At 68.8% G+C, this 55,705-nt stretch carries 60 protein-coding genes (1 of these 60 cut by a window edge); 9 read left to right on the top strand and 51 right to left on the bottom strand.

The genetic code is table 11. The features are described from left to right. From nuoH to IG04_RS0120150, 12 genes are all read right to left on the bottom strand, one after another. On the bottom strand, positions 1 to 1,055 hold the 5' portion of the coding sequence (gene nuoH / locus IG04_RS0120205; protein WP_036015355.1) for an NADH-quinone oxidoreductase subunit NuoH. The gene continues 241 nt to the left of window position 1, outside the view; the window shows 1,055 of its 1,296 coding nt (coding positions 1-1,055); its start codon is at positions 1,053 to 1,055; its stop codon lies beyond the left edge, outside the window. A gap of 23 nt (positions 1,056 to 1,078) precedes the next feature. Beyond that, positions 1,079 to 3,544 (bottom strand): NADH-quinone oxidoreductase subunit G, encoded by a 2,466-nt coding sequence (locus IG04_RS0120200; protein ID WP_030478230.1) that lies wholly within the window; start codon positions 3,542 to 3,544, stop codon positions 1,079 to 1,081. Beyond that, complete coding sequence (nuoF, locus tag IG04_RS0120195) at positions 3,541 to 4,821, bottom strand: NADH-quinone oxidoreductase subunit NuoF (RefSeq protein ID WP_030478229.1); 1,281 nt, start codon at positions 4,819 to 4,821, stop codon at positions 3,541 to 3,543. Before nuoF ends, IG04_RS0120200 begins: the two co-directional genes overlap by 4 nt. An 8-nt stretch (positions 4,822 to 4,829) precedes the next feature. Then, the gene (gene nuoE / locus IG04_RS0120190; RefSeq protein WP_030478228.1) at positions 4,830 to 5,546 is read right to left on the bottom strand and encodes an NADH-quinone oxidoreductase subunit NuoE; all 717 of its coding nucleotides are present in this window, start codon (positions 5,544 to 5,546) and stop codon (positions 4,830 to 4,832) included. After that, positions 5,543 to 6,898: an NADH-quinone oxidoreductase subunit D gene (locus IG04_RS0120185; RefSeq protein ID WP_030478227.1), complete on the bottom strand. Its 1,356-nt coding sequence runs from the start codon at positions 6,896 to 6,898 to the stop codon at positions 5,543 to 5,545. Before IG04_RS0120185 ends, nuoE begins: the two co-directional genes overlap by 4 nt. After that, positions 6,895 to 7,635 (bottom strand): NADH-quinone oxidoreductase subunit C, encoded by a 741-nt coding sequence (locus IG04_RS0120180; RefSeq protein WP_030478226.1) that lies wholly within the window; start codon positions 7,633 to 7,635, stop codon positions 6,895 to 6,897. Before IG04_RS0120180 ends, IG04_RS0120185 begins: the two co-directional genes overlap by 4 nt. Beyond that, positions 7,632 to 8,183, bottom strand: coding sequence for a NuoB/complex I 20 kDa subunit family protein (locus tag IG04_RS47690; protein WP_030478225.1), 552 nt, complete (start codon positions 8,181 to 8,183; stop codon positions 7,632 to 7,634). Before IG04_RS47690 ends, IG04_RS0120180 begins: the two co-directional genes overlap by 4 nt. Positions 8,184 to 8,190: 7 nt before the next feature. Beyond that, positions 8,191 to 8,556 (bottom strand): NADH-quinone oxidoreductase subunit A, encoded by a 366-nt coding sequence (locus IG04_RS0120170; protein ID WP_030478224.1) that lies wholly within the window; start codon positions 8,554 to 8,556, stop codon positions 8,191 to 8,193. A 265-nt stretch (positions 8,557 to 8,821) separates the two neighbouring features. Then, a complete protein-coding gene (locus IG04_RS0120165; protein ID WP_030478223.1) occupies positions 8,822 to 10,087 on the bottom strand; it encodes a geranylgeranyl reductase family protein in 1,266 nt (421 codons plus the stop codon). A 160-nt stretch (positions 10,088 to 10,247) separates the two neighbouring features. Then, positions 10,248 to 10,964, bottom strand: a complete 717-nt coding sequence (locus IG04_RS0120160; RefSeq protein WP_030478222.1) for a demethylmenaquinone methyltransferase — start codon at positions 10,962 to 10,964, stop codon at positions 10,248 to 10,250. 35 nt (positions 10,965 to 10,999) lie between these two features. Beyond that, entirely contained in the window at positions 11,000 to 12,097 is a 1,098-nt protein-coding gene (locus IG04_RS0120155) for a glycosyltransferase family 4 protein (RefSeq protein WP_030478221.1), read from the bottom strand. Continuing rightward, positions 12,094 to 13,167 (bottom strand): glycosyltransferase family 4 protein, encoded by a 1,074-nt coding sequence (locus IG04_RS0120150; RefSeq protein WP_084400887.1) that lies wholly within the window; start codon positions 13,165 to 13,167, stop codon positions 12,094 to 12,096. Before IG04_RS0120150 ends, IG04_RS0120155 begins: the two co-directional genes overlap by 4 nt. 144 nt (positions 13,168 to 13,311) lie before the next feature. Here IG04_RS0120150 and IG04_RS0120145 point away from each other — a divergent pair, with 144 nt between their 5' ends. Beyond that, positions 13,312 to 14,148 carry an inositol monophosphatase family protein gene (locus IG04_RS0120145; protein WP_030478219.1) on the top strand — a complete coding sequence of 279 codons (837 nt, stop codon included), beginning with the start codon at positions 13,312 to 13,314 and terminating at the stop codon, positions 14,146 to 14,148. On the opposite strand, the gene IG04_RS0120140 is transcribed toward IG04_RS0120145, so the two are convergent. From IG04_RS0120140 to IG04_RS0120105, 8 genes are all read right to left on the bottom strand, one after another. Then, positions 14,133 to 14,756 carry a hypothetical protein gene (locus IG04_RS0120140; protein ID WP_030478218.1) on the bottom strand — a complete coding sequence of 208 codons (624 nt, stop codon included), beginning with the start codon at positions 14,754 to 14,756 and terminating at the stop codon, positions 14,133 to 14,135. The two genes, IG04_RS0120145 and IG04_RS0120140, sit on opposite strands and share 16 nt — an antisense overlap. A 118-nt stretch (positions 14,757 to 14,874) precedes the next feature. Continuing rightward, positions 14,875 to 15,309, bottom strand: coding sequence for a hypothetical protein (locus IG04_RS0120135; protein ID WP_051770283.1), 435 nt, complete (start codon positions 15,307 to 15,309; stop codon positions 14,875 to 14,877). Positions 15,310 to 15,479: 170 nt separating this feature from the next. Further along, positions 15,480 to 16,523, bottom strand: a complete 1,044-nt coding sequence (gene paaE, locus IG04_RS0120130) for a 1,2-phenylacetyl-CoA epoxidase subunit PaaE (RefSeq protein ID WP_030478216.1) — start codon at positions 16,521 to 16,523, stop codon at positions 15,480 to 15,482. 1 nt (position 16,524) lies between these two features. After that, a complete protein-coding gene (gene paaD / locus IG04_RS0120125; RefSeq protein WP_030478215.1) occupies positions 16,525 to 17,016 on the bottom strand; it encodes a 1,2-phenylacetyl-CoA epoxidase subunit PaaD in 492 nt (163 codons plus the stop codon). After that, positions 17,013 to 17,897, bottom strand: a complete 885-nt coding sequence (gene paaC / locus IG04_RS0120120) for a 1,2-phenylacetyl-CoA epoxidase subunit PaaC (RefSeq protein ID WP_030478214.1) — start codon at positions 17,895 to 17,897, stop codon at positions 17,013 to 17,015. Before paaC ends, paaD begins: the two co-directional genes overlap by 4 nt. After that, positions 17,894 to 18,178 (bottom strand): 1,2-phenylacetyl-CoA epoxidase subunit PaaB, encoded by a 285-nt coding sequence (gene paaB / locus IG04_RS0120115; protein ID WP_030478213.1) that lies wholly within the window; start codon positions 18,176 to 18,178, stop codon positions 17,894 to 17,896. The genes paaC and paaB overlap by 4 nt, the downstream gene beginning before the upstream one ends. Beyond that, entirely contained in the window at positions 18,175 to 19,113 is a 939-nt protein-coding gene (gene paaA, locus IG04_RS0120110) for a 1,2-phenylacetyl-CoA epoxidase subunit PaaA (protein WP_030478212.1), read from the bottom strand. Before paaA ends, paaB begins: the two co-directional genes overlap by 4 nt. A gap of 9 nt (positions 19,114 to 19,122) precedes the next feature. Further along, positions 19,123 to 19,554, bottom strand: a complete 432-nt coding sequence (locus tag IG04_RS0120105; protein ID WP_030478211.1) for a DUF3592 domain-containing protein — start codon at positions 19,552 to 19,554, stop codon at positions 19,123 to 19,125. A gap of 78 nt (positions 19,555 to 19,632) precedes the next feature. On the opposite strand from IG04_RS0120105, the gene IG04_RS0120100 reads away from it, so the two are divergent. Further along, complete coding sequence (locus tag IG04_RS0120100) at positions 19,633 to 20,865, top strand: isochorismate synthase (RefSeq protein WP_030478210.1); 1,233 nt, start codon at positions 19,633 to 19,635, stop codon at positions 20,863 to 20,865. Here the strand turns inward: IG04_RS0120100 and IG04_RS0120095 are convergent. From IG04_RS0120095 to menD, 4 genes are read right to left on the bottom strand one after another with little or no spacing between them, the layout of a single operon-like run. Continuing rightward, a complete protein-coding gene (locus IG04_RS0120095) occupies positions 20,837 to 21,376 on the bottom strand; it encodes a GrpB family protein (protein ID WP_030478209.1) in 540 nt (179 codons plus the stop codon). The two genes, IG04_RS0120100 and IG04_RS0120095, sit on opposite strands and share 29 nt — an antisense overlap. Further along, the gene (locus tag IG04_RS0120090) at positions 21,373 to 22,122 is read right to left on the bottom strand and encodes an SDR family NAD(P)-dependent oxidoreductase (RefSeq protein ID WP_030478208.1); all 750 of its coding nucleotides are present in this window, start codon (positions 22,120 to 22,122) and stop codon (positions 21,373 to 21,375) included. The genes IG04_RS0120095 and IG04_RS0120090 overlap by 4 nt, the downstream gene beginning before the upstream one ends. Before the next feature lie 40 nt (positions 22,123 to 22,162). Then, the gene (locus tag IG04_RS0120085) at positions 22,163 to 23,665 is read right to left on the bottom strand and encodes a M1 family metallopeptidase (RefSeq protein WP_030478207.1); all 1,503 of its coding nucleotides are present in this window, start codon (positions 23,663 to 23,665) and stop codon (positions 22,163 to 22,165) included. A gap of 54 nt (positions 23,666 to 23,719) precedes the next feature. Next, positions 23,720 to 25,291 carry a 2-succinyl-5-enolpyruvyl-6-hydroxy-3-cyclohexene-1-carboxylic-acid synthase gene (gene menD, locus IG04_RS0120080; RefSeq protein WP_030478206.1) on the bottom strand — a complete coding sequence of 524 codons (1,572 nt, stop codon included), beginning with the start codon at positions 25,289 to 25,291 and terminating at the stop codon, positions 23,720 to 23,722. A gap of 72 nt (positions 25,292 to 25,363) precedes the next feature. Here menD and IG04_RS0120075 point away from each other — a divergent pair, with 72 nt between their 5' ends. The 3 genes from IG04_RS0120075 to IG04_RS0120065 all read left to right on the top strand — a co-directional run bounded on the left by IG04_RS0120075 (position 25,364) and on the right by IG04_RS0120065 (position 28,488). Then, positions 25,364 to 26,266, top strand: a complete 903-nt coding sequence (locus tag IG04_RS0120075; protein WP_030478205.1) for a 1,4-dihydroxy-2-naphthoyl-CoA synthase — start codon at positions 25,364 to 25,366, stop codon at positions 26,264 to 26,266. Between the two features lie 10 nt (positions 26,267 to 26,276). Next, the gene (menE, locus tag IG04_RS0120070; protein ID WP_030478204.1) at positions 26,277 to 27,308 is read left to right on the top strand and encodes an o-succinylbenzoate--CoA ligase; all 1,032 of its coding nucleotides are present in this window, start codon (positions 26,277 to 26,279) and stop codon (positions 27,306 to 27,308) included. A gap of 79 nt (positions 27,309 to 27,387) precedes the next feature. Further along, positions 27,388 to 28,488, top strand: coding sequence for a hypothetical protein (locus IG04_RS0120065; RefSeq protein WP_030478203.1), 1,101 nt, complete (start codon positions 27,388 to 27,390; stop codon positions 28,486 to 28,488). 43 nt (positions 28,489 to 28,531) lie between these two features. Here the strand turns inward: IG04_RS0120065 and tnpB are convergent, their stop codons facing one another. Further along, the gene (gene tnpB, locus IG04_RS0120060) at positions 28,532 to 29,890 is read right to left on the bottom strand and encodes an IS607 family element RNA-guided endonuclease TnpB (RefSeq protein ID WP_030478202.1); all 1,359 of its coding nucleotides are present in this window, start codon (positions 29,888 to 29,890) and stop codon (positions 28,532 to 28,534) included. Positions 29,891 to 30,040: 150 nt separating this feature from the next. Between tnpB and IG04_RS0120055 the strand changes: the two genes are divergently transcribed. Further along, positions 30,041 to 30,913, top strand: coding sequence for a 1,4-dihydroxy-2-naphthoate polyprenyltransferase (locus IG04_RS0120055; RefSeq protein WP_030478201.1), 873 nt, complete (start codon positions 30,041 to 30,043; stop codon positions 30,911 to 30,913). A 6-nt stretch (positions 30,914 to 30,919) separates the two neighbouring features. Here IG04_RS0120055 and IG04_RS0120050 read toward each other — a convergent pair whose 3' ends face one another. Genes IG04_RS0120050 through IG04_RS0120010 form a run of 9 tightly spaced genes read right to left on the bottom strand, consistent with a single transcriptional unit; the run spans position 30,920 to position 38,294 of the window. Further along, a complete protein-coding gene (locus IG04_RS0120050; protein WP_030478200.1) occupies positions 30,920 to 31,321 on the bottom strand; it encodes a hypothetical protein in 402 nt (133 codons plus the stop codon). After that, on the bottom strand, positions 31,321 to 31,767 hold the full coding sequence (locus tag IG04_RS44105) for a hypothetical protein (protein WP_051770277.1): 447 nt from the start codon (positions 31,765 to 31,767) through the stop codon (positions 31,321 to 31,323). The genes IG04_RS0120050 and IG04_RS44105 overlap by 1 nt, the downstream gene beginning before the upstream one ends. Position 31,768: 1 nt before the next feature. Beyond that, entirely contained in the window at positions 31,769 to 32,752 is a 984-nt protein-coding gene (locus IG04_RS0120040) for a hypothetical protein (RefSeq protein ID WP_030478198.1), read from the bottom strand. Then, a complete protein-coding gene (locus tag IG04_RS0120035; protein WP_030478197.1) occupies positions 32,749 to 33,165 on the bottom strand; it encodes a hypothetical protein in 417 nt (138 codons plus the stop codon). The genes IG04_RS0120040 and IG04_RS0120035 overlap by 4 nt, the downstream gene beginning before the upstream one ends. Next, positions 33,165 to 36,083, bottom strand: a complete 2,919-nt coding sequence (locus IG04_RS0120030) for a hypothetical protein (RefSeq protein WP_030478196.1) — start codon at positions 36,081 to 36,083, stop codon at positions 33,165 to 33,167. The genes IG04_RS0120035 and IG04_RS0120030 overlap by 1 nt, the downstream gene beginning before the upstream one ends. Further along, on the bottom strand, positions 36,080 to 36,385 hold the full coding sequence (locus IG04_RS44100) for a hypothetical protein (protein ID WP_051770276.1): 306 nt from the start codon (positions 36,383 to 36,385) through the stop codon (positions 36,080 to 36,082). Before IG04_RS44100 ends, IG04_RS0120030 begins: the two co-directional genes overlap by 4 nt. A 55-nt stretch (positions 36,386 to 36,440) precedes the next feature. Then, on the bottom strand, positions 36,441 to 37,529 hold the full coding sequence (gene cds1 / locus IG04_RS0120020; RefSeq protein ID WP_030478194.1) for an L-cysteine desulfhydrase Cds1: 1,089 nt from the start codon (positions 37,527 to 37,529) through the stop codon (positions 36,441 to 36,443). 26 nt (positions 37,530 to 37,555) lie between these two features. Beyond that, complete coding sequence (locus IG04_RS0120015) at positions 37,556 to 37,825, bottom strand: DUF4229 domain-containing protein (RefSeq protein ID WP_030478193.1); 270 nt, start codon at positions 37,823 to 37,825, stop codon at positions 37,556 to 37,558. 4 nt (positions 37,826 to 37,829) lie between these two features. After that, positions 37,830 to 38,294, bottom strand: coding sequence for an Lrp/AsnC family transcriptional regulator (locus IG04_RS0120010; RefSeq protein WP_030478192.1), 465 nt, complete (start codon positions 38,292 to 38,294; stop codon positions 37,830 to 37,832). Between the two features lie 168 nt (positions 38,295 to 38,462). On the opposite strand from IG04_RS0120010, the gene IG04_RS0120005 reads away from it, so the two are divergent. Beyond that, the gene (locus tag IG04_RS0120005; protein ID WP_030473853.1) at positions 38,463 to 38,669 is read left to right on the top strand and encodes a BldC family transcriptional regulator; all 207 of its coding nucleotides are present in this window, start codon (positions 38,463 to 38,465) and stop codon (positions 38,667 to 38,669) included. Between the two features lie 57 nt (positions 38,670 to 38,726). Further along, entirely contained in the window at positions 38,727 to 38,894 is a 168-nt protein-coding gene (locus IG04_RS47230) for a hypothetical protein (RefSeq protein WP_086667950.1), read from the top strand. A 54-nt stretch (positions 38,895 to 38,948) separates the two neighbouring features. Here the strand turns inward: IG04_RS47230 and IG04_RS0119995 are convergent, their stop codons facing one another. The 4 genes from IG04_RS0119995 to IG04_RS0119980 all read right to left on the bottom strand — a co-directional run bounded on the left by IG04_RS0119995 (position 38,949) and on the right by IG04_RS0119980 (position 43,530). Next, entirely contained in the window at positions 38,949 to 40,223 is a 1,275-nt protein-coding gene (locus IG04_RS0119995; protein ID WP_084400877.1) for a MinD/ParA family ATP-binding protein, read from the bottom strand. 102 nt (positions 40,224 to 40,325) lie between these two features. Further along, on the bottom strand, positions 40,326 to 41,237 hold the full coding sequence (gene ccsB / locus IG04_RS0119990) for a c-type cytochrome biogenesis protein CcsB (protein ID WP_030478190.1): 912 nt from the start codon (positions 41,235 to 41,237) through the stop codon (positions 40,326 to 40,328). Beyond that, positions 41,237 to 42,712 (bottom strand): cytochrome c biogenesis protein ResB, encoded by a 1,476-nt coding sequence (resB, locus tag IG04_RS0119985; RefSeq protein ID WP_051770348.1) that lies wholly within the window; start codon positions 42,710 to 42,712, stop codon positions 41,237 to 41,239. Before resB ends, ccsB begins: the two co-directional genes overlap by 1 nt. Before the next feature lie 41 nt (positions 42,713 to 42,753). Then, positions 42,754 to 43,530, bottom strand: a complete 777-nt coding sequence (locus IG04_RS0119980; protein ID WP_030478188.1) for a cytochrome c biogenesis CcdA family protein — start codon at positions 43,528 to 43,530, stop codon at positions 42,754 to 42,756. Between the two features lie 129 nt (positions 43,531 to 43,659). Between IG04_RS0119980 and IG04_RS0119975 the strand changes: the two genes are divergently transcribed. Further along, on the top strand, positions 43,660 to 44,649 hold the full coding sequence (locus tag IG04_RS0119975) for a M64 family metallopeptidase (RefSeq protein WP_030478187.1): 990 nt from the start codon (positions 43,660 to 43,662) through the stop codon (positions 44,647 to 44,649). 168 nt (positions 44,650 to 44,817) lie between these two features. Here the strand turns inward: IG04_RS0119975 and IG04_RS45430 are convergent, their stop codons facing one another. From IG04_RS45430 to IG04_RS0119910, 13 genes are all read right to left on the bottom strand, one after another. Next, complete coding sequence (locus IG04_RS45430; RefSeq protein WP_084400875.1) at positions 44,818 to 45,375, bottom strand: TlpA family protein disulfide reductase; 558 nt, start codon at positions 45,373 to 45,375, stop codon at positions 44,818 to 44,820. Beyond that, positions 45,372 to 46,001 (bottom strand): histidine phosphatase family protein, encoded by a 630-nt coding sequence (locus IG04_RS0119970; RefSeq protein WP_030478186.1) that lies wholly within the window; start codon positions 45,999 to 46,001, stop codon positions 45,372 to 45,374. The genes IG04_RS45430 and IG04_RS0119970 overlap by 4 nt, the downstream gene beginning before the upstream one ends. Further along, positions 45,998 to 47,293, bottom strand: a complete 1,296-nt coding sequence (hemL, locus tag IG04_RS0119965; protein WP_030478185.1) for a glutamate-1-semialdehyde 2,1-aminomutase — start codon at positions 47,291 to 47,293, stop codon at positions 45,998 to 46,000. The genes IG04_RS0119970 and hemL overlap by 4 nt, the downstream gene beginning before the upstream one ends. 11 nt (positions 47,294 to 47,304) lie before the next feature. Next, positions 47,305 to 47,661 (bottom strand): hypothetical protein, encoded by a 357-nt coding sequence (locus IG04_RS0119960; RefSeq protein WP_144065183.1) that lies wholly within the window; start codon positions 47,659 to 47,661, stop codon positions 47,305 to 47,307. A 5-nt stretch (positions 47,662 to 47,666) separates the two neighbouring features. Continuing rightward, positions 47,667 to 48,086 (bottom strand): DUF3093 family protein, encoded by a 420-nt coding sequence (locus IG04_RS0119955; protein WP_030478183.1) that lies wholly within the window; start codon positions 48,084 to 48,086, stop codon positions 47,667 to 47,669. After that, positions 48,086 to 48,808 (bottom strand): hypothetical protein, encoded by a 723-nt coding sequence (locus tag IG04_RS0119950; RefSeq protein WP_030478182.1) that lies wholly within the window; start codon positions 48,806 to 48,808, stop codon positions 48,086 to 48,088. The genes IG04_RS0119955 and IG04_RS0119950 overlap by 1 nt, the downstream gene beginning before the upstream one ends. Next, complete coding sequence (locus IG04_RS0119945; protein ID WP_030478181.1) at positions 48,805 to 49,209, bottom strand: hypothetical protein; 405 nt, start codon at positions 49,207 to 49,209, stop codon at positions 48,805 to 48,807. The genes IG04_RS0119950 and IG04_RS0119945 overlap by 4 nt, the downstream gene beginning before the upstream one ends. Beyond that, the gene (locus tag IG04_RS0119940) at positions 49,206 to 49,649 is read right to left on the bottom strand and encodes a hypothetical protein (protein WP_030478180.1); all 444 of its coding nucleotides are present in this window, start codon (positions 49,647 to 49,649) and stop codon (positions 49,206 to 49,208) included. Before IG04_RS0119940 ends, IG04_RS0119945 begins: the two co-directional genes overlap by 4 nt. A gap of 148 nt (positions 49,650 to 49,797) precedes the next feature. Beyond that, positions 49,798 to 50,772, bottom strand: coding sequence for a porphobilinogen synthase (hemB, locus tag IG04_RS0119930; RefSeq protein WP_030478179.1), 975 nt, complete (start codon positions 50,770 to 50,772; stop codon positions 49,798 to 49,800). Between the two features lie 75 nt (positions 50,773 to 50,847). Next, positions 50,848 to 52,380 (bottom strand): bifunctional uroporphyrinogen-III C-methyltransferase/uroporphyrinogen-III synthase, encoded by a 1,533-nt coding sequence (locus tag IG04_RS0119925; protein ID WP_030478178.1) that lies wholly within the window; start codon positions 52,378 to 52,380, stop codon positions 50,848 to 50,850. 18 nt (positions 52,381 to 52,398) lie between these two features. Next, positions 52,399 to 53,334, bottom strand: coding sequence for a hydroxymethylbilane synthase (hemC, locus tag IG04_RS0119920; protein WP_030478177.1), 936 nt, complete (start codon positions 53,332 to 53,334; stop codon positions 52,399 to 52,401). Next, the gene (locus IG04_RS0119915) at positions 53,331 to 54,647 is read right to left on the bottom strand and encodes a glutamyl-tRNA reductase (protein WP_030478176.1); all 1,317 of its coding nucleotides are present in this window, start codon (positions 54,645 to 54,647) and stop codon (positions 53,331 to 53,333) included. The genes hemC and IG04_RS0119915 overlap by 4 nt, the downstream gene beginning before the upstream one ends. A 37-nt stretch (positions 54,648 to 54,684) precedes the next feature. Beyond that, a complete protein-coding gene (locus IG04_RS0119910) occupies positions 54,685 to 55,440 on the bottom strand; it encodes a redox-sensing transcriptional repressor Rex (RefSeq protein ID WP_036015346.1) in 756 nt (251 codons plus the stop codon). Positions 55,441 to 55,705: the final 265 nt, after the last annotated feature.

The raw sequence follows: 55,705 nt of genomic DNA, 5'->3' as shown, positions 1-55,705 counted from the left end.
TGCTGGATCGCACCGGTGCGGATGACCGCGACGGCCATGATCCAGACGAGGCTGGTCGGAACCAGCACCTTCCAGCCCAGCTTCATGAACTGGTCGTAGCGCAGGCGGGGAAGCGTGCCGCGCAGCCAGATGAAGAGGAACAGGAAGCCCAGCGTCTTGCCGATGAACCAAAGCAGGCCCCACCAGCCGGTGTTCATGAAGTCGCCGCTCCACGGGGCGTGGTAGCCGCCGAGGAAGAGCGTGGTGGCCATCGCCGAGAGGGTGACCATGTTGACGTACTCGGCGAGGAAGAACAGCGCGAACTTCAGCGAGCTGTACTCCGTGTGGAAACCACCGACCAGTTCCGACTCTGCCTCGGGCAGGTCGAACGGCGCGCGGTTGGTCTCACCGACCATCGACACCACGAAGATGACGAAGCTCGGGAACAGCAGGATGCCGAACCAGCCCGGCAGCACGCCGAGCACGGTGGTCGCCTGCGCTCCCACGATGTCGCCGGTCGACAGCGAGCCGGTGAACATGATCACCGCGACGACCGACAGGCCCAGCGCGATCTCGTAGGAGATCACCTGCGCTGCCGCACGCAGCGAACTGAGGAGCGGGTACGGCGAGCCTGAGGCCCAGCCGGACAGCACGATGCCGTAGACGCCGATCGAGGAGCAGGCCAGCACCACGAGCACGCCGACCGGGAGGTCGACGAGCTGCAGCGCGGTCTGCTCGCCGAACAGGCTGACCTCGCCCGCGAGCGGGATCACCGAGAACGCGAGGAACGCGGGGATGCAGGAGATCACCGGGGCGAGGAAGAACACCCACTTGTCCGCGAGGACCGGGCGGATGTCCTCCTTGAACGCGAGCTTCAGACCGTCCGCGAGCGACTGCAGCCAGCCGTTCGGGCCGACCCGGTTGGGGCCGGGGCGCTGCTGCATCCGCGCGACGACCTTGCGCTCCCAGTTGATCATGAACAGGGTCATGACCACGAGGAACGCGAAGATCGCGACGACCTTGATCAGGATCAGCCAGAACGGGTCGTCCGCGAGCAGTTTGGCGGTATCACCGATCTCTGCCGCGTAGACGTGCTGGGTCATGACTTCACCCCAAAGGAAGATCCTCCGCTGACGGAGACGATCGAGCCGTGGCCCGCGCCGAGAGTGGCCCGGACGGTCACGTCACCCGAGTTGGTGGGCAGCCAGATGACGCCCTCGGGCAGGTCGTCGGTCTCGACCGGGAGCGTGATCGCGCCGCGGTCGGTGGAGACCGTCACGTAGCCGCCGGTCTCCAGCCCGAACTGCTGGGCGGTGGCCTCGGCGACCTTCGCGACGACCGGGCGGGCCGTACCGGCGAGGTGCGGCTCGTCCACCTGCAGCGAGCCGTTGCCGAGCAGGCGGTGCCACGTGGCGAGCACGGCCTTGCCGGGACCGGCCGGGGTCTGCAGCGGCGCGGCGACGTTGAGCGAGGAACCGCTCGGCGTGCCCTCGCCCAGACGCGCCAGGTCGGCGGCCGCGGCGGCGGGCGTCTGCGTGAACAGGTCCGCGTCCATCTCCACCGCGAGGGTGTCGAGCACGCGGCAGTCCGGCAGGGCGCTGGTGCCGTCGAGGGTCGTGCCGAACTCGCGGCGGCGGCCCTCCCAGTTGAGGTAGCTGCCGGCCTTCTCGACCGCCGGGGCGATCGGGAGCACGACGTCCGCGTGCGCGGTGACCGCGCTCGGCCGCAGCTCCAGGCTCACGATGAAACCGGCCTCTGCCAACGCCTTCTCCGCGAGTCGCGGGTCCGGCAGGTCGAACGGGTCGACGCCGCCGACCAGCAGACCGGACAGCTCGCCGTTCGCGGCGGCTTCGAGGATGCCCGTGGTGTCACGGCCGGGCGTCGCGGGCAGCGAGCCCTCCTCGACGCCCCAGGTCCGCTCGACCTCGGTGCGCGCCACGGCGTTCGCGACGTGGCGACCGCCGGGCAGCAGGTTCGGCGTGGCACCGACCGCGAGCGCGCCGCGCTCACCGGCACGGCGGGGAATCCACGCGACCTGAGCACCCGTGCGCTCGGCCAGGCGAGCAACCGCGGTGAACGCACCGGGGATCGCGGCGGCGCGTTCGCCGACCAGGATCACCGCACCGGGCTTGGACAGCAGCTCGACGACGTCGGAAGCGTGCTCCGGCAGCGCGTTGATGGCGTTGGCCTCGGCACCGGGCACGCAGGCGAGCAGCGTGCCGAACGTCTTCTCCACGGCCGGGGTCGTGAACTGGCCGAGGTGGAAGACCTTCGTGGTGCCCTTGCGAGCGGCCTTGCGCAGGCGCAGGAAGACGACCGGCGCTTCCTCCTCGGGCTCGAACGCGACCAGCAGCGCGGCCGGTGCGGACTCGATGCCCTGGAAGGTGACGCCGTTGTCCGGGTTCGTGAACACCGTGGTGCCGGACAGGAACTCCAGCTCCTCGGCGCTGTGCGGCCGGGCGCGGAAGTCGATGTCGTTGGTGTGCAACGCGATCCGGGCGAACTTCGAGTACGCGTAGGCGTCCTCGACGGTCAGCCGGCCACCGGTGAGGACACCGACGCCGTTCGCGTCCCGTGCCGCCGCCAGACCGGCCGCCGCGACCTGCAGCGCCTCGGTCCAGGACGACTCGCGCAGCTCGCCGCTCTCCTTGTCCCGCACCAGCGGCCGCTTGATGCGGTCGTCGGCGGTGGCGTAGCGGAAGGCGAACCGGCCCTTGTCGCAGATCCACTCCTCGTTGACCTGCGGGTCGTCGCCGGCGAGCTTGCGCTGCACCTTGCCGCGCCTCCAGTCGGTGCGCTCGGCGCAGCCGGAGGAGCAGTGCTCGCAGACGCTCGGCGTCGACACGAGGTCGAACGGCCGGGCACGGAAGCGGTAGGCCGCGCTGGTGAGGGCACCGACCGGGCAGATCTGGATGGTGTTGCCGGAGAAGTACGACTGGAACGGCTTGTCCTGCGCCACACCGATCTGCTGCTGCGAGCCGCGCTCCAGCAGTTCGATGAACGGGTCGCCGGCGATCTGCGCGGAGAACCGGGTGCAGCGCTGGCAGAGCACGCAGCGTTCGCGGTCGAGCAACACCTGCGTGGAGATGTTGATCGGCTTCGGGAACGTCCGCTTGTGCTCGTGGAAGCGGGAGTCGCTGCGGCCGTGGGCGATCGCCTGGTTCTGCAGCGGGCACTCGCCGCCCTTGTCGCAGACCGGGCAGTCCAGCGGGTGGTTGATGAGCAGCAGCTCCATCACACCCTGCTGGGCCTTGTCCGCGACCGGCGAGGTCAGCTGGGTCTTCACGACCATGCCGTCCGCGACCGTCATCGTGCAGGAGGCCTGCGGCTTCGGCATCGGCCGGCCGCCCATCTCCACCTCGACGAGGCACTGGCGGCAGGCGCCCGCGGGCTCCAGCAACGGGTGGTCGCAGAAGCGCGGGATGACCGTGCCGAGGCGCTCGGCCGTGCGGATCAGCAACTCGCCCTTGGGCGCGATGACGGTTTCGCCATCGATGATGAGCTTGACGTGGCCTTCCGGCACGACAACCTCTTCAGTGGTGGGCTTGTCAGGCGCGATGGTCATGCGTTCGCTCCAGCCAGGACCTTGGAGTTCTGGTCGCAGAGAGCCAGGAACTCGTCCTTGAAGTACTTGATGCCACTGGTGATCGGGCTGACGGCACCGTCACCGAGCGCGCAGAACGAGCGGCCGAGGATGTTGTCGCAGACGTCGAGCAACGTGTCGATGTCGCTCGCCGTCCCGTTGCCGGCCACCATCCGCTGCAGGATCTGCACGAGCCAGTACGTGCCCTCGCGGCACGGCGTGCACTTGCCGCACGACTCGTGCTTGTAGAACTCCGTCCACTTCATGACGGCCCACGGCACGGACACGGTCTCGTTGAAGATCTGCAGGGCGGTGGTGCCCAGCATCGAACCGGCCTCGGCGGCACCCTCGAAGTCCAGCGGCACGTCGAGGTGCTCGGCGGTGAACATCGGCGTGGACGAGCCACCCGGCGTCCAGAACTTCAGCGGGATGCCGTCCTTCATGCCACCGGCCATGTCGAGCAGCTGCCGGAGCGTGGTGCCCATCGGTGCCTCGTACTGGCCGGGCCGCGTGACGTGACCGGACAGCGAGTAGATCTTCGGACCGGGCGACCGGTCGCGACCCATCTCGCGGAACCAGTCGGCGCCACCGTTGACGATGAAGGGAACCGACGCGATGGTCTCGACGTTGTTCACCACGGTGGGCGACGCGTAGAGGCCCGAGGTCGCGGGGAACGGCGGCTTGAGCCGCGGCTGGCCGCGACGGCCCTCCAGCGAGTCGAGCAGCGCCGTCTCCTCGCCGCAGATGTAGGCGCCGGCGCCGGCGTGGATCACCACGTCGAGGTCGAACCCGCTGCCGAGGATGTCCTTGCCCAGGTAGCCCTTGGCGTACGCCTCGCGCACCGCCGCGTTGAGGCGGCGGATGCAGTGCAGGACCTCGCCGCGGACGTAGATCGCCGCGAAGTTCGCGCGGATCGCGAACGACGTGATGATCACGCCCTCGATCAGCGAGTGCGGGTCCGCCATCATCAGCGGGATGTCCTTGCAGGTACCGGGCTCACCCTCGTCGGCGTTGATGACGAGGTAGTGCGGCTTGCCGTCGCCCTGCGGGATGAAGCCCCACTTCATGCCGGTGGGGAACCCCGCGCCGCCGCGGCCGCGCAGTCCGGAGTCCTTGCACTGCTGGATGAGCTGGTCCGGGTGGGCCGTCAGCGCCTTGGGCAGGGCGGTGTAGCCACCGGTGCGCTCGTAGGTCTCGATGGTCCAGGACTTGGGCTCAGTCCAGCGCTTGGTGAGAACGGGAGTCAGCGGGTCAACCATTGTCTTCCCTACTTCTTTTCCGGCAGGGCAGGGAACTCGGCGTTCTTGGGAGTCGCGGGAGCGTCCCAGCCGCGTTCCTTGGCGATCTGCGCACCGGCCAGCGTCTCCGGCGCCGCCGACGGGCCGTCGAGGTCGGCGTCGCGACCCTCGAAGAACCCGGCGAGCTGGAGCTCGGCCTGCTTGAAGTCGGTGAGCGGCGCGCCGCGCGTCGGGGCGGGCTTGTCCCCCGACTGCAACGCCTTCACGAGTCCCAGCGCCTTGTCCGGCGTCTGGTTGTCGTAGAACTCGTAGTTGACCTGGAGCACCGGACCGAGGTCGCACGCGGCGAGGCACTCGGCGTGCTCCAGCGTGATCGAGCCCGGCGTGCCCGGCTCGCCCGCGGTCTCGTCGTGGCCCACACCGAGGTGGCTCTTGAGCGTCGAGTAGATCTCGTCGCCGCCGAGCGCCGCGCACAGCGTGTTCGTGCACACGCTGACGAGGTGCTCACCGCACGGGCGGCGCTTGTACATCGTGTAGAACGTCGCGACCGCGCTGACCTCGGCCTCGCTCAGGTCGAGCTGTCCGGCGCAGAACCGGATGCCGTCCTGGGAGACGTAGCCCTCGACCGACTGCACGAGGTGCAGCATCGGGAGCAGCGCGCTGCGGGCCTGCGGGTAGCGGGCGATGATCGCCTGCGCGCGGTCCACAGTGGACTGATCGAAAGCGGTTTCCTGTGCCTGAGTCATCGGTCGCAACCACCCATCACGGGGTCGATCGAGGCGACGGACGCGATCACGTCGGCGACCATGCCGCCTTCGCACATCGCGGGCATCGACTGGAGGTTCACGAAGCTTGGTTCGCGGACGTGCACACGCATCGGCCTGGTGCCGCCGTCGGAGACCATGTGGTAGCCGAGCTCGCCGCGCGGCGACTCGATCGGCACGTACACCTGGCCCGCCGGAACCTTGAAGCCCTCGGTCACCAGCTTGAAGTGGTGGATCAGGGACTCCATGGACTGGCCCATGATCTTGCGGACGTGCTCGAGCGAGTTGCCCATGCCGTCGCTGCCGATCGTGAGCTGCGCGGGCCACGCGATCTTCGCGTCCTCGACCATCACCGGACCGGTCGGCAGGCTCTTCACGACCTGCTTGATGATCCGCAGCGACTGGTGCATCTCTTCCAGACGCAGCAGGTACCGCGCGAAGCTGTCCGCGGCGTTCGAGGTCGGCACGTCGAACTGGTAGTTCTCGTAGCCGCAGTACGGCTCGACCTTGCGCAGGTCCCAGGCCAGGCCGGCGGAGCGCAGGATCGGGCCGGTGATGCCGAGCGCGAGGCAGGCGTCGACAGGCAGGTAGCCCACGCCCGCGAGGCGGTTGCGCCAGATCGGCTGGCCGGTGAGCAGCTTGTCGTAGTCCGGGAGCCGCTTCTCCATCACCTTGACGAACGCGGTGATCTTCTCGACCGCGTCGGCCGGCAGGTCCTGCGCGAGGCCGCCGGGACGGATGAACGCGTGGTTCATCCGCAGACCGGTGAGGTGCTCCAGCAGGTGCAGGGTCTCCTCACGCTCGCGGAAGCCGGAGGTCATACCGGTGAGGGCGCCGAGCTCCATGCCGCCGGTGGCGAGCGCGACGAGGTGCGAGCTGATGCGGTTGAGCTCCATCAGCAGCACGCGGATCGCCTGCGCCTTGTCCGGCACCGTGACGCCGAGCAGCTTCTCGATGCCCATGCAGTACGCGGCCTCGTTGTGCAGAGGCGCCAGGTAGTCCATTCGCGTCACGAAGGTGACACCCTGGACCCAGTTCCGGTACTCGACGTTCTTCTCGATACCGGTGTGCAGGTAGCCGATCACGCTGCGGGCGTGGGTGACCGTCTCGCCCTCGAGCTCCAGGACCAGGCGGAGCACGCCGTGGGTCGAGGGGTGCTGCGGGCCGAGGTTCATGACGATGCGCTCGTCGTGGACCGCGTCCGCGAGCACCTCGTCCCAGTCGCCGCCGGTCACCGTGTAGACGGTGCCCTCGGTGGTCCTGCGGGACTCGGCGATCTCCTCGGGCATCTCGGTGTTGGTGCCCGTCGTGACGTCGGAAAGCCGCTCGGTCATGAGTAGGACCGCCTCTGGTCCGGCGGAGGAATCTCCGCGCCCTTGTACTCCACCGGGATGCCACCCAGCGGGTAGTCCTTGCGCTGGGGGTGTCCGTCCCAGTCGTCCGGCATGAGGATGCGGGTCAGTCCGGGGTGACCGTCGTAGATGATCCCGAACATGTCCCAGGCCTCGCGCTCCTGCCAGTCCGCCGTCGGATAGACGTCGATCAGGCTCGGCACGTGCGGGTGCTCGACGTCGACCGCGACCTCCAGCCGGATGCGGCGGCGGTACGTCATCGACGTGAGGTGCGTGACCGAGTGCAGGCGCTGCGGCACGTCGGCGCCGTAGTCCACACCGGACACCGAGCTGCAGAGCTCGAAGCGCAGGGACGGGGTGTCGCGGCAGATGCGCGCGACCTCCAGCAGCGTCTCCGGCCTGAGGTAGAAGGTGATCTCGCCGCGGTCGACCGTCACCTGCTGCACCGTGTCGGCGGGCAGGCCCTTGTCGCCGATGGCGGCGAACAGCTCGTCCGCGACCTCGTCGAACCAGCCGCCGAACGGGCGCTCGGCGGGCGCCGACACGTGCGCGGGCAGGCGCAGACCGCCGAAGCCCGACGTGTCACCGGAGCCGGAGACGCCGAAGAGGCCCTGGCGCTCCTTGCCCGCGAAGATCGGCGCCTTGGCTTCGGCGCCGTTGGTTTCGAGGCCCTCGACAGCGCGCTGGGCGCTGGAGTGCTCTCCCCCTGGCTCGGTCACTTCTTCCTCGCAAAACGCTCGGACGACGGGATGAGATCGGTGCGGTAGCCCGAGTCGGCGAGTGCCTTGGCGCGCACGGCGCCCAGCGGCTCGTCCATGATCTTGGCGTGGATCTTGAGGATCGCGTCGATCAGCATCTCCGGCCGCGGCGGGCAGCCCGGCAGGTACATGTCGACGGGCACGACGTGGTCGACGCCCTGCACCACCGCGTAGTTGTTGAACATGCCGCCAGTGCTGGCGCACACGCCCATGGCCAGCACCCAGCGCGGCTCGGGCATCTGGTCGTAGATCTGCCGCAGCACCGGCGCCATCTTGTTGGTGACGCGGCCGGCCACGATCATCAGGTCCGCCTGGCGCGGTGAGGCCCGGAAGACCTCCATGCCGAAGCGGGCCAGGTCGTAACGCGGACCACCCGTCGTCATCATCTCGATGGCGCAGCAGGCCAGGCCGAAGGTGGCAGGCCAGAGCGAGGACTTGCGGGTCCAGTTGACCAGCTTCTCGACGCTGACCAGCAGGATGCCGTTCGGGAGCTTCTCCTCGAGACCCATGACTTCCTCAGTTCCAGTCGAGGCCGCCGCGACGCCACACGTAGACGTACGCGAAGCCGACCGTGGCGACGAACAGGACGATCTCCACCAGCCCGAACAGGCCGAGCTTGTCGGCCGCTACGGCGAACGGGTAGAGGAAGACCATTTCGATGTCGAACAGGATGAACAGCATCGCCGTCAGGTAGTAGGCGACGGGCATGCGCCCACCACCCACGACCGGCTGCGGGCTCGGCTCGATGCCGCACTCGTACGCGTCGAGCTTCGCCTTGTTGTAGCGGCGCGGTCCGATGTAGGGAGCCGCGGTCACCGAGAACAGGGCGAACGCCCCGGCGAGCGCGAACATCAATACGAGGGGGAGGTAAGGGTCAAGCACGCTCCGTCGTCCTTTCCTCGCGGTCGCCCGCACCCTAAGGGTGTTGTTCTACGGCGCGTTTGTTAGGCGAACCTAACAAACGCTTGTGAAACAGTTCACAAGCTTGATCACACTGTTGTGAAGTGATTCACAAGGTCGCTGGCCAGTGTAGAACGCCTGTAAATGACGTGGATCACAGGGTCTGACCTGGGGGTTTAACTTGCCCGACACATACGAAACGGCACCGGCTCGTATTGAGCCGGTGCCATCACCTATTCGGAGTAATTCAGGCGCTGGGAGCGAGCTTCGTGGCGGCCACGATGAGGCGGTCCATTGAGTCGCCGTCCTTGGGGTCGTAGAGGCCCGCGAGTAGCTTGAGCACGAGTTTCATCAGGCGTTTCCGCGGCATTCCGTACTTCGTTGCGGTCCGCATGATCGCCGGGTTACCGATGAGCTTCGAGAAGACGTTCCCGAGCCGGTAGTAACTGCCGAGCGCCTCCTCGATGCGGACCGGGTAGCCGTGCAGCGCCCGTTCACGGTTGACGCCGGTGCGCGCGAGCGCCTGGACGATCGACTCGGAAGCGATCTTGGCCGACTCCATGGCGTAGCCGATGCCCTCGCCGTTGAACGGGTTGACCATGCCGCCGGCGTCGCCGACGAGCACCATGCCCGCCCGGTAGTGCGGCTTGCGGTTGAGCCCCATGGGCAGCGCCGCGCCGCCGATCCGGCTCGTCGCGTTCTCCTCGCGGAAGCCCCACTCCTCCGGCGTACCGTCCAGCCAGCTGCGCAGAAGCTGCCGGTAGTCGGTGGTGCCGTAGGCCTTCGACGTGCTGAGAATGCCCAGACCGACGTTCACGCTGCCGTCGCCCATGCCGAAGATCCAGCCGTAGCCGGGCAGCAACTGGCCGTCCGGCGCCCACAGCTCGAGGTGCGACTCGAGGTAGTCGTCCTTGGTGCGCGGGCTGTGGTAGTAGCGGCGGACCGCCACGCCCATCGGCTTGGCGTCGTCCTTCTGCAGGCCGATGCTCAGGGCCAGGCGTGCTGACACACCGTCACAGCCGACGACGATGGGCGCTTTGTAGGTGACCGGGTTCTTTTCCGGTCCCTGCTTCGCCTCCACGCCCACGACACGGCCGTTCTCGACGATGGCCTTGGTGACCGTCGTGTGCTCGTGCATGCGCGCACCGGCCGCCTTCGCGGCGTTCGCGAGCATCTCGTCGAAGTCCAGGCGGGGACGCACGACGCCGTAGTTCGGGAAGGTGGCCAGGTCCGGCCAGTCCAGCTCCATCGTCACGCCACCACCCACGACGCGGAGACCCTTGTTGTGGAGCCAGCCGTTGCTCTCGCGGGTGTCGATGCCCAGGTCGATGAGCTGCTTGACGCCCCGGGGCGTGAGGCCGTCGCCGCAGACCTTCTCCCTCGGGAAGGTGCTCTTCTCCAGGAGGAGGACGTCGAGGCCCGCCCTGGCGAGGTAGGTGGCCGCGGTCGAGCCCGCCGGTCCAGCACCCACCACGATGACGTCGGCGTCCTCGTTGATCCCGCGCCTGCTCATCCAGACTCCCTGCGTGTACCGGTCACAGCTTCTGCTGGCGACTCTAACCGGAGGTTGCTGAGGGTTCCGGGGGCTGGGGTTGCCGGGGCCGGGTTGCGGGCGGGTGGTTGCTGTTGCAGCAGGAGTTCAGACGGCTCGCTTCACCACGTTCGTGAGCGGGTTACGACTCGGCGGGCTCTTCGGCCTTCGGCTTCGGCTTGGTCGCGCGGTGCAGGGCCACCATGCCGCCGGTCAGGTTGAACCAGGCCACGTCCTCCCAGCCCGCCTGCGAGATGAGCTCGCCGAGCGTGCGCTGGTCCGGCCAGGTCGCCATCGACTCCGACAGGTAGGAGTAGGCGGCGGGGTTCGAGGAGACGAACTTCGCGATGAGCGGGAGCAGTTTGAGCAGGTAGCGCATGTAGACGAAGCGGAACGGCTTCCAGACCGGCGTCGAGACCTCGCAGATGACCATGCGGCCGCCCGGCTTCGTGACGCGGGCCATTTCGCGCAGGGCCACGACGGTGTCGCTGAAGTTGCGGATGCCGAAGGACACCGTGACGGCGTCGAAGGAGTTGTCCTTGAAGGGCAGGCGCAGGGCGTCCGCGGCCACCTTCGGGACTTGGCGGTGGGCGCCGGAGGCGAGCATGCCCACGGAGAAGTCCGCGGCGACGCACCAGGCGCCGGACTCGGCGTACTGGACGGTGGAGACCGCGGTGCCGGCGGCCAGGTCGAGGACCTTCTCGCCTGGGCGGGCGTCGAGGACGCGCCTGCTCCACTCCCGCCAGCGGCGGTCGAAGCCCAGCGTCATGACCGAGTTCGTCCGGTCGTAGCCCTTGGCCACGCCGTCGAACATCTCGGCTACCTCGCGGGGGTTCTTGTCCAGGCCGGCTCGCGACATGACCAAAGACTAAGTCAGCCTGGCTGAGATCTTCTTCAGGGCACCTTCAGGGCGGTGAGCATGCCGTCGACCGCCGCGTGCCACGGGTACTCCTCGGCGCGGGACCGCGCGGCCTCCCGGGAACCCGATTCCAGCAGGTGCCGGACCGCCGAGGCGAAGGCGGGAGCGTCGTCGGAGACGGCCGCGCCGCAGGACGGCTGGACGATCTCCTTCAGCGCGCTGCTCCTGCTGACGACGACCGGGGTGCCGCTGGCCAGGGCCTCCAGGGCCGCCAGGCCGAACGTCTCGTGCGGGCCCGGTGCGAGCGACAGGTCCGCCGAGGCGAGCAGGGAGGCCACGTCGAGGCGTGAGTTCACGAAGCCCAAGAACGTCACCGGCAGGCCCGCCGCGCGCCTTTCGAGGAACGAACGGCGCGGGCCGTCGCCGGCGATCACTAGGCGTGCGGAGTGGCCCTGTTCGTGGAGTTCGGCCAGGGTGTCGACGGAGCGTTCGACGTGCTTCTCCGGCGACAACCGTCCACAGTGGATGAGCAGGTTGTCCTTGCCCTGCAACAGGTCCTGCCGCAACGAGGCGGAGTGGCGCGTCGGGGTGAAGGTGGCCAGGTCGACGCCCAGTGGTACCTGGGTGACGTTCGTGGCGCCGATGCGGTCGAACTCCTCGCGGGCGAACGCCGTCGTGCAGACGACGGTGTCGTAGGAGGCGGCCATGCGGCGGTTCGCCCAGTCGGCGCCGCGTTCGGCCGGGGTGGCGGGCAGCACGAACCGGAGCAGGCGGTCCAGGCGCTCGTGGGAGATCACGACGTTCGGGATGCCGCGTTCGCTCGCCCACGCGCCCATGCCGCGCAGGGTGAGCCGGTCGGAGACCTCCAGGCGGTCGGGCCTCAGGTGTTCCACCAGCGACTTGACCCGCCACGGGTCCACCACCCGGTAGCCGCCGGTGTACGGGACCTTCACCGCGGGCAGGGTGATCCGGCGCACTCCGCCGGGCAGTTCCTCGTCGGCGTGGCGGGCGCCCGGCACGACGAGCACCACCTCGTGGCCCTCCTGCGCGTAACCGGTGCCTAGGTGGTGCAGCGCCGTGCGGAGCCCGCCCGACTTGGGGCCGTAGAAGTTGGCGAGCTGAACGATCCTCAAGCGGCCGCCTGGTGAGTGAGTCCGATGACTGCCGCGTAGTGACCCATCAGCTGGTCACAGACGGCGGGCCAGGTGCGGGTGAGCACCGACTTGCGGGCCGCGAGCCCGAACCGCCTGCGCAGCATCGGGTCCCGCAGCAGGTCCACGTACTGGGCGATGTCGTCCTCGAAGAGGTACCCGGTGCGGCCGTGCCTGACCAGGTCACGCGGGCCGCCCGCGTTCGGTGCCAGCACCGGGAGACCGGTCGCCAGCGCCTCCTGCACGGCCTGGCAGAACGTCTCGTGCGGGCCCGTGTGGATGAAGACGTCCAACGACGCGTAGGCCTCGGCGAGCTCCTGCCCGGTGCGGAAGCCCAGGAACTCCGCGTTCGGCATGTCCTTCTCGAGCTGCTCGCGATCAGGCCCGTCACCGACGATCCGCAGCTTCACGCCCGGCAGGTCGTGCAGCTCCTTGAGCCGGTTGACCTGCTTCTCCGGCGCAAGGCGGCCGACGTAACCGATGGTCAGCTCGTCGTTGTGCCTCGGACGTGGGTGGAAGAGGTCGATGTCCACGCCTCTGCCCCACCGGTGCACGCGCGGAACGCCATGCTGCTCCAGCGCCTCCACCGCCGAGCTCGACGGGGCGAGCGTGCGGTCGGCGAGCGTATGGAGGCGTCTGGTCCAGCGCCACGCGGCGCGTTTGGTGAGGCCCAGGCCGTAGTTACCCGCGAACCCGGCCACGTCGGTCTGGTAGACCGCGACGGTGGGCACGTCGAGCTTGCGCGCGGCTCTGAGGCCGTACGCGCCAAGCACGAACGGCGACGCGAGGTGCACCACGTCGGGCTGGAAGTCGGCGAGGGCGTGGAGCACTCTCGGGCTCGGCACACCGATGGGAAGACTCGTCACCATGGGCACGTCGACTGAGGAAACTCTGACGACGGGCGTGCCGTGGTGCTCGTCGGCACCCGCGCCCGGCGCAACGACCATCGCCTGATGTCCGTTGCGGCGCAGGTGCTCCAGGACCCGGAGCACCGAGTTGGTGACACCGTTCACCTGGGGCAGGAAGCTCTCGGTCACGATCGCTACGCGCACAGGGACACCATGAGGTGCCCGTATGAAGTCCGCGTGACCTCAGATTTGACGTGGACGGAACACCTCACGTCGTGGCCAGGTGATCGTCGATTCGTCATCTCCGCTTGGGCTGCCGGACATCCGGCGCGGTGAAACTAGGCCAGCATGACCGTCTTGTCGTCCCGGCCCGCGCATCCGGTAGAGCCCGGCCTGGTGTCCATCGCGCTGGAAGTGGCCGGTCGCCTGGCGAACGACGCCTCGGACGTCATCATGGCCACCGCCGGCCGCGGCGTGCGTCCCGACTCCGACGAGTCACCGTTCGACTGGGTCACCGACACCGACCGCACCCTGGAACGCCACACCCGGCGCGTGCTCACCGCCGAGTTCCCCAACATCCCCGTGTTCTGCGAGAACTCCGACGACGGAGAAGCCCCGAGCGACTCGGAGTTCCGCTGGGTCGTCGACCCCGTCGACGGCACCGCGAACTACACGGCGGGCATGCCCTGGTGCGCCTACAGCCTCGCTCTGGTGGACCGCTGGGGACCTGTCGTCGGCGTCGTCGCCGACCCGTACCGCTCGCAGATCTACGCCGCCGCACGCGGCCGTGGCATGCGTGCGAACGGCACGCCGGTACGCCTGACCGAACGCCAAGGCGACTCCCTTGTCGTGTGCACCGAGATGACACGTTCCGGCCCATGGCCGGGCATGGGTGAGTTCATCTCCACGGCAGCGATAGCAGGCACAGGCGTGCGCGTTCTCGGCTCGAAAGCGCTCGCCGTCGCACAAGTGGCATTGGGCCACGTCGCAGCCGCTGTGCTGCACGGCTACCACGAATGGGACGTCGCCGGAGCGGTGTCACTGGCCGTGGAGTCGGGTGCGGTCGTGCTCGACAGACGCGGCGAGGGCGCCCAACTACCCGTGGACGGACTGCTCGTAGCCGCTCCTGAAGCGGCGGACGAGGTTCTGGGCTGGTGGCAGTCGGCGCTTCAGGCCGAGAGCTGAGGGAGCTGCTTCTCCAGCACCTCGAGGTGCGTGCGCGCCTCGTCCAGCTCGGGGTGGTCGAACATCTGCAACGCCACGCGCCCGACCTCGTTCTCGAACTGGTGGAAGTCGTGCGTGGCCTTGAGCAACCGCTGGTAGACCGGGTGCTGCCGGTCGACCGCACCAAGCGCCCGGCCGAGCTCCGCGATGCCGCGCACGTCGTCGAGCTCCTTGGTCAGCTGCCCGCTGATCCTCCACAGCCAGTCCTTGGCCGCCGAGTTCGGCACGGTCTGCACTGCCGCCGCGACCCTGCGCGTGGACGCGGCGCAGCGTTCGACCAGGTCGGACCACATGTCGTAGGGCTGCTGCGGGACCGGCGGGTGCATCGGCCTCGGCATCTGGCGCGGCTGCTGGACAGAGCGGCGGATGAAGCCGACACCGGTACCGACGACCGCGCCGGGGATGGCGCCGGTCATGAAGGCGACCACCAGGATCGCGAGGATCGTGATGAAGGCCGAGGAGGGCGGTTTGTCGCTCGGGACAGCCAGGTCGACGGCCGTGACGAAGGCGCCCATCAGCAGGGTGCCGATTGCGGCACCCCAGAGCGCTGAGCGGACGACGATCCCCATGTCGGCGATCGTGCCACGTCGCCTGCCCGTTCGCGGCCCATCTGAAATCTCTGGCTGACACGTATCCCTGCTATAGTTCTTCTTGTCGGTTCCAGTAGGAGCCGAAAGTGGACCCGGTTCACCGTCCGGACGGTCGGTTGCCGGGTTTCGCGCTTTCTGGGCACTGGTCGAGCCTCACCACCGCATCGAGCGTCGGCTGCACCCGTTGCCGCCAGTCGCCTCCCGCTCCGAAGCACCACGCGAGCGCGTCACTCGCCCACAGAACCGGGTCTTCCGCCGGCCGCAAGTGCTCGTAGGTGAACGGCTCGTCCACCTTCTCCAGGGCTGCCGCGAGCGTCTGCCTGTCACGCACGTCCTGGTGTGCACAGCTTTCAATCGCCAACCGAGTGACGCCGAGTTCCTGCAACCATGTCGCTGCAGCCGACAAGCAAAGCTGACGCGCACGGATGTCATCCGAGTCGCGAACGGTCCACACAGCCGCTCGAATGCCCATCTCGCGCAACCTGGAGACGACCTCCCGCCTGCGCGAGTCACTCTCCTTCTTGAAGTGCACGCGACGTTGGCCAGGCCTCACCAGCCGACGCAACGCAGAACGGACGGCGTCCAGCTCACGCGGTCGAACGACGACCGCGACGACGAGGTAGGTCGCACCTCAACGCGACTCGTCCAAGAATCCATGCCACATGGACCATATGGTCTCAAAGGAGTAACGAGCTACTCCGTTCAGGCGTCGAAGTCGACCGTCACGCACTCGCTGGTCGACAGCGACTGACAGGTCAGCACGAACCCGGCCGCCACCTCGGACTCGTCGAGCGCGTAGTTGCGCCGCATCTCGACGCTGCCCTCGGTCACCAAAGCCCGGCACGTGCCACAGACCCCGCCCTTGCAGGCGAACGGCAGGTCGGCGCGGACGCGCTGGGCCGCGTCCAGGATCGGCTCGCCGGCGGGCAGGGGCAGCGTGGTCGACTTGCCGTCCAGCACGACCGTGACCGAGGCGACGGCGTCGATGACGGCCTCCGCGCGGCGCGGAGGGGGCGGCGGTTCGTCCACGTAGAAGAGTTCGTGGTGCACGCGGTCTGGCGCGACGCCGCGATCGCGCAGCACGGCCGTGGCGTCCTGCACCATCTCGTAGGGGCCGCACAGCCACCACTCGTCGATGGCGTCGAACGGGACGACGCTGCCGAACAGGGCCGTCAGCTTTGCGGCGGTCAGGCGGCCGGTGAACAGTTCGACGTCGCGCGGTTCGCGGGACAGGACGTGGATCAGCTGGAACGTGGCCGGGTAGCGGTCCTTCAGGTCGGCCAGTTCGTCGGCGAACATCACCGTGTTGGTGCTTCGGTTGCCGTACATCAGGGTCACGCGGGCGCCGGTGGCCAGGACCGTGGCGGCGATCGACAGGGCCGGGGTGATGCCGGAGCCCGCGACGACCAGGCCGTGGTGCGTGCCAGTGCCGGACGGCGTGAACTTGCCCAATGGGGGCAGGACTTCGAGCACGTCACCGGGGGCGACGCGGTCCACGAGCCAGGTCGAGAACTGGCCGCCGTCGACGCGGCGCACGCCGATTCGCGGAGGAGAACCCGCCGGCGCGCAGATCGAGTACGAGCGGCGTTCGTCGCCCTGGCGCAGGGTCAGGTACTGGCCGGCCGCGAAGGCGAACTCGTCCGAGAGGTCGCCGGGCACGTCGAAGGTGACGGCCACGGCGTCGTCGCAGAGGCGGTCGACGCGGGCGACGGTGAGCTTGTGGAAGGCGGCTCGGCGCGACGACAACTCAGATCTCCTTGACGTGCTCGAACGGTTCGGCGCAGGCGTGGCAGCGGCGCAGGGCCTTGCACGCGGTCGAGCCGAACCGAGAAATCTCCGAGGTGTTGAGCGAGCCGCACTGCGGGCACGCGACCTGGCGTGACGGCGGCACGAGGTTCAGCGGCACCGGGCCCGCAACCGTTGGGCCGATGCGGGACGGTGGCGCGATGCCGGCGGCGGCCAGCTTCGAACGGCCTTCCTCACTGATCCAGTCCGTGGTCCAGGCCGGGGACAGCGACAGGCGCACCTCGACGTCCGGGTAGCCCGCGCCGACCAGCGACCGGCGCAGGTCAGCGCCCATCTCGTCGATCGCGGGGCAGCCCGAGTAGGTCGGGGTGATGGTGACGACGACGCGACCGTCCTCTTCCTCGACGTCGCGGAGCACGCCGAGGTCGGCGAGCGTGAGGACCGGGAGTTCCGGGTCCCGCACGGCCGATGCGACCTCCAGTGCCGTCGTCACCAGACCGCTCCCGGCAGCGAGCGGTACAGGTGCTGCATCTCGGCGAGGAGGAAGCCCATGGCTTCGGTGTGCACGCCGTCGCGGCCAGCCATGCCCGCGACACGGGCAGCGCGGGTGTCGGTGGGGCGCGTGAGACCGGCGGCGTTCAGCACCGCCTCCAGCACACCGTCCACTTCGGACCGCAGCGACGCCGGGTCGACCGCGACACCGGCCAGCGTGACCTCGACCGCGTGCGTCGCGAACAGCTCGTCCACGAACGGCCACACGCGCTCGAGCCCGGCCTGCATACGGCGGTGCGACTCGTCGGTGCCGTCGCCGAGGCGAACGGTCCACTGGGCGGCGTGGTCGCGGTGGTAGGCCAGCTCTTTGAGGCCCTTCTCGGCGATGGCTGCGAGCACCGGGTCCGCCGAGCCACGCAGGCGGGAGAACAGCGCGAGACGCCACGACGAGAACACCAGCAGACGCGCGATAGTCGCCGCGAAGTCGCCGCCGGGGCCGGGGCCGCAGTCGATCTCGGCGAGGTGGACGTTGCGGAACTCGCGTTCGTCGCGCAGGTACGCCAGGGCGTCCTCGTCGCGGCCGAGCACCTCACCGGCGCGCGTCAGCAGCATGCGGGCCTGGCCGAGCAGGTCCAGCGCGATGTTGGCGAGGGCGATGTCCTCTTCCAGCTCCGGAGCGCGCGAACACCACTCCGACAGCCGCTGCGAGAAGATCAACGCGTCGTCGCCGAGCATCAGGCAGTACGCGGCGAGAGCTTCGCGGTCGACGCCCGCGGGGAACTCGCGGTTGACGCCGGAGAGGGCCTCCGAAAAGCCCGTCCCGAACGCCCAGTGCGCGTCCTCGCCACCCAGCAATGACTCGTATGCATTGTCGAAGCTCATAGGTGCGGCACGTCCTCGGGAATCACGTAGAACGTCGGGTGCCGGTAGACCTTGTCCCCCGCGGGCGCGAAGAACGGGTCCTTCTCGTCCGGTGAGGAGGCGGTGATCTCCGTCGCGGGCACCACCCAGATCGACACGCCCTCGTTGCGACGCGTGTAGACGTCACGGGCGTTGCGCAGCGCCATCTCGGCGTCCGGCGCGTGCAGCGAACCGACGTGCACGTGGTTCAGCCCGCGCTTACCGCGCACGAACACTTCCCATAGCGGCCAAGACGTGCTCACGCGGCACCTTCCTTACGTGCGTGCTTCGCAGCGTGTGCGACTGCGGCTTCACGGACCCACGCACCGTCCTCGTGCGCCTTGCGGCGGTGGGCGATGCGCTGCTCGTTGCAGACACCGCCACCCTTGACGACCTGCCAGAACTCGTCCCAGTCCGGCTGACCGAAGTCGTACTCGCCGCGCTCCTCGTTCCACTTGAGCTCGGGGTCCGGGAACGTCACGCCGAGCGCCTCGGCCTGCGGCATGCTCATGTTCACGAACTTCTGCCGCAGCTCGTCGTTGGTGTCGCGCTTGATCCGCCACGCCATGGACTGCTCGGTGTTCGTGGACTCGGCGTCCGGCGGGCCGAACATCATCAACGACGGCCACCACCAGCGGTTCACCGAGTCCTGCACCATGTCGCGCTGCTGCTGGGTGCCGCGCATCATCGTCATCAGGAGCTCGTAGCCCTGACGCTGATGGAACGACTCTTCCTTGCAGATGCGGATCATGGCGCGCGCGTACGGCCCGTAGGACGTGCGGCACAGCGGCACCTGGTTGCAGATCGCAGCGCCGTCGACCAGCCACCCGATCACGCCGACGTCGGCGAACGTGAGCGTCGGGTAGTTGAAGATCGACGAGTACTTCTGACGCCCCTCGATGAGCTTGGTCGTCAGGTCCTCGCGGTCGGCGCCGAGCGTCTCGGTCGCCGAGTACAGGTACAGGCCGTGCCCGGCCTCGTCCTGCACCTTCGCGAGCAGGATCGCCTTGCGCCGCAACGAGGGCGCGCGGCTGATCCAGTTGCCCTCCGGCTGCATCCCGATGATCTCGGAGTGCGCGTGCTGGGCGATCTGCCTGATCAGGGTCTTGCGGTAGCCGTCGGGCATCCAGTCGCGCGGCTCGATGCGCGCTTCGGACTGCACAGTGCGCTCGAAGCGCAGCTCCAGGTCATCCGCCATGCCCCGATGTTACACCCGAGTGCCGAATCTGCGTAGAACTGTCACAACCGCTGCGATGACGATCCAGATGGACACGAGGAAGGTTCCAACAGGAAGCAGACTCAGCACCGCCGTCCTGCCGGCGACGCGCGCGAGTTCGGGGTTCGTCTGGTCGTACTCGACCCGCACGTTGTCCCCGACGCTGAGCCCTGCCGGGTACAGCACGCCCTGCGACGGGATGATCACGCGCCCGTCCGGTGTGGCGTAGCGCACAACGGTCCGGTTGAAGGACACGGAGTCGACCTGCGCGACCGCCTGCCCCATCGACCGCTCGATGGCCAAGTCGTCGCGCCAGCAGGCGATGGGCAGAAGCACGCACACGAGCGTGATCACGCCACCGACGACGAACAAAACCCTGCAAACCGCACGGCGGACGCGTACACCGCGGGGCGTCTTGGTCACTGCGTCCTCCACCACAACTGAGAAGTCTAGAGCCGGGCGGATGCCGCGCTTTCAGGTTGATGTCCATACAGTCGAAGCGTGACCTCAGCACCCACATCGCGAGCACGGCAGCGAATCCGCGTCCGGTCGAAGCGGGACACCGCCGGTGACCTGCTCGGACTGCTGCCGACCCCGGAGCACGCCCTGGCCTGGGTACGCGATGGGTCGGGCCTGGTCGGCTGGGGCGAGGCGGCTCGTCTGGAGGTCAGCGGCCCGGACCGGTTCGCGCAGGCCGACAAGTGGTGGCAGGAGTTCTGCGCACATCTCGACGTGGACGACGAGCTGGGCGTGCCGGGCAGCGGCCCGGTGGCGTTCGTCTCGATGGCCTTCGCCGACTCCCCGGGCCACTCGGTGCTGATCGTGCCCGAGGTCGTCGTCGGGCGGCGCAACGGCGAGCAGTGGGTAACCACGATCGGTGCCTCAGACCCGGCGCCGTACGTCGAGCCTCTCTCGCGCCCATCCTCGGTGCGTTACGCGAACGGACAGTTGCCGGTCACGCAGTACCGCGAAGCCGTGCGCGAGGCCGTCGTGCGGATGCGTGCGGGCGACCTCGACAAGGTGGTGCTGGCACACGACCTGGTGGCACTGACGGACAAGCCGCTGGACCAGCGGTTCGTGCTGCAGGGCCTGGCGCGGCGCTACCCGGAGTGCTGGGCCTACGCCGTCGACGGACTGGTCGGCGCGACGCCTGAGTTGCTGCTGCGCAGAACCGGCTCGGTCGTGGACTCGCGGGTGCTGGCCGGCACGACCTGGCCGCACGACGGGATCTCGAACGAGGAACTCGCCGCAGCACTCATGTCGTCGGAGAAGAACCTCGAAGAGCACGACTACGCGGTCCGCTCTCTCGCGGACACCCTGCGACCGTTCTGCGCGACCATGTCGGTCGAGGGACCTTCCGTGCTGAGGCTGCCCAACGTCTCGCACCTGTCGTCCGACGTGATCGGGACCCTCGAGTCCTCCACCTCGTTGCTGCACCTCGGCGAAGCCGTGCACCCGACCGCCGCCGTGGGCGGGACGCCGCGGATGGACGCGACCTGGTTGATCTCGCAGTTGGAGGGGATGGATCGCGGGCGGTACGCCGGGCCGGTCGGGTGGATCGACGGCAACGGTGACGGCGAGCTCGGGATCGCTCTTCGATGTGCGCAGCTTTCGGGGTCGACGGCTCGGTTGTTCGCCGGGTGCGGGCTGGTCGCCGACTCGGATCCCGACATCGAGGTGCAGGAAGCGCACGCCAAGATGCGGCCTATGCGTGAGGCCCTCGAAGGGCTTTAGCCACGAACGCCGCCTTGCCTGTCGTGTACGCCTCACGGTCGTGACCGCTTTGGTCGGCTAGTTGGCGTTTCAAGTCTTCGTAGGCCTGGGCGAGAGTTGTGTCGTTTCTCAGCGCGTCGCGGAAGCGGATCTGGTCGGTCCACCTCTGGTGACCTGCCTGGATCAGGTGCAGGTGGGCTTCGCGTCGTTGACCTGTCTGGTCCGGCTTGACGAAGAAGCGCCGCCACGGGCGGTTGTCGAGTTCCGGTGGCACGTAGGCCCAGCCGTGGGCGACGAGGAGTTCGGACGCGTCGGTGTCCAGGTGGATCACCGAGGCCATCACGTCGATGATCGGTTTGGCGGCGAGGCCGGGCACAGCCGTCGACCCGATGTGCTCGACCCCGTCGACCAACCATGGCGCGAGGAGCCGCTTGAGCTCCTCGCATTCCGCCTCTGCCCGGACCGTCCACAGAGGGTCGTGCGGACGAACTTCTGTCCGCTCGAAGGCCCAGACCGGGGCGTCCTGGCTCAACCGTGCGGCCCTCCGCTGACATAAATGACCTGCCCGGTCACGTAGTCGGCGTCCTCCGCCGCGAAGAACAGCACCGCGCGTGCGATGTCGTGTGGCGCGCCGACGCGGCCGCGCGGGATCGACTTCCGTTGCACCTCGATGTGTTCGTCGAGGGTGCGGCCTGCACGGGCGGCGGACACCTTGGTCATCTCGGTCACGACCACGCCGGGGCCGATCGCGTTCACGGTGATGCCGAACGGGGCGAGGTCGAGGGCCGTGGCGCGGGTGAAGCCTTCCAGGCCTGCCTTGGCGGCGACGTAGTTGGCGCGGTCGTCGTCGACCAGTGCGGAGATGCTGGAGATGTTGACGACGCGGCCCCATCCCGCGTCGCGCATGGCCGGGGCGGTGGCCTTGAGCATCAGGAAGCTGCCGCGCAGGTGGGTGTTCATCACTGCGTCCCAGTCGGCCAGCGGCATGTCGAGGACCATGTTGTCCCTGGCGAAGCCGGCGTTGTTGACCAGGATTGCGACCGGGCCCAGCTTGGTCGTCACCTCGTCGACGGCCTGGGTGACGGCGTCGGGGTCGCTGATGTCCGCGAGCACCGCCAGGGCTGTTCCGCCGGATTCGGTGATCTGGCCGGCGACGGCGTGCGCGCGGTCGTTGATGTCGACCACGGCTACGTGGTGGCCTAGAGCGGCCAGGGCTTGGGCTGTTCCAGCGCCGATTCCGGAGCCGGCGCCGGTGACGAGCGCGACACGAGGGTTCACTCGTTGATCGTGCTCGTCACCGGCGTTGTGCGCCACCGACTTACTTGTGGGCGTCCAGCAGTTCGTGCGTCAGCTTGATCTTGGCACGCGACTTCGGCTCCGCAGCGACGGACAGCGTCTTCGACGCCACGTCGGCCGCACGGCCGGGGGCCTCCGCCGGCTTGCCCTTGGTGAACAGCCACGTCTGGAAGAGCTGGTCGAGCTGCTGACCGGAGACCCGCTCCGCCAGCGCGATGAACTCCTCGACGGTGGCGTCCGAGTACTTCTTCTCCGCGACCCAGGCCTTGAGGATCTCGAAGAACTTCTCGTCCCCGACGGCCACGCGCAGAGCGTGGACGGCCAGCGCGCCGCGGTCGTAGACGGCGCTGTGGAACACGTTCGACGCACCGGGGTCGCCGGGCAGGACCTGCCAGAACGGGTCGTCGGCCGGGTAGGAGTCGTAGACGAAGTCGGCGTTCTCCTGCGCCGTGCCCTCACCGACGTGCTCGGACCACAGGAACTCGGCGTAGGAGGCGAAGCCCTCGTTCAGCCAGATGTCCCGCCAGTGGTGGACCGACACGGAGTCGCCGAACCACTGGTGGGCGACCTCGTGCGCGACGACGTAGGTGTTGGCGCCGCGCCGGAAGAACGCGTCGTCGTAGGTCGAGCGGGTCTGGTTCTCCAGCGCGTAGCCGAGGTCCGGCGTCACGACGCCGCCCTGCGCTTCGAACGGGTACGGGCCGAAGTTGTCCGCCAGGAACTCGGTGACCTCGGGCGTGCGCTCGATGCTCGCCTTGGCCGCGTCGGTGTGTTCGCCGAGGCGCTCGGAGTAGGCGTTCACGACGGGCTGGCCGTTGGGCGCCGTGGACTGGCGGATCTCGAACTGGCCGATCGACAGGAACGTCAGGTATGTCGCCTGCGGCTTGGTGCTGCGCCAGTTCCAGCGCGTGTAGCCGTTGATCTGGCGGGTCTGGCCGACGAACCTGCCGTTCGAGATCGCCTCGACGCCGTTCGGGACGGCGACGTTGACGTCGAAGGTGGCCTTGTCGGTCGGGTGGTCGTTGGACGGGTACCACCACGACGAGATCTCCGGCTCGCCGATCGCCAGGGCACCGTCGGGAGTCTTCGTCCACGCCGTGAAGCCGTTGCGGTCCTTCACGGTCGACGGGCTGTCGGCGTAGGTGACGACGATCGTCAGGTCCTGACCCTTGCGGACGCCTCCGCGCGGGGTGAGCGTGAGCTCGCCGTTGTCGGAGACGAACGAGGACGGCGCGTTGTTGACCCGGACCGACTTCACCCTGAGCAGGAAGTCCAGGTTGAACTGCGTGAGGTCCTGCGTGGCCTTGGCCAGGATCGTCGTCGAGCCCGAGAGCTGGTCGCCGTTCGGGTTGTAGTTGAGCCTGATGTCGTAGTGGGAGACGTCGTACCCGCCGTTCCCGTAGGTCGGGAAGTACGGATCGCCGACGCCGGGAGCGCCTGGAGACGCCGCCAGCGCCGTCCCCGCGAAGAGCGTCATCGCGGCCGCGGACGCCACCGCGGCCGTCGCCTTGGTTCTGATCGACATGCGGCGGACGGTAGCCAGACGATCAAGAACGAGCCACCGACTTACGTAGGTTTCCTATCTGGCGAAAACGTTTGACACCGTCGCCTTGAGGCGCTGGTGCAACGCCCGCAGTTCGTCACGTTTTGCCTGCACTTCGACCACTTGGAGGCCCTTCGGTGACGCAATCGCGCTACGGAACTCCTCCTGGCCGTCCACTGTGGAGTGCGGAATTCGGTAACCCGCGCACAAAGCGGCCAGATCAGTTCCGTGCGGAGTGCCGAAAATTCGCTCGAAACTTCCGCCGTACTCCGGAGCGCCTTGTTCGAGCAACGAAAATATGCCACCCCCGTCGTCGTTGAGGACGACGATCGTGAGGTCCGGCAGGCGGTCGGCGAGCAGGCCGTTGCTGTCGTGCAGGAACGTCAGGTCGCCCATCAGCGCGTAGGCGGGGCCCTGGTGCTGCCAGGCGAGCCCGATGGCCGTGGACACGCTCCCGTCGATGCCGGCGGCACCCCGGTTGGCGTGCACGGCGACGTCCGAGCGGCGTTCGGACACGAAGTCGACGTCGCGGATCGGGTTGGACGAGCCCACGAACAGCAGCGAACCCGGCGGCATCGCCTGCATCAGGTCGCGCGCGACGTGCAGGCCGGTCGGCCACGGCGCGGTGTCCAGCAGGTCGTCGACGGCCACGCTGACGCTCTTCACCGCGCTCTGCCACGCCTGTAGCCACTCGCCGTCGGTCGCGGCGGGCTCGGGCAGCCAGGTGGAGGCTCGCGTGGCGGTGAACGGCACGTCCGGCCACTGGGCCTGGTCACCCACAGCGTGCACGATTGGAGCGGCTCCAAGCACGGCCTGCTGACCCCTCGACAGGGTGACGCGGCCGACGACGAGCACCGCGTCGGGCCGCAGGTGCTCCGGCAGGCCCGCGTTGAGCAGCAGCGAACCGTGTCGCAGGCCACCGGGCGCGGTGGGCTCGGCGATCACCGGCCAGCCGAGTCGCGAGGCCTTCAGCAGCCGTTCCGGGCGGTCGTCACCGAGCAGCACCAGCGTGCGGGCGGGCAGCGAGGAGGGCCGGGTCTCGACGGTGAACGTGCGGTCGGTCTCCGTCCAGGCGCCGCGATCCGAGCTGGGCCACAGATCGTCGGACGGCGTCAGCGGCGGCCGGAAAGGCACGTTGACGTGCGACGGACCGTCCGTGGCGATGGCACGGCAGATCAACGACCGCGTCACGGCCTCGCCGGCACCCTCCGGCATGTGCAGCGTCGGGATGCCGAGGACGTCGTGCTGGTTGATCGTCTGGCTGGAGCCGGTGCGGTAGAGGTCGACCGGGCGGTCGGCGGTCAGCGCGATCAGCGGCACGTTCGTCAGCTGCGCCTCGATCACGGCCGGGTGCAGGTTCGCGACGGCGGTGCCGCTCGTGCACGTCACCACGGCCGGCTCACCAGTCTTCGCGAGGCCCAGAGCGAGGAATCCGCCGCTGCGCTCGTCGATGCGCACGTGCACCGTGAGCAGGCCTTTCTGCTCGGCCTGGTGCAGCGCGAACGACAGCGGGGCGTTGCGCGAACCGGGGCACAGGACGACGTGACGCACGCCGTTGCGCACCAGTTCGTCGACGATCACCCTCGCCTGCGTCGTGGACGGGTTCATCCCCCAATTGTCACCGGACCGCGCTGAGAGGTCCTCCGCTGGTCTCAGGAGTGGAGGCTTAGAGTCTGGTCCGTGGCAGATCAGGAGCTCTTCGACCCGTCGTTGTGGAAGCCGATCGAGGGCTTCGACTTCACCGACATCACGTACCACCGCGCGCTTGACCAGGGCACCGTCCGCATCGCGTTCAACCGGCCCGAGGTGCGCAACGCCTTCCGGCCGCACACGGTGGACGAGCTGTACCGGGCGCTGGACCACGCGCGGATGTCGTCGGATGTCGGGTGCGTGCTGCTGACCGGCAACGGCCCCAGCCCCAAGGACGGCGGCTGGGCCTTCTGCAGTGGCGGTGACCAGCGGATTCGCGGCCGCAGCGGCTACCAGTACGCCTCCGGTGAGACGGCCGAGAGCGTCGACCCGGCGCGTGCGGGGCGGTTGCACATCCTGGAGTGCCAGCGGCTGATCAGGTTCATGCCGAAGGTCGTCATCGCGGTCGTGCCCGGCTGGGCCGCGGGTGGCGGGCACAGCCTGCACGTCGTGTGCGACCTCACGATCGCGAGCGCCGAGCACGCCAGGTTCAAGCAGACCGACGCGGACGTCGGCTCGTTCGACGGCGGCTACGGGTCGGCCTACCTCGCCCGGCAGGTCGGGCAGAAGTTCGCCCGCGAGATCTTCTTCCTCGGCCGCACGTACTCCGCCGAGGACATGTACAAGATGGGCGCGATCAACGAGGTCGTGCCGCACGCCGAGCTGGAGACCACGGCGCTGCAGTGGGGGCGCGAGATCAACGGCAAGTCGCCGACCGCCCAGCGGATGCTGAAGTACGCGTTCAACCTGATCGACGACGGCCTGGTGGGGCAGCAGATCTTCGCCGGCGAGACGACGCGGCTCGCGTACATGACCGACGAGGCGGTCGAGGGCCGTGACTCGTTCCTGGAGAAGCGCGCCCCGGACTGGTCGAACTACCCGTACTACTTCTGAGCAGGTGCCCATGCTCGACGAACTGCGCGCGGCGCTGGCCGGTGGCGAACCCCTGGTCGACGGCCCGCTCGACGGCTGGGAGAAGCGGGCCGTGCTCGGCGTGCCGACCTCCGGGTCGACGGGCGAGCCGAAGACCGTGCTGCTCGACGCGGACGCGCTGACGACGTCCGCGGAGGCCACGTACGAGCGGCTGGGCGGCCCCGGCACGTGGCTGCTGGCGTTGCCGACCGGCCACATCGCCGGGGTGCAGGTGCTGGTGCGGTCGATCGTCGCCGGCACCACGCCCGGCGTGCTCGACATGTCGATGGGCTTCCGCGCCATGGGTTTCGCGCAGGCCGCGCGGCCGGTGCTGGCGCAGCCGGGACGCCACTACACGGCGCTCGTGCCGACCCAGCTCTCCCGGCTCGTCGTGGGTGAGGGGCCGGGCCTGGAGGCGCTGCGGCAGTTCGACGGCGTGCTGATCGGCGGGGCCGCCACCCCGCCGACGCTGTTGCAGCAGGCACGCGCTCTGGGCGTGCAGGTCGTCACGACGTACGGCATGAGCGAGACGTCCGGCGGGTGCGTGTACGACGGCGAACCGTTGCGGGGCGTCTCGTTGCGCACCGAAGAGGTGATCGAGATCAGCGGGCCGGTGCTGGCGCTGGGGTATCGCGGCAGTGCGGAGCCGTTCGGCGAGTGGTTCCGCACCGGGGACCTCGGGCGGCTGCGCGACGGGCGGCTGGAGGTGCTGGGACGCGCTGACGACGTGATCGTCACGGGCGGCGAGAAAATCCCTCCGGTGCTGGTGGAACGGGCTCTGGCGACCGTCGAGGGCGTGCTGGAGGCCTGCGTGGTCGGCGTGCCGGACGACGAGTGGGGCCAGGTCGTGGCCGCTGCCGTCGTCGCGCGCGGGGTGAAGCCTTCGGTCGACGAGCTGAGGGCCGCGGTCGTCGAGGCCGTGGGTCGGGCGGCGGCGCCGAAGCTGGTGCGGTTCGTGCACGAGCTGCCGTTGCGCGGGCCCGGCAAAGTCGACCGAACAGCTGTCGTCGGCCTCTTTAGGTGAACCTTTACCGCTGAGGACAACCCTCGCCGCGAAGCGTGCGGAAACTCTGGCCGCGCGCGTTAGCGATAGGGGTTTCTTCATGCGCTACCTGTTACCGCTGGTCGCGGGCGCCGCCTTGGTGGCCGGACTGGCGTCTCCCGCCCAGGCGGCCCCTGCCTCGAACGAGTGGACCGCCGACGTCAGCGGCCGTGCCGTCACGTGGGGCGGTTCCCCGCGCACGGGCCTGATCGAGCTCGGCTCGCACAGACTCGCCCAGCCCGCCAACGCGGTCACGGCGGCGGTGACCGGCGATGGTGTCGTCGACGTGCGCGGCCTGCGCGCGGACGGTCAGTGGACCGAGTGGCTGGAGGCGCCGGCGACGTTGCCGGTGACCACGTCCACCGTCGAGACCCGCGTGGTTTTGAGCAGTGGCAAGGCATCGCGGGTGAAGCTGACCGCGACGCAGGCGCCCGCGACCGTGGCCGCGGACGACGTTTCCGTTGCCGCGGCTGGACGTTCGTACCGGGTGTACGCGACCCGTGAGGGCCTCGTCGGTGGCACCACGGCGAACGGGCACGTGATCCGTTCGCGCGACCACTTCGTGGCGCTGCCGTCGCGGCGTGGCCTGGCGGGCAGGAACTCCGGCAACTACAGCGTGCAGGTGTGCGCGTCGAACGGCCGTTGCGAATGGGCGCCCGTGTGGGACGTCGGCCCCTGGAACACCAAGGACGACTACTGGAACCCGGCCGCGACCCGTGAGATGTGGAAGGACCTGCCGCAGGGCAAGCCCGAGGCGCAGGCCGCGTACCAGGACAACTACAACGGCGGTAAGGACCAGTTCGGGCGCAAGGTCGCCAACCCGGCGGGCATCGACCTCGCCGACGGCACGTTCTGGGACGGCCTGAAACTCACCACCAACGCATGGGTGACCGTGACGTATCTGTGGACCGGCTCCGGTCCTGTCGGGACGGTCCGCACCGCCGCGGCGAACGGCACGGTGAACGTCCGCAGCGGCACGAGCTCCTCGACGTCGCAGGTGGGTCTGGCCGCGAACTACGCCCAGGTCAGGGTGACCTGCCAGCTCACCGGCCAGTCGGTGACGGGCACGCAGGGAACATCGAACATCTGGTACCGCATCGCGTCCGGCAAGCACATCGCGAAGGCGTACGTGGCGGGTGTCTCAGGCGCCACTGCCTGCTGATACACCGTTACCTGAAGTGTGAGTGAACGTGAGTCCACTGTGTTCAGGCAGCCGGCGCCTTGCGGCGTCGGCGTTGGCCCGCACCGGGTGCGGGTCTTCCCGTGGCGGTACCCGTTGCCCGCGCGGTGCGGGTCTTACCTGGGTTTCCAGCGGGCTCGTTTCGCGTCGCCCCGCAACTCGGGGAGGACGTCTGGCGGTGCACGAGCGCGGCGAGGTTGCGCGCGGCGTTGAGGTCCCGATCCAGGACCAGACCGCACGCCTCGCAGCGGTAGACGCGATCGGACAGGCGCAGCTTGGTTTTCACCACGCCACAGCCCGAACACGTCTTGGAGCTGGGATACCAGCGATCGGCGACGTGTACGTGCACGCCCGCCCACCGGGCTTTGTACTCGATCTGACGGCGCAGCTCGGCCATACCGACACCGGCGACCTGCCGTGCCAGCCGCCGGTTACGGGTCATGCCGGACACATTGAGATCTTCGATCACCACCGTGCCGTGGGTGCGGGCCAGGCGGGTGGTGAGTTTGTGCAGCCCGTCTCGGCGGGCGTTCGCGACAGCGGCGTGCAGGCGGGTGACGCGGTCCTGGGTCCTGCGCCACCGATTCGACGGAACGCGGCGGGTGCGGCGGTCCGGGCCGGTGCGGCGGGCGGCTTGTCGTTGCAGGCGGCGCAGTTGCCGCAGAGCGGGCTCCAGATGCTGCGGGTTCGCGATGGTCTCGCCGGTCGACAGCACTGCCAGCGACCTCACGCCCAGGTCGACACCCACCACGCTGCCTGGGCGTGCGGGTGCGGGGTCGGCGCGGGTGATCTCCACGGAGAACGACACGAACCACCGCCCGCCCCGGTACGACACCGTGGCCGAGCGAATCCGGGCGCTACCACGCGCGACATGCCGGGCCAGCTTCCGGGTCGACTCGTGGGTGCGCACCAGGCCGATACGGGGCAGCGTCACATGCCGACGATCGTCGGCGAGACCGAACGCGCCGGTGGTGAACCGGCACGACAACCCGGACCGCTTCCCCTTGAACCGGGGGAACCCGAGCCTGCGGCCTTTCCGTGTGCCCTTCCTGGAATCGGCCCAGTTGCCCAACGCGGTCGCCAGGTTGGCCAGGCCCGACGAATAGGCTTCCTTCGAGTTCTCCGCCCACCACGGCGCGACCATGTCCTTGGCCTGGTTCCAGTCCTTACGCAGACCGTAGGCCGACCACGACACCGACGGCGTCAGCTGCGCCTCGCCGAGGCCGTAGGTCCTCTCCGCGGCCCGCTGGTCCAGATTCGCCTTCACCCGCGCCATACCCCAGTTGAACGCACGCCGCTGACCACCACAATGCGACCGCAACACCCGCTCCAGAGCGGGACCGGGATCCAGCGCGAACCGGTACGCCTGGATCACACACGACACCCCAACACCCTACCGAACACATGTTCCCATCACCGGGAACGGGCATCCCAGCCCACAGACGAACACGATCGATCACACACGCTCCCAAACCACCGAACAGTTCCGAACCCTTCGGCGGGTCCTCAGGAGCCATACCGGAGGATGTGGGGCATGGCCTCAGTCGTCCAGTGGATCCAGGGGACCCGCCCGCGCACGCTGCCGAACTCGATCGCCCCGGTGGTCGTGGGAGCCGCTGCGGCGCACCACATCGACGAGTTCAACGTGCTCTACACGGTGCTCGCGCTGATCGTCTCGGTGGCGTTCCAGGTCGGCGTGAACTACGCGAACGACTACTCCGACGGCATCCGCGGCACGGACGACAACCGGGTGGGGCCGTTCCGGCTGACCGGGTCCGGTGCGGCCGAGGCGTCGAAGGTGCGGCTGGCGGCGTTCATCTCGCTCGGCGTCGGTGCGCTGGCCGGACTCGTGCTGGTGGCGCTGTCCGGGTACTGGTGGCTGCTCGCGTTCGGCGCCGTGTGCATGCTCGGAGCGTGGTTCTACACGGGCGGCAAGCGTCCGTACGGCTATGCGGGCCTCGGCGAGATCGCGGTGTTCCTCTTCTTCGGCCCGGCCGCGGTGCTGGGCACGCTGTACGTGCAGACCGGCGAGATCACCGGCATCGGCATCGGGGCGTCCATCGCGATGGGGTCGATCTCGGCCGCGGTGCTGGTGGCGAACAACCTGCGTGACATCCCGACGGACGCCGTGTCGGGCAAGCGGACGCTGGCCGTGGTGCTGGGTGACAAGGACACGCGCAGGCTGTACCTGGCGCTGGTGGCCGTGCCGTTCCTGATCGCGCTGGGCATGGTCGTGCGGGTGCCGTACGCGTTGCTCGGGTTCCTCGCGGCGCCGGTGCTGCTGCCCGCCGTGCGGCGGGTGGCCGCCGGGCGGGGCGGCCGCGACCTGATCCCGGTGCTGCAGTTCACCGGGATCGCGATGCTGGCCTGGGCCGTGCTGGTCAGCGCCGGTCTGGTGCTGGACTGAGTCCGGTCACCAGGCGTCTTCGGTGAACTCCAGGGGTTCGTCGTCGTCCGTTCGCGCGGGCCTGCGCGGGGGCGGCGGCGGGGCCGCCTCGCCCTTGATCAGCTCGTCCAGCCTGGCGCGGTCGGCTTCGAGTGCCTGGCGCACCAGCGGATCGTGGCCCGCCTCGCCCGTGAGGACCTGACGCCAGCTCAGACCCGCGCCGCGCGCGATGCGGTCCGCGAGCTGGCGCATCGCCGGTGAGGCATCGCTGGACTTGGCGAACTGCATCACCCTGCGGATGTCCTCAGTGGACGGTTCCTTGCCCCGGAGACCCTGCTGGGCGGTGCGCATCGCGCGGTCCGCCTCGGCGACCGCGCTCGTCAGGGAGTTCTCCGCCGCGAGGATGTCCGATGTCCGCCAGGCCGTCATCACCACTTGTCCTCCGTGAAGATGTCGGGGTCGAGCTGGTCATCGTCGTCCCCGTCCCTGCGCGGCCGCTGCGCCTCCATGATCTCCTCGGCGGTCATGCCCTCCTGCAGCATCTGGAACGCCTGCTTCATCTTGTTGACGTTCTCCTGCTGCATGGCCTGCACGTCGGGGTCCTGCGCGGCCTTGCCGGAGACGACGTCCTCCCAGGTGAACTCACCCGCGTCCACCTTGCGCTTCAACGCCTTGAGCTGCTCGGGCGCGTCCCGTTCCTGCGCGGCCCGTTCGACCTGCTGGGCGATCGCCTTGAAGTCGACGGGCGGGACGGGCGGCAGCGGCGTCTCCTTGAGGCGGTTCGCGAGGTCCTGCGCCTCCTTGAAGCGCGCGTCGACCTGCGCCTCGGCCGCCCGCAGCTCAGCGGACTTCCAGCTGTCGTTCGGCGTGGTCATCTCAGTTCTCCCTCGCGAAGAGTCCGCGCTGGATCGGCCTGGCGTCACCGCGGATGTCACTCACCTCGTTGCGCTGAGCGAGGGTGCGCCACTGCCGGAAGTCTACTTCGGACAGATTCAGCTGCTCGGCCGTTTCGTGGTTCTCGCCGACGAAGTGCAGCACGGCCTGCTCGCCGAAGACGCCGACGATCTCGAACTCCGCGCCCCGGTACGTGCAGAGCGTGCGGACCAGCTGGAGGTCCTCGACGACCGCGTCCGGCACCTCGAGGAACCGGGCGCCGCCCTCCTCGGTGAAGTCCGGCGGCGCGGGGTGCCCGGCGAGCGGGTGCAGGAGGACCGATCCGGGCGCGGGCCCGAAGTCGATGTCGAAGTCCTGGCCCCGATACCTGCCGATCAGTCCACGACGGACGGTCGGCCGGTGCGGAACCGGTGCCTGCCAGTACCTTCCGGGCCCGAAGCCGACGTCACCGGTCGGGATCCAGCCGGTCTGCCGGTTGGGGTACTTGCCGACGCTGCGGCCGGTGCCGTCCGGCTCGAAGCGCCAGAGTTCCGTGCCCGCCGGGAGTTCCGCGAGTTCCATGACGTACTCGGGGATCGGGTTGGCGCTCGGCGTGTAGCCCGTGCCGGTGAACGGGAGCGGGTAGACACGGGTGGTGCCCATCTTCTGCGCGCCGTCGAGCGTCGGGCCGCCGAAGCTCGTGTCGAAGAGCTCGGTGGTGTGAGCCAGGAAGCGCAACAGGTACTGCGTGCCCTTCGGCCAGTCCGCGACCTTGTCGACGCCGAACGCCTCCGCGAACTGGTCGGAGGTGCCCTGCGGGAAGTCCTGCCCGCGCGTGACGAACCCGGCGGCCCGGTGCGGCTCGAACTTGCCGGGCACCACGACGTTGCCCAGGTAGAGCTGCGCGATCGCGGGGTGGACGATCTTCTGCAGGATCGTCTCGGGCCCGATGCCGGCCGCCTTGCGCACGGCCTGAGGGGTGCTCATCCCGGGTTCTTCTCCTTCCACCGCGCCAGGAAATCGGTGCGGTCGACCTGCACGTTCTCCAGCTCGTCTTCGTCGAGCGTGGCCGTGTAACCGTTGTACTGGTCGCCTTCGAGCCCGTTCTGCGCGGCCCACACGTACTCGCCGCCCGCGTACCCGGCCTCCGCCTTGCCGCCGTCCGTTCTGACGACGTTGAACGGCTGCCCGCGCCAGGTGGCCGTCATCGTCTCGCGGTACCAGGCATCAAGGTCGTGGACAGCCACCGTCTTGAGCTCACGGCTGCCGTAGGCCTGGAAGCCTTCGGCGTTCGCGTAGGTGACGCCCGGGATCTTGCGGATCCAGACGTCGTTCCCGTCGCTGCCCGCGAAGTAGACCTCGCCGCGGTACTCGGCCATCTCCTGGGAGTAGTGGGTCATCAGAGCTTCGTCCAGCCGAACTTGCGGTCGTACACGGCGTGCAGTTTCTCAGTTCCGTCCGAGTTGACCTGCCAGATCTCGGCACGATCGGGCAACGGTGTGCCACCGTCGACGCGCCACTCCGGCATGCCGCCCATCGTCGACCCGGTGCCGGTGAACGGGTCGTAGCCGTCGTAGACCTTGGGCGACCCGCCGGCCGCCGCCATCTGCTTCTGCGACGCCTCGTAGTGAGCCTGCTCCTGGGGCGACTGGTACTCGCCCTCCTGGCGCGGCCCGAACTGGTTGAAGTCGGGCGTGTCCTTCTTCGGCCCGCCGAACGGCACGTTGTGCGCGCCCGCGTTCTGGTCGGTGACCTCGTAGCGGAGCTGCATCGCGTTCGGCGCGCCCTCGGGGATGGGCGTCCAGCCCTTGCCCTTGTCGTCGAGCGCGAGGCCGTCCCGCAGGCCCTGCGGCGTGTTGACGTCGACCACGTCCTGGCCGCGGGCGATCGAGCCGCCCATCTGGTTCTGCCAGGTCTCCTTCTGGCTGCCCGGCGCGTGCGGCTGGTCGGGCAGGTAGGTGCTGAGCGCGCTCTGGTTGAGGGCCTTGGTGACGATGTCGCCGGTGTCGACCTTGATCTGGTTGCGGACGTCGGCCACGTGCTGGGCCTCGTCCGCGCTCAGGTCGGTGGACAGCTTCTGGCTCAGCTCGACATAGCGGTCGCGGTCGGCCTGGTTGGGCAGCATCTGGTCGAGCTGATGCTGGTAGCCCTGGCCCTGCGCGGACATCGCGGCGGCGTCGAAGTGGCCCTTGAGGTCCGGGCCGGTGGGAGGCGGCGGGTTGCTGCCGCCGTCGCCGTTGTTGCCGGGGGTGGCGTCGTCGTTGCCGGGCTTGGGGTCGGGGTCGTGGCCGGCCGGGGTGTTGTCGTGGTCCGGCTGGGGGTCGTGGGGCCGGACGTCTTCGGCGCCGCTCGCGTCGGTGTCGTGTGGCTTGGTGTCGTCTGCGCGCGTGTCGGTGTCGTGCGGCTTCGGGTCGCTGTCGTGGGGCTTCGGGTCAGCGTCGTGCGGCCTGGTGCTGTCCGGTGCGTCGTGGGGCTTGGTGTCCGTCGACCCGTTGGGCGTGGTGTCGTGGGGACGCGTGCCGCCATCGGCCGGCGTTCCACCGTCGTGGGGACGCGGGGGCGACGAGTCGGTCGGCGTGGTGCCGGACGGCGTCGAGTGGTCCGCGCCCGTGGTGGGGCTCGGGTGTCCGGGAGGCGAGGGCAGGCCGCCGGTGTTCGTGGCAGGCGGAGCCGTTGCCGTGCCGGAGCTGGCACTCGGGTGATCGGGTGGCGTCGGGAGGCCGCTGCCCGCGCCGCCGGGCATCGGGTGGGTGCCCGAGTTCGGCGGAGTCGGCAGGCCCGCACCGCCAGGGTGTGTTCCCGCGGAGCCTGGAGCCGGGCGCGTGCCCGAGTCCGGCGTCGCGTGGGTTCCCGAGCCGGGCGTCGGGTGCGTGCCTGCGGAACCTGGGTGGCTGCCCAGGGCGCTGGGACCGGACGGCGGCGTGGGCAGGCCCGAGCCGGGGCGGGCGCCGGCGGACGGCGTTCCCTGGCTGGGCGGGGTGGGGAGACCTGAGCCGTGGCCGGGAGGCGTCGGCAGGCCGGTGGGCTTGGGGGTGCCTGTCGCACTGCCCGCGCTGGGGAACGCCGGGACGCCGCCGGCGCCCGGGCGGGAGCCGGAGCTCCTGGTCTGGTCGCCACCGCCCCCGCCTGGGGCCATCGGGGCGCCCATCGGCATCGCGCCGCCCATGGGGGTCTGGTGGGACGACGGCGGGGCCGCGGCGGGGGCCGCGGCTGCCGCGTGCGTGGTGTCCAGGCGGATCGGGGCGCCCGGCGAGCCGGAGAGACCTCCGGCCGGAGCGCCACCTGAGCCGGTCGGAGCGCCACCGCCGCCTCCGCCCAGCGAAGGCGGGGCCGACGCGGCGGGGCCTGCGGTGGCTGCCGCGTGGGTGGTGGCCGGGGCGTCCGTGGAGGTGGGCAGGGTCGGCGGGGCGGCTACCGGGGCGCCGCCGGGTGCCGCCGCGGAGACGGCGGCGGGTTTGGTGTCCTCCGTGCCGCCTGGCGGGGTGTAGACCTCGCGGACCTTCGAGCCGATGTCGTTGCCGCGGTCGGCGATCTCGGTGGCCGACTCCTTGATGGACGAGAAGTCGTCGTGGATGTCGTTCACCGCGTTGCGGACGTCGCGGCCCGCCTCGGCCACCTCCTGGGTGGCGTTCATGGCCTCGGCCAGGGAGTCGGCGTCCTTCAGCTTGCCGATGGCGGAGAAGACGCGGCCGACGGCGTCGAAGAGCGCCTTCACGTCGGAGATCAGCTTCTGGACCGTGTCGATGATGTCCATGACGCGCCGGTAGATCTGGTACGCGTTCCAGACCATCTCGGCGGCCTTGATCCAGCCGGCCACCGGGATCCAGACGGTGGCGGCGGCTTGCAGCAGCTTGTTGACGAGGTAGTCCAGCAGGCGCGCGGCCTGCTTGCCGAGGGCCTCGGCGCCGGACGCGACGGTGTCGAAGCCCTTCGCGATCAGCTGGGCCACGCCCATCTCGGCGAGGAGTCCGGCCTTCCAGCCGAGAGCGATGTACTTCTCGTGGGCGCGGGCCGCGTCGCCGTCCCAGTGGCCGCGCACCTTCCCCACCGCGTCGGTGAGGTTGTACGAGACGTCGTTCATGGCGTTGCCGACCATGCGCCACGCGTCGCCGTCGGCACGGATCTTCGACCAGTCGCCGGTGATCGGCGTGATGATCGCTGCGACCAGGCTCTCGCCGGTCACCGCCTCGAACACCCAGTTCACCGCCTGGACGCCCCAGCCCTGGTCGCGCAGGACGTCGTTGAGCGACGCCGTGTCGACCTCGGGCTGCTTGAGGGACGCGGTGACCGGTCGCGGGGACTGGTAGGCCGTCGTCACTTCAGCAGCCCGTCGAAGATGCGCCGCTGGACGGCGTCGATGTCCTCGTAGGCCTTCGCCGTCGCGTCCACCGCCGTGGCCGCGCCCTCGAGCTTCGACTTGCCGAAGTCGAGCGACTCGTCGAACAGCGCCCGCACGATGTCCACGCCCGGCTGCAGCAACGTGAGCAGGCCCGTGAAGCCCGCCTTGTCGCACGCCGTGGTGTGGACGTACTGACGGATCGTGTCGAACTCTTGGGCCTCGGTGCGCAGGTACTCGGCGTACGCGCGCAGCTCGGCCGCGTCGGTGAACAGCGACGACACAGCGTCCCCCCTGCGGACTCAGGTGCTCAGGTCACGCTGTGACGCACAACTCTCGTCACCAGTTCCCCGTGCGGTGGAAGTTGTTCAGGCGTTCAAGGCACGGGGCGAGGTGCATGCCCTGTGCCGATACCCATGTGTCGTCGTAGTAGGTGTTCGCGTAACGCTCGCCACCGTCACACAACAGGGTCACCACACTCCCGCGAGTGCGGGACTGCCGCATCTCGGCCACGATCTGGAACGCTCCCCAGAGGTTCGTCCCGGTGGAACCGCCGACCCGGCGGCCGAGCTGGTCCTCGACGTACCGGATCGTCGCGACGGACGCCGCGTCCGGCACCTTGATCATCCGGTCGATCACCTCGCCGATGAACGACGGCTCCACCCGCGGCCGGCCGATGCCCTCGATGCCGGACCCCCTCGTGGCCACCAGGTCGCGGTCGCCGTCGCGCCACGCGTCGAAGAAGACCGAGTGCTCGGGATCGACGACGGCCAGGCGCGTGTTCAGCTTCTGGTAGTGGATGTACCGGCCGATCGTGGCCGACGTGCCGCCCGTGCCCGCGCCGACGACGATCCAGTCGGGGGTGGGCGACGGCTCCAGCCTCATCTGCTCGAAGATCGACTCGGCGATGTTGTTGTTGCCCCGCCAGTCCGTGGCTCGCTCGGCGTGCGTGAACTGGTCCATGAAGTGGCCACCGAGCTCGGCGGCCAGCCGGCGCGACTCGTCGTAGAGCGCCGACGGCTCGTCGATGAAGTGGCACCTGCCGCCCTGGCGTTCGATCAGCGCGACCTTCTCCGCCGAGGTCGAGCGGGGCATCACCGCGATGAACGGCAGCCCCAGCAGCCGCGCGAAGTACGCCTCGGACACCGCCGTCGAACCGGAGGAGGCCTCGATCACGGGCGTGCCACCGGTGATCCAGCCGTTGCAGATCGCGTAGAGGAACAACGAGCGCGCCAACCGGTGCTTCAACGACCCGGTGGGATGCGTCGACTCGTCCTTGAGATAGAGGTCGATGCCCCACTCGATCGGCAACGGGTAGCGCAGGAGGTGCGTGTCAGCGCTGCGGTTCGCGTCCGCCTCGATGATCCCGACGGCCTCGCACACCCAGTGCCTGGTCCTGCTGCAAACGCGGTCAACGGAGGTACTCACAGCCGCACGATAACCGCGCGAACGGCCTATGCCTGGGTGAGAGGACCTTCGTCACCACGCAGTTCGGAGCGCAGCTTGTCGCGCTCGGCCTTACGCGCCGCCTGGTGCTCACCCAAGCCGGCCGCGACCCGCTGCCGCAGCCCCTTGAAGATGAACAACGAGGCCGGCAACGCCACGACCACACCGACGGCGAGGGCGGGCAGCAAAGGAACCTTGACCAACATGAGCGCGCCCATCACCACGACCACGAGGCCGAGGCGGGCGAGGACGTAGAGCGTCACATCACGAGCGAGCACCCGTTCAGGTTACGTCGCCTTCTTCGTCACCGGTGTTCGGGCGCCCTTCGAACCGTGTGGAAAGCACCACGGTCGTACGCGTGCGGGCCACGCCGGGGATGCGCCGCAGCCGCCCGAGAGCGCGCTCCAGGTCGTCCACCGTCGACACCCTGACCTTCACGATGAACGACTCGTCGCCCGCGACCCGGTAGCAGGACTCGACCTCGTGGAGCTCGGCCAGCGCGACCGCGACCTCGTTGTCGTCCGCGATGTCGGTGGGGTGGATGCCGATCAGCGCGGTGACGCCCAGGCCGACCGCGCTGGGGTCGACGACCGCGTGGTACCCGACGATCACGCCGCTGGACTCGAGCTTGCCGACCCGCTCGTGCACGGCGGAGGCGGACAGGCCGACCTGCCTGCCGAGGTCCGCGTACGTGGCCCGTCCGTTGGCCCGCAGGGCGGCGATGATCTGTCGATCAAGAGCATCCACCCGCGACACGGTATATGGCCGCTGCCCCGCAGACGGCGGCGAGTTCGTAGGGCATGTCCGAAACGGCCCGGTTGTCCCTTACTACCTCTTTACCAAAAAACAAGCGTTCGAGTACCTGATGGGTCAGATGCCACGATCAGACCGGAACGTCTGATCTGAGGAGGACGAGTGACTGCAGCCACCGAGCGGCTCTTGACGCCTGGGGAAGTCGCCAATCTGTTCCGGGTCGACCCGAAGACCGTGACCCGGTGGGCCACCGCTGGTCGCATCGGGTCGATCCGCACCCCTGGAGGACATCGCAGGTTCCGTGAGACCGAGGTGAAGGCTCTGCTGTCGGAGCTCACGACCGAGGCAACTGAACCCGTCCGCCACTGAAACCGTAGTAATCCCTGTGCCGCGGGTAATCTCGTGGCAAAGGGAGGTGGCGACACGATGATCTACCTGCTGGCGGTGATCGGTGCGCTCACCGTGGCTGTGCTCGTGTGGCGAGCGTTCGCCCCGCAGCACTCGGAGTACACCCCAGGCCGCAAGGTGATCGCGCCCGACGACGACCCGGAGTTCCTGCGCAAGCTCGACGAGCAGCGCAAGCGCGACGAGTGAACGGAAAAGGGGCCCTGACCTCAGGACCCCTTTCCGCCACTGTCGAGAACCCGTTCAGGAGTGCGGGAAGTCGTCCGCGACCACCGCGGCGAGTTCCAGCAAGGCCAGACGGGTCTCCGGCGCGAGCTGGTCCAGCGCGATCTCGGCGCCCTCTTCGAGGTGCGCGTCGAACGGCAGGCGGACCACGGCACGGCATCGCTGCTGGAAGTGCGCTGCGAGTTTGTCGAGGTCGACCTTGCCCGACCTCGGGCGCACCGAGTTGATCACGCAGACGGACTTCGCGACCAGGTCGCGGTAGCCGTGTGCCTCGAGCCAGTCGAGCGTCGCGGCCGATGTCTGCGCGCCGTCGACCGAGCCGGACGACACCAGGACCAGCGAGTCCGCCTCGTCCAGCACGCCCTTCATCGCGGAGTGCATCAAGCCGGTGCCGCAGTCGGTCAGCACGATGTTGTAGAAGTGCTCCAGCAGCTCCACCGTGCGCCGGTAGTCGTCCTCGCTGAACGCCTCCGACACCGACGGGTCCTGCTCGGACGCCAGCACCTCGAGACGCGCCGGCGACTGCGAGGTGTACGAGCGCACGTCGCTGTACTTCTTGATCCGCGGGGCGTCGCGCAGCAGGTGACGCACGGTCGCCGTGGTCTCCCGCGGGATCTTCAACGCCAGCGTGCCGCGGTCGGGGTTCGCGTCGACGGCGACCACCCGGTCACCGCGCAGTGACGAGAACGTCGAACCGAGCGTGGTGGTCGTCGTGGTCTTGCCGACACCGCCCTTCAGGGACAGCATCGCGATCTTGTAGCACCCGCGCAGCGGCTGGTTGATCCGCGCGATCAGTTCACGTCGCCGCACGTCAGCCGGACTCTCGCCCAGGTTGATGGCACCGCCGCTGATCGAGTGCAGGGACTTGCGCCAGCCGGACGTCGGCGGGCGCTTCTCCTTCTTGATGAGCTGCTGCGACGAAACTTCCTGCGCCTGCGAGCGGTACTGCTGCTGCGGGAAGTTGTTCGGGTACTGCTGGCCGGCGAAGTGGCCGTACTGCGCGGTGCTGTCGGTGTTGTGGGGGCCCGACTGGCCACCACCCACCTGGTAGGCGCCGGACTGCGAACCGGGCACCGGGTACGGACCCGACGCGTTGCCAGGGACCTGGTACGGGCCGGAGGCGTTGCCGGGAACCTGGTACGCGCCTGACTGACCGGCCAGGTTGTACGGGCCTGATTGGCCGCCGCTGACGTGCTGCGGGCCGGACTGCTGCGGGTCGAGGTAGGCCGCCGCCTGCGGGTCGACGTACTGCGGGCCGGAGCCCTGTTCCTCACCCGGTGGTTGCCATGTCACCGCTGTGGCCCTCCCTGAGCAAGAGGGACCGAGACTTCCCCGACCCCCAGGTTGCGACGGTACGCAACCGGCAACGGTTCCATCGACATGGGGGCTAACTCGTTAGAGACCCGCGTACGAATGCAACCCGCTGGTGACCAAGTTGATGAAGAACAGGTTGAACACGTTCAGGGCAAAGCCCGCGACGTTGATCCAAGCGGCCCCACGGCCGCGCCATCCGGCCGTCGCGCGCGCGTGCAGATACGCCGCGTAGACCACCCACGAGACGAACGCGACCGTCTCCTTCGGGTCCCAGCCCCAGAACCGGCCCCACGCGGCCTCCGCCCAGATCGCCCCGAGGATGATCCCGGCCGTGAACAGCGGGAACGCCAGCACGGTGGTCCGGTAGGACATGCGGTCGAGCACGTCGGCGGACGGCAGCTTCGGGAAGCGGTCGGAGTTGGTGTCCTTGAGCAGGTAGAGGATCGACGTCACGCCGGGGATCAGCAGCATGCCGGACGAGATCGAGATCACCGAGACGTGGATCACCAGCCAGTACGACCGCAGCGCCGGCTGAACGGGCGCGGACTCGGCGTAGAGCACGGTGCCACCGAGGAACAGCAGGACCAGGATCGGCGTCAGCACGAACGCGCCGAGACGGCGGATCGGGAACTTGGCCATGAGCACGATCCACGTCACCACGGCCGCGAGGCACAGCAGCGACATGTACTCGTACATGTTGCCCCAGGGCGCCCGCCCGGCGGACAGACCGCGCATGACCAGTGAACCGAGGTGCAGCACCGCGCCGAGGACCGTCATCGCGGCGCCCATGCGGCCGATGCGCTCGGCCCTGGTCAGCTCGCTCTTCGGTGCGTCGGTGAGGATGTCCGGCGCACCGGCCCCGACCATCGCCTTGCGCGGCGCGCGGGCGAAAGCCTGCTCGACCGCGTAGAGCAGGACCGCGAAGAGGTAGACACCCAGCGCGCTGCGGTACAGCCAGTCGCTGTAGGTCGCGAGGGTCTCGTCAACCGGCATCAGGACTTCTCCTCGTTCAGCACCGCGCGGGCCAGCCGCGTGAACTCCTCGCCGTATCCTGCCTGGTCAGTACGGGCAAGCCCACCGACCTCGACCAAAGTACGCCCGTCATCCAAACGGGTCGCACGCACCCACACCCTGCGGCGCTTGACGGTCAGCGAGACCCCCAGGCCGAGGATGATCAGGATGGCGAACGCCAGCACGTAACCCTGGGTCGGGTCGTGCGAAACCTGTAGCGACACCCAGTCGTTCACGGCGTCGAAGCGCACCTTCGTACCGTCGTCGAGCGCGATCTCCTCGCCCAGCGCGAGGTTCTTGCGCGCGACCTTCGCCAACCGGCCCTGGTCGACCTTGTCCTGGTCGATCGAGAAGATCGACTGGCCGCGGCCGTCGTCCACACCGAGATCGCCGCGGTACACGTCGACGGCGACCATGGGGTTGTTCAGCGCCGGGAACTTCGAGTTCAGGATGCTGCCGTGCAGCAACGGCGTCGGCGCCAGCAGGCCCGTCACCGCGATCTGGTTCTTACGCCGCGTCTCGGAGTCCGTGACGCCGGGCGGGTCGAACTTCGTGGCGCCCTCCGAGGCCAGCGTGAGCTGGTCGGTAGGCAGCCACTGGATGCCCTGCGTGCGCTTCTCGCCGTTGGGGAACGTCACCGTGAACGTCGGCGTGTACCCGTGGCCGAGCAGGTAGAGGCGGTCGCCTTCGGTGCGCAGCGGGTGGTTGACCTGCAGCGTGTACGGCTTCCACGTGTTCGAGGTGAGGTCGTCGCCCGACTGGTAGCGGATGTCCGCCTTGTAGCCGACGGGCTGGCCGTTGTCGAGGTAGTCGGCGGTGAACTTGCCGATCTCGACGCAGAACGGCGTGAGATCCGTGCCGTCGACCCGCAGGCCGGGCCGGAACTGGTCGTAGTTGAAGATGCCGCCGTTGCAGAACTGGCCGCCGTCGGCCTGGACGATGACCTGACCCTCGTAGTTGAACATCTTGCCGAGCGCGAACGACACCAGCAGGCCCAGCAGCGCGAAGTGGAAGACCAGGTTGCCGGTCTCGCGCAGGAACCCGCGTTCCGCGCTGACCGTGCCCTCGCCGGTCTCCATCCGCCAGCCACGCATGGCCTTCTTCGCCCGTGCGAGAGCTTCGTCCGGCGTCACGTCGAGCTCGGCCTGCGCGTGGTGCGGCATGCGCGAGAGATTGCGCGGCGTCAGCACCGGCTTCGCGCGCATCTGCTTGAAGTACTCCCACGTGCGGGGAAGCAGACACCCGACGAGGGAAGTGAACAGCAGCAGGTAGATCGCGGCGAACCACGGCGTGGCGTACACCTCGAAGAACCCGAGCTTGAGCAGCAACTGCCCCCACCAGCCGCGCTGGGCGACGTACTCGTCGACCTTGGCCGCGTTCAGCGACAGCTGCGGCAGCAACGCACCGGGCATAGCCGCGAGCGCGAGCAGGAACAGCAGGGTCAGCGCGGTCCTCATCGAGGTGAGCCCGCGCCACGTGTTGCGGAGGAAGGCGATCACTAGAGCGGCAGCCTCACGACGTCGACGAACGAGTAGCGCAGCCACCCGACGAACTCACCCCAGAGCCCGGTGACCAGCGCGATCCCGACGAGGATCAGCAGCACGCCACCGAAGATCTGCACATGCCGAGCGTGCGTGCGCAGCCACTTCGTCACGCCCAACGCCCAACGCGCACCAAGCGCAAGAACCACGAACGGCAACCCGAGCCCCAGGCAGTACGCAAGCACCAGCACAGCCCCACGCACAGTCGACGACCCGACCTCGGTACTGCGCGCGACAGCAAGCACTCCGGCCAGCGTCGGCCCGAGACAGGGCGTCCACCCAAGCGCGAACACGGCCCCCAGCAAAGGCGCCCCAAGCAACCCGGCACCGGGCTTGGCGTGGAACCGCAGATCCTTCTGCAGCGCCGGAACGAGCCCGAGGAACACCAGTCCCATCAGGATTGTGACGACACCACCGATGCGCTGGAACAGATCAGCGTTGAGGAACAGCGCGTCCGAAGCACCAAGAATGGCCATCGAGGCCAACGCGAAGACAACGGTGAACCCGAGCACGAACAGCAACGAGGCCCCGGCCACCCGCCATCGCCCCTGCCGAGCGGGTTCGTTCGCCTCGACCCGAGGCGCCTCGGCACCGACCAGCCCAGCAAGGTAGGCCAGGTAACCGGGCACAAGCGGCACCACGCACGGCGACGCGAACGAGACAAAACCCGCGAGCAAAGCAACCCCGGTAGCCAGCAGCAACGGCCCGGAGATCGCCAGATCGGTGGGGTTCACAGATCTCAGAGTAGGTAGTTGCCCAGATCACGCGACCACCGGCATGGCTTTGACCCAACACAAGGCTTGGGCCAAAAGTACCGACAATTGCCGCTTGTGGGTGACAACCCGGTTGCTTAGCGTCAGCACATGCAACGTTCCCGGCTGCTCCTCCCAGCGCTGACCATGTCAGCACTGGCACTGTTCGCGCAGGTACCGGCCGGCGGCGCTGCCCCGGCGATGGAATGGCGCGAAGTCTTCAACGAAGACGGCTCCATCACCCAAGCCCTGACCCCGAAGGCCCCAGCCGAGAAGTCCACGGACTTCCGAGCCCTGGCCGCAGCGGACGTGATCCCGGTACAAGTGACCGGCGACTCAACAGACCGCTTCGACCTCGTCTTCGTAGGCGACGGCTACACAACCGAAGACCTGGCAACCTACGCCGCGAACGTGAAGAGCAAGTGGGAAGAACTCTCCGCAGTAGAGCCCTTCGCCACCTACAAGCAGTACTTCAACGTCTGGCAGGTCAACGTAATCTCCGCAGAGTCCGGCGTAGACCACGACCCGACAAAGGGCCTGCTCAAAAACACCGCCCTGGACATGGGCTTCTGGTGCCAGGGCCGCGACGCGAACACAGAACGCCTCCTCTGCGTAAACGAGACCAAGGCAAAAGAATTCGCGGCCTTGGCCCCACAGTCAGACCAGGTGATCGCCCTAGGCAACACCACAAAGTACGGCGGCGCAGGCGGCTCAGTAGCCACAGCCTCAGGCTCGAACGCACAAGCGGGCCAAATCGCAATCCACGAGCTGGGCCACTCAATCGGCGGCCTGGCCGACGAATACGACTACCCGTACGAAAACTACACGGGCACAGAACCACGAGAAATCAACGTGACCAAGGACCCAACCGGCGCCAAGTGGGCCGAATACCTGGGCCAACCTTCCCCAGACGGCGGCGTGATCGCCCCAGTAGAGGGCGCCCGCTACTACAAAACCGGCCTATACCGCCCCACAGGCAACTCGATCATGCGAACCCTGGGCAAACAGTTCAACTCAATCGGCCGAGACGCCATGATCAAGGCCTTCAAGGCCAAAATCCCATCACTAAACGAGCCGGTAACCCCACCGCCAGCCCGGTAGCAACGAGCAGCCATCCCACCCGCGAAGCCGAAGGCGAGCCGTCCTTACCAAACGGGCCAGGCGGTGGGGTCCCATCACGAGTCGCGCCATAGCACTTGCTGCATGCGTGAAGGGGTGTCAACTCGACACGCTTTTCGTCGAGTTGACACCCCTTCACGGCCCCAAAGATCACTCCTTGGCAAGCTCATCCAAAACAGGCTGCAGATCCGAAGCCAACACCGGAACCAAAAACGCAGCCGCCACCTTATGATCCTTATCCACAACAAACGTAGACGGAACGCTATTAGCCGGAACACCCCGAAAAACGTTGATAAAACTCCGGGCAGAAGCATCATAAATAGACGGATAGGTCAAACCCCGGTCCTTCATAAAATCCCGAGGATGATCCTTGGAAGTCTCCTTGACGTCAACCCCGACAACCTGAGTCCCAGCGTCAAAAATCTTCTGCATCTCAGGAGCCTCAGTCCGGCAGGGCCCACACCAGGCCCCCCAAATATTGATCACAACAGGCTTACCCGAGTAATCAGAAAGCCGAACGACCTTCCCATCCTCAAGCAGCGACTCGCCCTCAAGCCCTTTCAGCTCTTTACGCTCACCAACCGGATACCGAATCTCGACCTGCCCCCCAGGAGCAACGAGATAAAAATCCCCAGCCCCAACCTGAGAAGCATCTTTCCCGGTAGTACACCCGGCAAGCAGCAACAAAAGAACCAAAAGCCGCTTCATGCCCCAGTCACCCGAGGATCAGTAGCCCCCACAGGCTCGGAGTAGGCAATCCGAACCAACTGCTCCCCCTCAAAGATCAACGAGGTGAGCGAAGCGAGCGAGCACTCCCGCCGACGGGGGTCGTGCCACATCCGCTTCCCCTCCAAGAACCGCCGCAAGGTCCAAATGGGCAACTGATGCGAAACGCAAACAGCCTCATGCCCCTCAGCAGCGGCCCGAGCCTTCTGCGCCGCACCCATCATCCGGTGAGCGATCTCGATGTAGGGCTCACCCCACGAGGGCCGGAACGGGTTCACGAGCTTGGGCCAATGCTGAGGAGACCGCAAAGCCCCGTCCCCCACAGCGACCTTCAACCCCTCGAACTGGTTGTCGGCCTCGATCAACCGCTCATCGGTGGCCAGCTCGAGCCGATGCGAGTCGGCGATAGGAGAGGCAGTCTGCTGTGCACGGTCCAAAGGGGACGCCACGACGTGCACGATGTCGTGATCGGCCAGGTGCTCGGCCACGGTGAGGGCCTGCTTCTGCCCCCGCTCGGACAGCTTGAAGCCGGGGATGCGGCCGTAGAGGATGCCGGTCGGGTTGTGCACCTCGCCGTGGCGGAGCAGGTGGACGACGGTGCGGGTCACTTGCGGGCCTCCTTGGCGGCACGGGCCGCGTGCGGCAGTGCGTCGGCGATCACGGCGAACTCCTCTTCACCCATGGCGGCGTTGACGAACCACGCTTCGAACGCCGACGGCGGGGCGTAGACGCCTCGCTCCAGCAGGGCGTGGAAGAACGGCGGGAAGCGCCACGTCTCACATGCCTGCGCGCCCGCGTAGTCCTTCACCTCGGTAGAACCGAAGAACACGCTCACCAGGTTCCCAGCGAACTGCACTCGGTGCTCGACTCCTGCCTCGGTCAGCGAGGCCGTGAAGAGCGCGCCGAGGCGCGTGGCGTTGCGGTTCAGTGCCGTGTAGACCTCGTCGTCCGCCGCGCGCAGCGTCGCGAGACCGGCGGCCACCGCGACGGGGTTACCCGACAGCGTGCCCGCCTGGTAGACGGGACCGGAGGGGGCGAGCCGCTCCATCACGTCGGCACGGCCACCGAACGCGGCCGCCGGAAGGCCACCGGACATGACCTTGCCGAACGTGTAGAGGTCGCCGCGCACGCGCTCCAGGCCGAACCAGCCGGCGCGCGAGACGCGGAAGCCGGTCATGACCTCGTCCATGACCAGCAACGCGCCGTCGGCGTCGCAGATCTCGCGCAGGCCCGCGTTGAAGTCGGCACCCGGCGCGACGGCACCCATGTTGCCCGCCGCGGCCTCGGTGATGACGCAGGCGATCTCGCCGGGGTTCTCCGCAAACGCCGCGCGCACGGCCTCGATGTCGTTGTACGGCAGGACGATCGTGTCCTCTGCCTGCGCGCCCGTGACACCGGGCGACGAAGGCAGGCCCAAGGTCGCGACACCGGAGCCGGCCTGGGCCAGCAGCGCGTCGACGTGACCGTGGTAACAACCGGCGAACTTGATGATCTTGCGGCGCTCGGTGAAGCCGCGCGCGAGGCGGATCGCGCTCATCGTGGCCTCGGTGCCCGAGTTGACCAGGCGGACCTGGCGGACCGGCTCGACGCGGTCGATCAGCTCGGCCGCGAGCTCGATCTCACCTTCGGTGGGCGTGCCGAACGACAGCCCGGAGGCAGCGGCCTTCTGCACCGCGGAGACCACGGCCGGATGGGCGTGCCCGAGGATCATCGGGCCCCACGAGGCCACCAGGTCGACGTACCGGTTGCCGTCCGCGTCCCACAGGTGCGGACCCTCGCCGCGCACCATGAAGCGCGGGGTGCCGCCGACGGAGTGGAACGCCCGCACCGGAGAGTTGACCCCGCCGGGGGTCAGCGTCGACGCGCGCTCGAACAGGGCCTGGGATCGACTCGCAGTCACGTACCCCAGTCTCACATGTCGGAGTCGGCGGCTTTCTGCGGCCGGGTGCGCACGGCCAGCAGGACCTGCCTCACCGCGTCCAGAGCGAGGACCACGGCCAGCGTGGCGGCGCCGACGGCGGTGCCCAGCCAGTTGCCGTGGTAGCGCGTGGAGATCAACGGCTCGCGCCCCTCGAACGGGTACTCCAGCCGCACGACGCCGCGGTTCCAGCACCACACGGCGAAGACCACCAGCAGGACGATCACGACGGCCTCACCCGCGGCGATGAGCCACCGCCTGGGCTGGTGCAGGCTCGGACCGGCCGGCGGCGCCTGCTCAGGCTCCTCCACCATGGCGTCCGACTCCTGCTCAGTCACGGCCTCTGTCACGTCGCTCACCTTCTCACGACCCGCCGCAGCGCCGCGAGCAAGGCGTCCGGATCGCGCGCCCACGCCAGCACCACCGAGCCGCCGACCAGCCGCAACGGCACCGCGGTCGTCCCCTTGGGCACCGACCAGCCGCCGCCGAGGACCTTCGCCCCGGTCGGCGCACCGACGTCCTGGCAGGCCTCGATCATCGCAACCGGCAGCTTCTCCCGCCCGAACCGCGCTTCCTCGGCCGTGAGCTCGATGCTGCCGGTCCTGACCCGCCCGTACACCCAGAGCACCGCGCCGAGCGTCAGGCCGAGTCCTGCGACGGCCCACAGCGTCACGGACGCGGGCCCGGTCACGAGCTCGACCAGGTATCCGGCGACGGCGAACGCCGGGCCCCACAGGAGCGGCCACCAGCTGCTGCCGGACTCGCGGTAGAGCACTAGCGGACGAACCTGTTCGACGCCGGCAGGAACTGCAGCACGATGGCCGCGATGGTCAGCCCGATCACGACGATGCAGATCGCCACGCTCGGCTGCCAGACCTGCGAGCCGATCGAGATGAACGTGATCCCGATCATCGACACGATTCCGAGCCCGCCGAGGATCGTGAGCAGGATGCGCGCCCAGTTCTGGCCGTTGCGCAGCACGATCGCGAACGCGACGTACGGCGCGGCCGCGACCAGCATCATGAACCCGAAGATCACCGCCAAGGCCCGCACACCGATCTCGCCCGCCCGGCGGTCCTCCTCCGTGACGACGCTGTCCTGGGTGAGGAAGAAGTCGGCGTTGACGAGCAGCATCACCGGCAGCACGGCGACGGAGAGCACGGCGCCCACGATCCAGATCCACATCGCGGCGTTGATCGTGGCCGGCCGCGCCGGCGGCAGCTCGTGGGACTGCACCGGCGTCATCGGGTAGCTCGCCTGCGCGACCTGGTTCACCTGGTAGTGCCCGCCTGGTGCCGCGGGATAGGGGTTCTGCCAGCCGGCCGGGTTCTGCCACTGGGCGTGGTCGAGAGGCGGTGCCAGCTCGGGGGCCTGCGGCATGGGCAACCCCATGCTGTTCACGGTGGTCACCTCGTACGTCCCGGCCGTCGCGCCCGGCTGGGCCTGCGGGATGTCCGGGCTCGGCTGCCAGGGGTTCGGGTCCTGCGGATTGGTCACTGCTCACGCACCTCCGCCAGCCACTGTGCCGTACGCGCCTGCCACGTGAAGACGATTGCGGCACAGATGAGCAGCAACGTGACCAAGCTCGAAGCGCTGATCCCGACGAACAGGATCCAGATCATGTGCACGATCGCGATGAGCGACAACGCGATCCGCGCCCAGTTCTTCCGCTTCAGGAACAACCGCGTGAGCCACGCGTAGGCCACCACGAAGATCACCGCGACCGCCGTCAGCGTGCCCAGGAAGCTCGTGACCTGCCCGGACGTCCAGCCGGTCAGCCGCTGCACCTCACCGCGCTGGAACCACAGCCCCGCGGTCGTGAAGAGGACGAAGACGGCGATCGCGAGCCACAGGCCGACCGCGATGCGAACGGACCGCGGCGTGTCGTCGTGTTTCACGCCAGTTGCTCGCGCTGGGTCAGGTACTCGGTCGACTGCCGGAAGTAGAACAACACCAGGCCCGACATCGCGATCAGCGCCGGCGTGACAGCCAGCCCGTTGCCGATCATCTGGAAGAACAGGTTCAGCAACACCGTGATCATCAACCCGGTGCGGCTCTTCTTCAGCCCGCCCTTGACCTTGCCCGCGAACCACACCGCGAGCCCTGCCAGCACGACCGAGCCCACCAGCACGGCGACGACGATCGCCGTCGCCGTCGACTCGATCATCTCCGGGGTCAGCTTGTCGTCGGTGGTCGTGGACTTCACTTCGTCGATCAGGAGCTGCTTGTTGGCGAACTGGAACACGGCGGCGAACACCCAGAGGACGGCGCCGGCCACGACGAGCCAGTAGCCCGCGGTGATCGTGCCAGGGGTGCCCGATTCCTTCGGAGACGTCACGGTCGCGAACTTAGGACGGCCGAACCGCGCTGTCCACCGTGACTCGCTTCCTGAAGTGCGCGGACACCCGGTACATCAGCACGGTCGGCACAGCTGTCCGGCCGTGTGGCGTTGGCGGCGTTGATCAGCTTCGGAACGCCCGGCAGGGCTAGCGGTCCAGCCACCGGGCGGCTTCCACTGCCCAGTACGTGAGCACGATGTCCGCGCCGGCGCGGCGGATGGACGTGAGCGACTCGAGGATCGAGCGTTCCCGGTCGATCCAGCCGTTCGCGGCAGCGGCCTCGATCATCGCGTACTCGCCGGAGATCTGGTACGCCGCAACGGGAACGTCCGAGATCTCGGCGACCGCACGCAGCACGTCCAGGTACAGCAGCGCGGGCTTGACCATGACCATGTCCGCGCCCTCGGCGAGGTCCAGCTGCACCTCGCGGATCGCCTCGCGGGCGTTCGCCGGGTCCTGCTGGTAGGTCTTGCGGTCGCCCGCGAGCTGCGACTCGACGGCGTCGCGGAACGGGCCGTAGAACGCCGACGCGTACTTGGCGGAGTAGGCGAGGATGCCGGTGTCGTGCAGGCCCGCCTGGTCCAGTGCGTTGCGGATGAAGGCGATCTGGCCGTCCATCATGCCGCTCGGGCCGACGACGTGGGCACCGGCGCGCGCCTGCGCGACGGCCATCTCGCCGTAGACCTCGAGGGTCGCGTCGTTGTCGACCGTGCCGTCGGCGGCGAGCACGCCGCAGTGGCCGTGGTCGGTGAACTCGTCGAGGCAGCAGTCCGACATGAGAACGGTGCTGTCGCCCAGTTCCGAGCGCAGGTCGCCCAGGGCGGCGTTGAGGATGCCGTCCGGGTCCGTGCCGCCGGAACCGACGGCGTCACGCTCGGCCGGGACGCCGAACAGCATGATGCCGCCGACTCCTGCCTGCACGGCCTCGACCGCGGCCTTCCGCAACGAGTCACGGGAGTGCTGCAGGACGCCCGGCATGCTGCTGATCTCAGCAGGCCCGGCCAGGCCTTCCTTGACGAACATCGGCAGCACGAGCTGCCTCGGGCGTACCTCGGTCTCGGACACAAGGCGGCGCATGGCGGGCGTCGTGCGCAGACGCCTCGGCCGGTGCAGTGGATACATCTGGAGACTCCCTGACGGAAGAGAGTCGAAGGGGCCACCCAAAGGATCTTGAGTGGCCCCGACGGCTTGTTCGGATTAGCTGCGGCGCAGACGCTTGGTCTTGCGCGGAGGAGGCAGCGCTCCCTCGGCGCGCAACCGGGCGGCGTGGGCTGCCAGCGCATCGACCAGCGCGGGCACGTTCGCCTCCTCGGGCTGCACGTCGACCCGGAGGCCGAACTCCCGCGCCGTCTCGGCGGTCTGCGGGCCGATACACGCGACGAGCGTGCGGGCGTGCGGCTTGCCCGCGATGCCGACCAGGTTCCGCACGGTCGACGACGAGGTGAAGCACACCGCGTCGAAGCCACCGGACTTGATCATCTCGCGGGTGTCGGCGGGCGGCGGGGCCGCACGCACGGTGCGGTACGCCGTCACGTCGTCGATCTCCCAGCCACGTTCGCGCAGGCCCGCGGCCAGCGTCTCGGTGGCAATGTCGGCCCGCGGCAGCAGCACGCGGTCGACCGGGTCGAGGATGTCGTCGTAGGGCGGGAAGTCGTTCAGCAGGCCCTCGGACGACTGGTCACCCGACGGCACGAGCTCCGGGATGATGCCGAACGAGCGCACCTTCGCGGCCGTGGCCTCGCCGACACAGGCGATCTTCACGCCGGAGAACGCGCGGGCGTCCAGGCCGAACTCGCGGAACTTCTCCCACACCGCGCGGACGGCGTTGGTCGAGGTGAAGACGACCCACTGGTAGCGGCCGTCGACGAGACCCTTGACCGAGCGCTCCATCTGCGCGGGGCTGCGGGGCGGCTCGACGGAGATCGTCGGCACCTCGACGGCGATAGCGCCGTGTGAGTGCAGACGCTCGCTCATCGCGCCGGCCTGCTCCTTGGTCCTCGGGACCAGCACTCGCCAGCCGTACAGCGCCCGCGACTCCCACCAGGAGAGCTTCGAGCGGTTGGCGGCGGCGGCACCGACCGTGACGACCAGCGGGCCGCCCATCTCACCGGCGTCGGCGGCCACGGCCGCCAGCGTCGTGTCGATGGTGCGCTGCTGGAAGCCGGTGCCTTCGGCGGTGACGGCGACCGGTGTCTGCGGCGCGAGGCCGTTCTCGACCAGGTTCGACGCTGCCTCGGCCAGGTGCGAGCCGGTCGCGTGCAGGACGAGCGTGCCGGGCGCGGCGGCGAGGCCGGCCCAGTCCGTCACCGCGCGGACGTCGACCTCGGTGTGCACGCCACCGAGAGCCACACCCGCGTACGCCGGAACCGCGGTGCCCGCGGGCACACCGGGTACGACGTCGAACGGGATCGTCGACTTCGCGACGGCCTGCGCTTCCTTCACGACCGAGTCGAGCGTCAGCGGGTCACCCGCGACGAGACGGACGACGGTCGCACCGTTGCGCGCCTCGGTCACCAGGTCCTTGGCCACGTCGGCGGCCTCGCCGACAGCGGGGCGGACCTCGACTCCCTCGGGCACGGTCGCGAGGACGTCCGCGGGGACGTCCGGGTCCGTGACCACGAGTTCAGCCCTGGTGAGCAAGTCGTGGGCCCGGACCGTGAGCAGCCCGGTGTCGCCTGGGCCGGAGCCCACGAAGGCGATGCGTCCGGGGGTCTTGCGTGCGCGGGTCATCAGGGCACTCCCCATCGATTACGCCTCTGGACCGCTGAGAACGGCGGCCCCGAGGTCGAGCAACTCGGCGGCCAGCGCACGGCCGAGTCCCTCAGCTTCGGTCAAGTCACCGGTGGCGGACGCACGGAGGAGATCGTTCTCCGGCGTCGCTGCGACCCCGCGCAGGGAAAGTCGATACACGACCTTGCCCTCGTCGTCGAGGTCTTCCACCACATCGGCCAGCGCGCCGACCGGCGCGCTGCAGCCCGCTTCGAGCGCGGCCAGCATGGCGCGCTCAGCGGTCACAGCGGCCCGGCTGGCCGAATCGTCCAAAGTGGACTGGATCAGGTGCTCGGCGTCGACGTCGTCGACCCGGCACTCGACTGCCAACGCACCCTGTGCGGGTGCGGGAAGCATCTGGATGGGCTCCAGGTTCTCGGTGATCTCGCTCGTGCGGCCGAGCCGCGAGATGCCGGCGCGAGCCAGCACCACCGCGTCGAGCTCGCCGTTGCGGACCTTGCCGATGCGCGTGTCCACGTTGCCGCGCAACGGGACGATGTTCAGCCCGAGGCCCAACGCCTCCAGCTGCGCCGCCCGGCGCGGAGATCCGGTGCCCACAGTGGACCCCGACGGCAGCTCACCGAGCGTGAGACCGTCACGCGCCACAAGGGCGTCGCGCGGGTCTTCACGCAGCGGCACGGCCGCGAGCGTCAGCCGGGGGTCCGGCGCGGTCGGCAGGTCCTTGTAGGAGTGGACGGCCACGTCGATCTCGCCGTTCGCGAGCGCGTCACGAAGAGCCGACGTGAAGACGCCGATGCCGATCTGGGCGATGGGCGCGTCGGAGAGGTCGCCCGGCGTCTTGACGACGACGATCTCGACCTGTGCTCCGGCAGCCTTCAGCGCCTCGGCCACGGTCCCCGTCTGCGCGAGCGCCAGTGCGCTGCCTCGGGTACCGATCCGTAGGGTGCGGGTCACCGCGTTTCACCATCCACAGGAGCTTGCTTGGTCTGACTGACAACCCCAGGCGACTGGGGGTCGAGCCCGAACAGTTCGCGGAGAGCCTCCGCGTAGCCGGTGCCACCAGGGGCGGAGGCGAGCTCCTTCACCCGGACGGTCGGCGTGTGCAGGAGCTTGTCTACAACGCGGCGTACCGTCTTGGCCAATTCACCGCGTGTCGCGGCGTCCAGTTCGGGAAGTCGCGAATCAAGACGGAGCAGTTCGGCGTCGACCACCTCGGCTGCCCGCTTGCGCAGGGCCGTGACGGTCGGCGTGACCTCGGCGGACCGCTGGCCCGCGAGGTAGGCCCTCACCTCGTCGCCGACCAACTGGACCGCCAGGCGGGTGTCCTGGCCGGCGGGCGCGTCGGAGAGGCGGCGCTGCAACGTTTCCAGGTCCACCACACGAACGTTCGGCAGCTCGGCGGCGGCCGGGTCGACGTCCTTGGGCAGGCCCAGGTCGCACACGACCAACGGCCGCGAGCGCGTGCTGATCATGTCTGCACGAACGACCGTGTCGACGGACCCGGTGCACGCGAAGACGATGTCCGCGAGGTCGATCTCGACGGCCAGCGCGGCCAGGTCGACGGCCGTCGCGGGGACGCCCTCGGCCTTCAGCGACGTGGCGAGACGCACACCGTTGGCCTGCGTCCGGTTCGCGATGACGACCTCGCCGATGCCCGCCCGGCGCAGGTGGGCGGCGGCCAGGCCGCCCATGGCCCCGGCGCCGACGAGCAGCGCGCGCTTGCCGACGAGGGTGCCCAGCTGGGCCTCGGCGTCACCGAGGGCCTCGGACACGACGGAGGCGCCCGCGTGGTCGATGCCGGTCTCGGTGTGCACCCGCTTGCCGACGCGCAGCGCGTTCTGGGTGAGCTCGTGGACGGTCCTGCCGACGGTGCCCGCCTCGTCCGCCGCCGCGTACGCGCCGCGCAGCTGGCCGAGGATCTGGGACTCGCCGACGACCATCGAGTCGAGGCCCGCCGCGACGGAGAACAGGTGCTCGACGGCAGCGGCGGCGTAATGCACGTAGAAGTGCTCGTAGAGCGCCTGAGGTTCGATCTGCGCGTGCTGCGCCAGCACGTCGACGACCTCGGACATGCCGCCGTGGAACGACTCGACGACGGCGTAGACCTCGACCCTGTTACAGGTCGACAGGACCATCGCCTCGGAGACGCTGGGGGCGGCGAGCAGCTGGCCGAGGACCTTGGGCAGGTTCGGCTCGGCCACGGTGACGCGTTCCAGGACCGGGACTGGTGCGGTGCGGTGCGAAAGCCCGACTACGAGCACGCTCATGCACTCACCACGTCTACCGGAGCCGTCTGGCTCACGCTCACGGGCGAATCACCATCCCGTCCACACCGAGTCCGTTGTTGCCGACCGAGATGCTGGCAGCCTCGTCCGCACGTCGAGCGACGTGGAACGACAGGATCTGCATCTCGACCGCCAAGTCAACCTTGCGCACCTCGACGTTGTCTGGAACCTGAAGGACAACTGGTGCAAAGTTCAGAATGCACTGGACGCCCGCAGATACCAAACGGTCGCAAACCGACTGGGCGGCGGGGGGCGGCGTCGCGATGACGCCGATCGACACCTCGCGCTCCAGGCAGATCGCGGTGATCTCGTCGATGTGGTTGACGGGTATGCCCCCAACAGGGATTCCGACGAGATCGGCGTCCACGTCGAAGAGGGCGGTGACCGGGAAACCACGGCCGGGGAACCCTCCGTAGTTCGCGAGAGCGTGACCAAGGTTACCGATGCCGACGACGGCCACGGAGTGGTTGCGGGTGAGGCCGAGGATGCGCTCGATGTGGCTCACGAGGACCTCGACGTCGTACCCGACGCCCCTCGTGCCGTAGCTGCCGATGTAGCTCAGGTCCTTGCGGAGCTTGGCCGCGTTGACGCCGGCCGCCTGGCTCAGTTCCTCGCTGGAGACCGCCGTCACGCCACTCTCGGCCATGCCGGACAACACGCGGAGGTACACGGCGAGCCGGGCCACGGCGGCCTCGGGGATCGCGCGGGCGCGCTCCTTGTCGGCAGCCTCCAGAGGGGTGCTGGTCGTCTCACCTTCGCCCCGCTGCGAAACCACGCTCTCCGACCTCCGGGTGTGCTTCACCGCAGGACCTGCGGCGTTGGTGATGCACACACCGTACCGCTTGTGAACGCATGCACAAAGTCGGTGATCGGGTGGCACAGCACCGGTGACAGGGCGTGACCAGCGCTTCCTCGGTTCATGATCACTACGGGGTGAGCCTCTAGTTGTACTTGGCCAATACGTTGGTGACGGTGTGTCGGCTTGATCATGGGTGAGGCCTCCGGGTGCGGTGGTGATTGCGAAGTCAGTCACCACAACC

The sequence above is a fragment of the Lentzea albidocapillata genome, from assembly GCF_000719115.1.
Classification (GTDB): domain Bacteria; phylum Actinomycetota; class Actinomycetes; order Mycobacteriales; family Pseudonocardiaceae; genus Lentzea; species Lentzea albidocapillata.
This window is presented reverse-complemented; position numbering and strand designations above follow the sequence as displayed.

What these genes read in the sequence shown, in the direction of transcription:
- IG04_RS0120200 (WP_030478230.1), bottom strand. Translation starts at nt 3,544, where the DNA reads ATGACCATCGCGCCTGACAAGCCCACCACTGAAGAGGTTGTCGTGCCG.
- nuoF (WP_030478229.1), bottom strand. Translation starts at nt 4,821, where the DNA reads ATGGTTGACCCGCTGACTCCCGTTCTCACCAAGCGCTGGACTGAGCCC.
- nuoE (WP_030478228.1), bottom strand. Translation starts at nt 5,546, where the DNA reads ATGACTCAGGCACAGGAAACCGCTTTCGATCAGTCCACTGTGGACCGC.
- IG04_RS0120185 (WP_030478227.1), bottom strand. Translation starts at nt 6,898, where the DNA reads ATGACCGAGCGGCTTTCCGACGTCACGACGGGCACCAACACCGAGATG.
- IG04_RS47690 (WP_030478225.1), bottom strand. Translation starts at nt 8,183, where the DNA reads ATGGGTCTCGAGGAGAAGCTCCCGAACGGCATCCTGCTGGTCAGCGTC.
- IG04_RS0120165 (WP_030478223.1), bottom strand. Translation starts at nt 10,087, where the DNA reads ATGAGCAGGCGCGGGATCAACGAGGACGCCGACGTCATCGTGGTGGGT.
- IG04_RS0120160 (WP_030478222.1), bottom strand. Translation starts at nt 10,964, where the DNA reads ATGTCGCGAGCCGGCCTGGACAAGAACCCCCGCGAGGTAGCCGAGATG.
- IG04_RS0120145 (WP_030478219.1), top strand. Translation starts at nt 13,312, where the DNA reads ATGACCGTCTTGTCGTCCCGGCCCGCGCATCCGGTAGAGCCCGGCCTG.
- IG04_RS0120140 (WP_030478218.1), bottom strand. Translation starts at nt 14,756, where the DNA reads ATGGGGATCGTCGTCCGCTCAGCGCTCTGGGGTGCCGCAATCGGCACC.
- paaC (WP_030478214.1), bottom strand. Translation starts at nt 17,897, where the DNA reads ATGAGCTTCGACAATGCATACGAGTCATTGCTGGGTGGCGAGGACGCG.
- paaA (WP_030478212.1), bottom strand. Translation starts at nt 19,113, where the DNA reads ATGGCGGATGACCTGGAGCTGCGCTTCGAGCGCACTGTGCAGTCCGAA.
- IG04_RS0120085 (WP_030478207.1), bottom strand. Translation starts at nt 23,665, where the DNA reads ATGTCGATCAGAACCAAGGCGACGGCCGCGGTGGCGTCCGCGGCCGCG.
- menD (WP_030478206.1), bottom strand. Translation starts at nt 25,291, where the DNA reads ATGAACCCGTCCACGACGCAGGCGAGGGTGATCGTCGACGAACTGGTG.
- menE (WP_030478204.1), top strand. Translation starts at nt 26,277, where the DNA reads ATGCTCGACGAACTGCGCGCGGCGCTGGCCGGTGGCGAACCCCTGGTC.
- IG04_RS0120065 (WP_030478203.1), top strand. Translation starts at nt 27,388, where the DNA reads ATGCGCTACCTGTTACCGCTGGTCGCGGGCGCCGCCTTGGTGGCCGGA.
- IG04_RS0120055 (WP_030478201.1), top strand. Translation starts at nt 30,041, where the DNA reads ATGGCCTCAGTCGTCCAGTGGATCCAGGGGACCCGCCCGCGCACGCTG.
- IG04_RS0120050 (WP_030478200.1), bottom strand. Translation starts at nt 31,321, where the DNA reads ATGACGGCCTGGCGGACATCGGACATCCTCGCGGCGGAGAACTCCCTG.
- IG04_RS44105 (WP_051770277.1), bottom strand. Translation starts at nt 31,767, where the DNA reads ATGACCACGCCGAACGACAGCTGGAAGTCCGCTGAGCTGCGGGCGGCC.
- IG04_RS0120040 (WP_030478198.1), bottom strand. Translation starts at nt 32,752, where the DNA reads ATGAGCACCCCTCAGGCCGTGCGCAAGGCGGCCGGCATCGGGCCCGAG.
- IG04_RS0120035 (WP_030478197.1), bottom strand. Translation starts at nt 33,165, where the DNA reads ATGACCCACTACTCCCAGGAGATGGCCGAGTACCGCGGCGAGGTCTAC.
- IG04_RS47230 (WP_086667950.1), top strand. Translation starts at nt 38,727, where the DNA reads ATGATCTACCTGCTGGCGGTGATCGGTGCGCTCACCGTGGCTGTGCTC.
- ccsB (WP_030478190.1), bottom strand. Translation starts at nt 41,237, where the DNA reads ATGCCGGTTGACGAGACCCTCGCGACCTACAGCGACTGGCTGTACCGC.
- resB (WP_051770348.1), bottom strand. Translation starts at nt 42,712, where the DNA reads ATGAGGACCGCGCTGACCCTGCTGTTCCTGCTCGCGCTCGCGGCTATG.
- IG04_RS0119975 (WP_030478187.1), top strand. Translation starts at nt 43,660, where the DNA reads ATGCAACGTTCCCGGCTGCTCCTCCCAGCGCTGACCATGTCAGCACTG.
- IG04_RS45430 (WP_084400875.1), bottom strand. Translation starts at nt 45,375, where the DNA reads ATGAAGCGGCTTTTGGTTCTTTTGTTGCTGCTTGCCGGGTGTACTACC.
- hemB (WP_030478179.1), bottom strand. Translation starts at nt 50,772, where the DNA reads ATGTATCCACTGCACCGGCCGAGGCGTCTGCGCACGACGCCCGCCATG.
- IG04_RS0119925 (WP_030478178.1), bottom strand. Translation starts at nt 52,380, where the DNA reads ATGACCCGCGCACGCAAGACCCCCGGACGCATCGCCTTCGTGGGCTCC.
- IG04_RS0119915 (WP_030478176.1), bottom strand. Translation starts at nt 54,647, where the DNA reads ATGAGCGTGCTCGTAGTCGGGCTTTCGCACCGCACCGCACCAGTCCCG.